The sequence below is a fragment of the Hymenobacter miniatus genome, assembly GCF_016427455.1.
Taxonomy (GTDB): Bacteria; Bacteroidota; Bacteroidia; order Cytophagales; family Hymenobacteraceae; genus Hymenobacter; species Hymenobacter armeniacus.
In genome coordinates, this window is record NZ_JAELXR010000011.1 from 57,672 (window position 1) to 114,631 (window position 56,960).

A 56,960-nucleotide genomic window follows, 5' to 3' on the forward strand; every position below is an offset into this window, starting at 1 on the left:
CCTGTGCATCCCGGCCTGTGCGCCGATGCCGGCCAGACCCTGGCGCGGCTGCTGGAACAGTTGGTGCTCTGAGCGAAGAACAGCAGCTGCCTGAGCGCGTGGCTTGCCCTTTTGGCTACGGTTAAGCTTATGCTTCGGCAGGGCGAGCGCGCCCTGTGGCGGCTTCCGCAAATCCGTTACTTTCGTGCTGACCACTGTCCCTGCTGCCGCCCCGGCCGCTGGGTGGCCGGGCCGAAAGGCGCTGCGGGCAACCACCGGGTCGTTGAGTAAGAACGGTAGTGGGCCCGTCCGCAATGAACGCCATTCCTTCCGCTGCTTCTGTGCCATCCGCCGCCGATTCGCTCTGCCAGCGGATAGTGCACGCCATGCCCTGGGCCGTGCTGGTGCTGGGGCACGACGGCCTGCTCCGGCTTGCCAACCCCCAGGCGGCAGAACTCCTGGGCCGCGCCTCCGAAGCCTTGCAGGGCCAGCCCCTCGCACAGGCCTTGCCCGCCGACTTCCCCGACGCCCTGCGCCAGGACCTGCTCGCCGCGCTGAGCGGGGCCGAGCCCGTGCGCGGGGAATACTACCTGCCCCACGCCGGGCGCTGGATTGAAATGACCACCGTGTCGGGCCCCGACGAGGTGCTGGTGTACTGGCAGGACGTGAGCCTGCGCGTGCAGCAGCACCAGCAGTACCGCGCCCTGGCCGACCACACCCCCGACGCCGTGGTGCGCTGGGGCCCCGACCTGCGCCTGCTCTACGGCAACCCCGCCATGGCGGCCGAAGCCAGCCGCCCCCTGGCCGAGCTGTTGGGCTGCACGATGGCCGAGATGGGGGCGCCGCTTGAGCAAAGCGAACCCTACATGGCCAAGCTGCGGCGCGTGTTTGCCACGGGCCAGCCCGAAGAGCATTACGGCCAATATACCATGCCAAAGGGCACGGTCTTTTTTCACTCGCTGCTGGTGCCCGAAGTGCACAACGGCCAGGTGCAAAGCGTGCTGGCCCTGGCGCACAACGTGACCGAGCTCAAGCGTGTCGAAGCCGAGCTGCGCACCAGCCGCGACCTGCTGGCGGCCATTTTCGACAGCTCCTCGCTGGCCATTCAAATGTTGCGCAACGTGCGGAACGAGGCCGGCGACATCGTCGACTTCGATTTTGTGCTCACCAACGCCGCCGCCGATGCCATGGCCGGCCGCCGTGTGGCCGGTACCCGCTGCCTCGTCGACTGGCCCCACACGGTGGCGTCGGGCCTGTTTGAGCACTACGCCAGCGTGGCGCGCACGGGCCAGCCGCTCGATTTTGAGGACTGCTACCGCGGCGACGGCGTCGACTCCTGGTTCCGGTACACGGTGGTGCCGTTTCACGACGGGCTGCTGGTAACGGTGGAGGACATCGGCGGGCGCAAAAAAGCCGACCTGGCCCTGCAGGAGGCGCACGCCCAGCTGAACGCCCTGTTTGAGGCCGTGCCCGTGCAGCTGGGCTACTTCCACGCCGTGCGCGACGGCGCGGGCCAGCTGGTCGATTTGCGTTCGGCCGCCGTCAACCAGTCCCTGACCCAAGCCATTGCCACGCCCGTGCCCGTCCACGAGCTGGTAAGCGCCCAGCTGCCCGGCCTGCGCGAAATGCCGGTGTGGGAAATCATGCGCGCGGTCATTGAAACGGGCCGGCCCCAGCGCCTGGAGGTGTACCACAACTTTGGCCAGGGCGGGCGCTGGTTCGACGTGCAGTACACGCGCCTCGACGACGGCCTGATATCGGCGTCGCTCGACATCACGGCCCGCAAGCAGCTGGAGCAGTCCCTGCGCGAAGGCCAGGAGCTGTTGCACACGGTGTTCAACGCCAGCCTGGCCAGCTTTGAAGTGATGAAGGGCGTGCGCGATGCCAAAGGGCAGCTCGTCGATTTTGAATGGGTGCTCACCAACGACGCCGCCCAGCGCCTGCTGCAGCGGCACGACGTGGTGGGCCGCCGCTTGCTGGAAGAAGAGCCCGGCATGGGCCCCAGCGGCGTGTTTGAGCGCCTGCGCCAGGCCGCCGAGCAGCAGCAGCCCGTCGATTTTGAGGTGCCCTACCCGCACAACGGCACCGAGGCGTGGTTTCACGTGGCGGCCGCGCCCCTCGGCGACGGCTTGGTGGTGACCTGGCAAGACATCACGGCCCGCCAGCAGGCCACCGCCGAGCTGCTCCGACTGCAGCTGGTGCAGCAGCAGCAGCTGGCCAATGCCGTGCTCGAAGCCCAGGAAACCGAGCGCCGCCGCATTGCCGAAAGCCTGCACAACGGCCTGGGCCAGCTCCTCTACGCCGCCCAGCTGCGGCTCGACCAGCTGTCGATAGCCGCCGGCCCCGCCGCCTTCGCCGACGGCAAGCGCCAGACGGTGCAGCTGCTCAAAACCGCCATTCAGCAAACCCGCTCGCTATCGCACCAGCTCATTCCCACCATCCTCGAAGACTTTGGCCTGGTGGCCAGCGTGCGCGACATCTGCCAGCGCTTCAGCACGCCGGGCGGGCCGCATTTCATCTGCGTGGCCGGAAGCTTCCCCGAGGTGCCGCCTGCCTTGGGCCTGGCCCTGTTCCGCATGGCCCAGGAGCTGGCCAACAACATTGTGCGGCATGCCAACGCCACCGAGGCCTCGCTGCAGCTGGCCGAGCGCGACGGCTTTCTGCTGCTGCAGGCCGCCGACAACGGCCGCGGCTTCGACCCCGACCTGCCGCGCCCGAATAGCAGCGGCCTCAAAGCCCTGCGCGACCGGGTGCGCCTCCTCGACGGCCGCTTGGCCATTGTCTCAGCGCCGGGCCACGGCACGCAGGTCAGCATTCGCATTCCCAGCACCGCGCTGAGTGGCTCGACTAAATAAAGGTCTTATCAGTAGATAATTACTCCGCTTGTTCCGTAGGCGTACCCGGTTATGATTCGCATTATTGTAGTGGACGACCATGCCCTGGTGCGCAGCGGCCTACGCGCGGTGCTGGCCGCCCAGCCGGGCCTGCGGGTGGTGGGCGAAGCCGCGCACGGCCAGGAGTTGCTCGACCAACTCCCCGCCATGCCCGCCGACGTGGTGCTGCTCGACCTGAACATGCCCGTGCTCGACGGCGTGGCCACGGCCGAGCGCCTGCGCGCCCGGTTTCCGGGCCTGGCCATCCTCGTTCTGTCCATGCTGGCCCATGAGCACAACGTGGTGCAGGCTTTTGAAGCCGGCGCCAATGGCTACGTGCTCAAAAACGCCGATACCTCCGAGATTGTGGCGGCCCTGCACGCCGTGGCCGCCGGGCGCCGCTTTCTCTCCACCGAAATTGGCTTGGCCATGCTCCACAAGGTGGTGAGCACCCAGCCCGGGAAACCCGCAGGGGCCATCACCGAGCCCCTCACGGCCCGCGAGCTGGAAGTGCTGCAGTGCATTGCCGACGGCCTCACCAACGGCGAAATTGCCGACAAGCTCTTCGCCAGCAAGCGCACCGTCGAAACCCACCGCCAGAACATCATCGCCAAAACCCACGCCAAAAATACGGCCGCCCTCATCAAGTTTGCCGCGCAAAATGGGCTGCTGAAGCCCTCGCCCGCAACGTAAGCGGGGCCGTGCCAAAAACCGAAAAACCCCGCCTGCTACTCGCAGACGGGGTTTAAAGTGGAGATGCAGGGATTCGAACCCTGGTCCAGACAAGGAAATTGGCGTGCTTTCTACGTGCGTATCCAGACTTGAATTTTCGAAGAACCTCAGGCGTCAGTCAGGCCCTTGAGTTTCCCTTAGCTGCAGTGAAGTTTCGCCCCCGCATCACAGCTCTGCGAAGGCTATTTTCTACTTACGACGCTCCGAACTCCCAGGTGTAGAAACTTACCCGGGCGGAACGATGACGTTACCTAATTCTAAACTAGGCAGCCATGGCGTACGAATAGTCGCCGGTTGTTTTTCGATAGATTTTTTGACAGGAGAGCTTCCATCAACTCCTGGCACGCTTACCCGCAATTTGCGCAAGCTGTCAATTCCGGTCATCCCCAAATGGTAAAGAACGAGTTCCGCCGCAGCGGGCCGCGAAGGTACGCGGTTATGGAAGAAACGCCAGGGGAGGCGGGAAGGTTTCCTTAACACGCCTGTCATCCTGAGCGCAGCGAAGGACCTTATCACGGCTGAACGATGCGCAGTAACCCGTCTGTTCTCTATAAAACAGGGTTTGATTTCTACTGCAAACTGTGCCAGCGTGATAAGGTCCTTCGCTGCGCTCAGGATGACAGACGGGGCCAAACCGCTTCCAAAGCCGCCCATTTCTGGGTAACTTTGTAGACAGAACTTATGGATAATTTCGTCGTTTCGGCCCGCAAGTACCGTCCTTCCACGTTTCGCAGCGTGGTGGGGCAGCAGCACGTCACCACCACGCTGCAGAACGCCATTCAGAGCCAGCACCTGGCCCAGGCGTTCCTGTTTTGTGGCCCCCGCGGCGTGGGCAAAACCACCTGCGCCCGCATCCTGGCCAAGACGATAAACTGCACCAACCTCACGGCCGAAACCGAAGCCTGCGGCACCTGCGCCTCGTGCGTGGCCTTCCAGGAAAATGCTTCGTTCAACGTGCACGAGCTCGATGCGGCGTCCAACAACTCGGTGGAGGACATCCGCTCCCTAGTGGAGCAGGTGCGCTACGCCCCGCAGGCCGGCAAGTACAAAATCTACATCATCGACGAGGTGCACATGCTCTCGAACGCGGCCTTCAACGCCTTTCTGAAGACGCTGGAGGAGCCGCCGAGCTACGCCATTTTCATCCTTGCCACCACCGAGCGCCACAAGATTATTCCCACCATTCTGTCGCGCTGCCAGATTTTCGATTTCAGCCGCATTCGCGTCGAGGACATGCGCGGGCACCTGCGCTACGTGGCCACCCAGGAAGGCGTATCGGCCGAAGACGACGCCCTGCACCTGCTGGCCCAGAAGGCCGACGGCGGCCTGCGCGACGCCCTGTCGATGTTCGACCAGATGGTCACCTTCGGCGGCAACAACCTCACCTACAAAGAGGTGGTGCAAAACCTGCACATCCTCGACTACGATTACTACTTCCGCCTCGTCGACAGCCTGCTCACCGAAAACCTGTCGGCCGCCCTGCTGCTGCTCGATGAGGTGATGCAGAACGGCTTCGACCTGCACAACTTTGTGGTGGGCACCGCCGAGCACCTGCGCGGCCTGCTGGTGTGCAAAGACGCCGTGACCGTGCAGCTGCTGGAAGTGTCCGAAGGCATCCGGCTGAAGTACGTGCAGCAGGCCCAGGCCGCGCCGCTGGCCTTTCTGCTCTCGGCCCTCAACCTCATCAGCCAGTGCGACCGGGAATTCAAGCAGGCCAAAAACCAGCGCCTGCACGTCGAGCTGGCCCTCATGAAACTGGCCTACCTCAACGGGGCCGTGCAGTTTGTGCGCGAGCTGTCCCCCGCTAACCAAAGGTCATCGTCAGATAACGGCGAGGCTAAAAAAAAAACTAGTGGCCTGAACGGTGGGGGAGACGCTGCCCCGATGGCTCCAGCCAGCAACGGCGCCCACGGCTACGCTCAGCCCGCGCCGCAAGCCTCGCCGGTTTCGGCCGCCCCGGCGCCCACGGCTTCTTACGCCGCGCCGGCGGCCTTCGCCACCGAGTCGGCGCCCGCGCCCTATACCGCGGCTCCGCGCCCGGCGGCGCCTGCGCCGCTGCCCATGCCCGCCGGGGCGCCCGTAGCCACCGGCCCGGCCCCCGCCGACGGCCCCGAGCCGCTGCCCGTCGAAAACGGAGTGGAGGAACTGCACGACACGCCCAGCATCGAGGACGAGCCCGCGGCCGCCATCACCGAGCGCCACCAGATGCGCGACACGCTGCCGCACGTCGAAATCGGCGTGCCCAGCTTTGAAGGGGTGGAGCCCGCGCCGCGCCCCACGCCCCAGGCCGCCTTCGCCAAAATACCCAGCTTGGCCGGCAAAATTCCGAGTCTGAAGGACCTGAGTAGCCGCAACGCCGCCGCCGCCAGCCAGGCCGCCAAAGATGCGGCGGCCTTGGCTGAGCCCCAGCACAGCGGGCCCGTTGCCGCCACCGACCCCGCCGTGCTCCAACGCGTGTGGAAGGAACTGGCTGAGGAGCGGAAGGCCCAGGACCGCATGAGCGAGTTCTGGGTGCTGAACCGGCCCGTGGCGGCCGACGCCGAGCACAGCATCGAGCTGGCCGTCGACAACCCCATTCAGGTCGACCAGTTCAACGAAATGCGGGTAGAGTTCCTGGCCGAGTTGCGCCGCCGCACCGGCAACCCGCGCCTCAACGTGCTGCCCGTGGTAAACACGGCCGCGCCCACGGCCCGCAAGCTCTACACGGCGTCGGACAAATTTGAGTACCTGGCCGAGCGGTTTCCGGCCTTGCGCGAGGCCAAGCAACGTCTGGGCCTGGAAGCCGACTTTTAACGCAATCCGAACGGCGGAACCTGCCCTTCCGGAGGGCCTTGTAGCTTCCGGCTAGGCCATTCTGGGCGTTGTTTTTCCGCAAACGTTTGGGGAGAATTGCCTTGTGCAGACTGCGCCGGGGTTTTGGCCGGAATAATCTGCCAAGATAAGACGAAAATTCGTTTTGTATTCCCCTATCAGCCAGCTACCTTTGTTTTTTGAATCCCCCAGGTACCCGCTTACGTCTTTCGTGAAAAACAACTTTTTGCTGCTGATTCCTGCCCTGGCAGCGCTGGGTCTTGCTACGCAGTGCCAATCAAGCAAGCCAGTTACGACCGCGCCGGTTGCTGCTGCTGCGCCTGCTTCCACTCCGGTCGCCCCCAAAGAATACCGCTACGAATCGGTGCCCGGCGACCCGCTGGGAGTGCGCATCTACCACCTCGATAACGGCCTGACGGTATACCTTTCCGACTACAAAGATGCCCCGCGCATTCAGACCTACCTGGCCGTGCGCGCCGGCTCCAAAAACGACCCGGCCACTGCCACTGGCCTCGCGCACTACCTCGAGCACATGGTGTTCAAGGGCACTTCGCAACTGGGCACGCAGGACTGGGCCAAGGAAAAAGTCGAGCTCGACAAGATTGAGGCGCTGTACGAGGTATACCGCGGCCAGCGCAACGACCCCGCCGCCCGCAAGCGCACCTACCACCAGATTGATTCCATCTCGGGTGTAGCCGCCAAGTACGCCGTGCCCAACGAGTACGACAAGGTGATGGGTGCCATTGGCGCCAAAGGCTCGAACGCCCACACCTCGAACGAGGAAACGGTGTATCAGGAGGACATTCCCAGTAACCAGCTGGAGAAGTGGGCGGCCATTCAGGCCGAGCGGCTGCGCGAGATGGTGCCGCGCCTGTTCCACACCGAGCTGGAGGCCGTGTACGAGGAGAAAAACCGCGGGCTGGACTCCGACTTCAACAAGGAGTTTGAGGCGCTGAACGGCGCGCTCTACCCCACGCACCCCTACGGCACGCAGACGACCATCGGCACGATTGAGCACCTGCAAAACCCGTCCATCACGGAGATTAAGAAGTATTTCGGCCAGTACTACGTGCCCAGTAACGTGGCGCTGTGCCTGAGCGGTGACCTGGATTTTGACCAGACCATTCGGCTGATTGATAAATATTTCGGTGCCATGCCGAGCAAGCCGGTGCCGGCCTTCAATGCGCCGGTAGAAGCGCCCATCACGGCGCCCATCACCAAGGAAGTGCTGGGCCCGCAGTCGGAGAACGTGATGCTGGGCTTCCGCCTGCCGGGCAAAGCCACGAAGGACGGCGTGCGGTTGCGCATGCTGGATAAAATCTTGACCAACGGCCAGGCTGGCCTCATCGACCTCGACCTGAACCAGCAGCAGAAAGTGCTGCAAGCCGCCTCGTTCACCGACCTGAACGACGACTATTCCACGCATGTCATTTACGGCACGCCGCGCCAGGGGCAGAAGCTGGAGGACGTGAAGGCGCTGCTGCTGGGCGAGCTGGCCAAGGTGAAAGCCGGCAACTTTCCTGATTGGCTGATTCCGGCCATCATCAACAACGAAAAGCTGGAGCGCACCAAGAGCTACGAAAGCAACGAGGCCCGCGCCAGCGCCATGTATGAGGCCTTTATCGAGCGCATCGACTGGAAAGACTACCTGCAGCAGCAGGAAGATTTCGGCAAGCTCACCAAGGCCGACATCGTGAAGTTTGCCAACGACCATTACGGCCAGAACTTCGTGACTGTGTTCAAGCGCACCGGCACCGACCCCAACAAGGTGAAGGTTGTGAAGCCGGCCATCACGCCCGTGCCGGCCAACCGCGACGCGGCTTCGGCCTACTACAAGCAGCTCACGGCCATGCCCAGCACCGAGCTGACGCCCGTGTTCGTCGATTACAAAAAGGACATACAGGAAACCGAAATCAAGCCCGGCCTGCCGCTGTACTACACGCACAACGCCGAAAACGGCCTGTTCAACCTGTACTATGTGTTCGACCTGGGCAACAACCAGGACCCGCGCTGGGGCCTGGCTGCCGACTACCTGCAATACCTCGGCGCGGGCCAGTACTCGGCCGCGCAGCTGCAGCAGGAGTTCTACAAGCTGGGCTGCTCGTTCAGCGTGAACAGCGGGGCCGACCGCACCTTCGTGACCCTCAACGGCCTCGACGCCAACCTGGAGCCCGCCCTGAAGCTGTTCGAGCAGTTGCTGCACGCGCCCAAGCCCGATGCCGCTGCCCTCAAAAACATGGTGGCCGGCATCCTCAAGCAGCGCCAGGATGCCAAGCTCGAAAAGCGCGTGATTCTGAATCAGGCGATGGTGAACTACGTGAAGTACGGCCCGAAAAACCCTTTCACGAATATCCTGAGCGAGAAAGAGTTGAAAGCGATGAAGCCGGAGCAACTCACGAGCTTGGTGAAGAAGTTGACTTCGTACCAGCACCGAGTGCTGTACTACGGGCCGCGTAGTCTGCGCGGCGCAAAAGCAACGGATAGTGACGAGGCATTGAAGCAACAGGGCAATGCCAACGATAAGTGGGGCGGCGGCAAGTCAATCAGTGACGTGCTCAAAACTGAACACCGCACCCCTGCCAAGCTCACGCCCGCTCCGGCATCCAAAGACTTCGCCGAGCAGCCGCTGAAAGACAAAAAAGTCTATTGGGTGGACTACAACATGGTGCAGGCCGAAATCCTGTTCCTGACCAAAGGCGACCTGTACAGCAAGGACCTGGCTCCCACAGTGGCGCTCTACAACGAGTATTTCGGCGGCGGCATGGGCAGCATTGTGTTTCAGGATTTGCGCGAGAGCAAGGCGCTGGCCTATTCGGCCTACTCCGGCTACTCGAACGCCGACAAGCTGGGCCGCTCCAACTACAACCTGAGCTACATCGGCACCCAGAGCGACAAGCTGCCCGAGGCCATGGCCGGCATGGAAGCCCTGCTCACCGACATGCCCGTGGCCGAAGCCAACCTCGAAATCGCCAAAAATGCCATCCGCAACAGCATCAGCACCGAGCGCATCACCAAGGGCAATATCCTGATGAGCTACGAGCGCGCCAAGCGCCTCGGCCTCGACTACGACCTGCGCCGCGACGTGTACGCCAGCACCCAGAAAATGACTTTCGGCGAATTGCAGAAGTTTCAGCAGGCCAAGATTAAAGGACAAAACCAAGTCATTCTTGTTATTGGCTCCAAAGACCGGCTGAATTTCAAGGAGCTGGCCAAGTACGGCCAGGTGCAGCAGCTCACGCTGAAGGAGATTTTCGGTTACTAACACCCAGTTGTCAGTTGTTGGTTGTCAGTTGTCAGGCTGATGGCCACGGGGCCCCCACAGCCCGGCAATCGACGACTTCTACCACCAAAACCCTGACGACGGACAACTAACAACTGACAACAAATTACCCACATGGCAGAGCAAAAAATCACCATTAAAAACGGCAAGCTGACGGTTCCGGACAAACCCACCATTCCCTTCATCGAGGGCGACGGTACGGGTCCGGACATCTGGCGCGCCTCCAAGCTGGTGTTCGACGCCGCAGTGGAAAAAGCCTACGGCGGCAAAAAGCAGCTGGTGTGGAAAGAAGTGCTGGCCGGTGAGAAAGCATATAAGCAAACCAACAACTGGCTGCCCAACGAAACCCTCGACGCTTTCCGCGACTACCTCGTGGGCATCAAAGGCCCGCTGACCACGCCCGTGGGCGGCGGCATTCGCTCGCTGAATGTGGCCCTGCGCCAGGAGCTCGACCTGTATGCCTGCGTGCGCCCCGTGCGCTACTACGACGGCGTGCCCTCGCCGGTGCGCCACCCGGAACTGACCGACATGGTCATCTTCCGCGAAAACACCGAAGACATCTACGCCGGCATCGAGTACATGAACGGCACGCCCCAGGCCCAGAAAATGCTGGAATTCCTGGTGGACGAGATGGGCGTGAAGAAGATTCGCTTCCCCGAAACGTCCTCGTTTGGCATCAAGCCGGTGAGCAAGGAAGGCACCGAGCGCCTCGTGCGCGCCGCCATCAAGTACGCCCTCGACAACAAGCTGCCCAGCGTGACGCTGGTGCACAAGGGCAACATCATGAAGTTCACCGAGGGCGCCTTCAAGACCTGGGGCTACGAACTGGCCGAGAAGGAATTCGGCGCCAAGGTGTTCACCTGGGCCCAGTACGATAAAATCGTGGCCAAGCAGGGCGTGCAGGTGGCCGATGCGCTGCAAAAGCAAGCCCAGGAGCAAGGCAAGCTCATCATCAAGGACAGCATCGCCGATGCTTTCCTGCAGCAGATTCTGCTGCGCCCCGCCGAGTACTCGGTGGTGGCCACCCTGAACCTGAACGGCGACTACATCTCCGACGCGCTGGCCGCCATCGTGGGCGGCATCGGCATCGCGCCGGGCGCCAACATCAACTACCTCACCGGCCACGCCATCTTCGAAGCCACCCACGGCACGGCGCCCAAGTACGCCAACCAGGACAAGGTGAACCCCGGCTCGGTTATCCTCTCCGGCGTGATGATGCTCGACTACATGGGCTGGAAAGAAGCCGCTGCCCTCATCAACAAAGGCCTCGAAGCCGCCATCGCCAGCAAGCGCGTCACCTACGACTTCGAACGCCAGATGGAAGGCGCCACCCTCCTCAAAACGAGCGAATTCGCCCAGGAGATTGTGAAGAATATGTAGTAGCTTGGCCGCAGCCTAAGCCACAACAGAAACCCCCGCGTCGGCATTGGCTGACGCGGGGGTTTTAGCTTATCTCATATCTCATTTTATAGTATGACCTCAACTTGCGCCACTGGAGACCGGTGCGAAGTTGCTTTGACTCAACGGCTAGCGTTTCTTTGCGTACTTAGTTTCTCCATCTACTCCGCCCATGCGCATCACCGGTAAAGGTTTCTGGCTCCTGGTTCTGGTTTCGGTTTGCATGCTGCTAGCCGATTGGCTGCCAGCGCATTTCAAGCTATGGTTTGTAAGCGAAACCGGCCACGTAGGCCACGGTCAAAGCATGAATTGGCTAATACTATTGCTGTTGTTCGGGCGGTGGAAGCACGCGCGCAGCCTGGCCTTGTTCGTAAACGGGCTGCAGTTTCTGTTTGGCGCTCTCATTCTGTTCACTTCCTGGAAATGGGGAGGCCCGTGGCTGGGCTACAGCCTCACCACCCTGCTGCACCTCGTGGTGCTGAAGGTGCTGAACGACTCGGCTTCAGTGCGCGAGTTTTTGGAGGAAAAGCAGCTCGCCTGATTGGACTGGGTACTGAACGGTCATGCTGAGCGCAGGCGAAGCATCTCTACCGCAGCAGTAAATCCTATCGATTGGATTGGGTTGCGCGGTAGAGATGCTTCGCCTGCGCTCAGCATGACGTTTTAGTATTCCCCCATACCAGCATTACTCGCCCGGCTTCAGACGCTGGAAGGCGTTGTTCAGCACCTCGGCCCAGGTGGGGTGGGCCAGAATCATGTTCTGCAATTCCTGGTAGCGCAGGTTGCCGGCCATGGCCAGCTGGAACATGGTCATGATTTCGCCGCCCTGCTCGCAAAACACGGCCGCGCCCAGCAGACGGTCGTCGTCGCCCACCAGCACTTCCACGAAGCCGTCGGTTTCGCCCGTCTGCTGGGCCCGGCCGATGGTGCGGGCCGGCAGCCGGCTCACACGGTAGGCAATGCCCTGTTCTTTGGCCTGATTTTTTGAGAGGCCGATGCGGCCCAGCTGCGGCTCGGTGAACACCACGTAGGGGAGGGGGCGGTGCTCCGTCGTGCGCTGGCTGCCGTGCAGCAGTGCGTCGCGTACAATGCGGTAGTCGTCGTAGCTGATGTGCGTGAACTGCGGGCCGCCTTTCACGTCGCCCAGCGCATACACGCCGCGCGTGCCCGTTTGCAGGTGCTCGTTGACTTCGATGTAGCCCTTCTTGTTCAGCGTGATGGCGGTGTGCTCCAGGCCCAGGTCTTTCGTGTTCGGCTCGCGGCCCACGGCCACCAGCAGGTGGCTGCCGTGCAGGCGGCGCTCGCCATCTTTGGTGGCCACGGTGAGGGTGATGCGGCCGTCGGCGGCGCGGGCCACGCGGCGGGTTTCGGCGCTCAGCACCAGCTCCACGCCCGCGTCGGCGAGGCATTGTTCCAGCGGGTGGCTCACGTCGGGGTCTTCGCGCGACATCAACCGCGGCTTCGTGTCGACGATGGTGACGCGGGTGCCCAGCCGCCGAAACATCTGGCTGAACTCGACGCCGATGTAGCTGCCGCCCATGATGAGCAGGTGCTCGGGCTGCTCCGTGAGGCCCAGCAGCAGCGAGTCGCTGGTGAGGTAGCCGCTGTCGGCCAGGCCGTCGAGGTCGGGCACGGCGGCTGTGGTGCCGGTGTTGATGAAGATGAGCGGCGCGGTGAGCTGCTGTTCGCCGCCGCCCACCAAGGCAATGTGCAGGCTGTGCGGCGCCGTGAACCGGGCCCTTCCCCGAACGAGCGTAATGCCGTCGCGGTCTTCGGTGAGCTTGCGGTGCAGGCTGTCGCGCGAGTTCTGACGCAGGCGGTGCATGCGCTCAATCACAGCCGGGAAATCGACTTCCGGCTCGGGCGCCTTGATGCCCAGCGCGCCGGCCGTGCGCACGTGGTGGGCGCGTTGGGCCGAGGCCAGCAAGGCCTTGGTGGGCGCGCAGCCGTAGTTGATGCAGGAGCCGCCCAGGAAGTCGCTTTCCACCATGGCCACGCGGCGGCCGGCTTCGGCCAGGGCGTAGGCGAGGGGCGTGCCGGCCTGGCCGGCCCCGATAATAATGGCATCGAATGAAGTGGCGGGCATGGGGTGGTGCAATAAGGAAAAGGTTGGGCTTACATACGCTGGGGCGTGCCCGCGCGACTGAGCACGACTGTAGAAAAGCGCCGCGAAGTCCGGCAGAAACACGAACTTGCCGTATCAGGCGTTATCTGACGTCTTTTTTCTTCTTTGTTCGGCTGTATGAAGCACTTGCTGCGCGTTGTTCTTTTGCTGGTTCTAACGGGGCTCACGGGCTGCGCCTCCCTGTATTTCCCGCCGCCGCCCCACGCGCCCATGCTCACGCACCAGGGCGAGTTTTACGGCGCCGTGAGCACCAACCAGCACACCAACTATGCCCTGCAGGGAGCCTATGGCCTTACCAACCACCTGGCCGTGGCGGGCACGTTTTCGTCGCTGCACCGCAAAAAGTCCGATAAGACCGAAGACATCGATTTCGGCGAAGCCAGCCTGGGCTACTTCACCCGCCTGCCCGACAAGCGCGTGCTGGAAGTGTACGTGGGCGCGGGCGGGGGCACCACCCAGCGCACCGAGCGCAACGAGGCCCAACTTACCACCCGCACCCTCGACGGCAGCCTTTCCAAAATATTTGCTCAGGTAAACTACGCCCGTAAGAAGCGCGACAACATCCACCTCTTCAACCGCGACTTCCCGCTTACCTACGGCGCGGCGCTGCGCATGAGCTACATGCAGCTCAACAACTTCCGCATCGACGGCCTGCCCGCGCCCGGCGAAAACAACGTGTTTTTCGAGCCCATCACCTTCACCCGCACCCAGATTGCCGGTCCCGTGCAGCTGCAGCTCATCAGCGGCCAGATTTTCGGCTTCCGCAACAACAAGTACCTGAAGGCGGCCAATTCGGTGTTTCAGGTCGGCATCGTCATCAACCTCGACAAGAACACCACGCTAGAGGAATAGCCTGCGCGCCGCGACGGCTCCCTGCTACCACAGCCAGCCGGCGCCCTGCGCGTGCTTACTGAGTGGCCACCCTCAGGGTGCGTCGGCCGGCCAGCGTTTCCACTTGCAGCAGGTAGAGGCCAACCGGCAAACCTGCAGGCAGTACTAGCATTCCGTCGGTCGGTAAAAGGACCGGAAGCAACAGCCGCCTTCCGGTCAAGTCATATAAGCTGCACCGAACCGGGCCGCTACCGGTGCCCAGCACCGCCACTCGGTCCTGCGCCGGATTGGGAAATGCGCGCAGCTCCGGCAGTTGCTGGCCCGCCCGTGCAGCGGTGCCCACGCGGTAATCGGTCATGCCGATGTCATCAATGTTGATGCGAGGGTTGGTGGCACCAGCGGTGTTGGTGCTGCTAAAGCGCAGGCGCACGTTGCCCGCTCGGTTGGCTGTGAAAGAATAGGGCGTGAGGGTATTGGTAAGAGTAGGCGGAGGCGCCGTGCCCAGCAGACTAGTGAAAGTGACGCCGCCGTCGGTCGAGATTTCGGGTACAAAAGAGGCCCCGGTCTCGGTGGCGTAGCCCGCCGCGCTCACCGTGACCACGCCCGCGCCGTTGGGCTTGTCCACGTCCATCTCCACAAACCCGCCCCCGCGCAGCCGCGCCGATTTGAGACCGTTGAATTTATCGGCCCCGCTGGTTGTGCCAATCAGGGCTTCGCCCAGGGTCCAGCCGCCGCTTTGCAACTGCACCGAGGCGGGTGCATAAGCGGTTTTGGTACCGGTTTCAAAGTCCTCAAAAAAAGCGGGCGGCGCTGCCGTTACGGTGAACGGCACGGCGCTTACGGCGGCTCCGTTCGGATTCGTCACGCTAATGAGGCCAGTGGTGGCGCCAGCAGGCACTACCGCGTAAATCTCCGTCGGATTCGGCACCCTAGGGAAAGGCGCAGCTTGCGCGCCATTGAAAAAAATGCTGGAGCCGAAGCTGCCAGGCGCAAGGTTGGTGCCGTTGATGGTGACGCTGGTGCCAACCGGTCCGCTCGTGGGCGTGAAGCCCGTGATGGTGGGCGGGCCGGGATTGATGGTGAAAAACTTCATTCCTCCCATGGAGCTGCCCCCGCCACCGGGCGGCGGGTTGCCCGCGTTGAAATAAGTAGTCACCGGGGCCGACACGCTCGGAAGCGCAACCACTGCGGTTAGCTGCGTAGAAGAAACATAGGTGGCGGTGATGCTGACGGAGCCGGCTTGCATGCTAACCGTGGCGCCCGGTACAAACCCACTGCCGTAAAAATTAACGACTACCAGGGTACCGCCAAGCCCGGAAGTAGGCGCAATGCTATTCAGGATACTGGCCGGATTGGGCGTGGGAGCGGCGGTCACCGTGCCGGATACGGCAATATTTTGGGTGGGCGCCCCCGGGCTGGTGATGCTTACGGTTCCACTCACCGGGCCCAGCACGGCGCCGGTCATACGCACGTACAGCGGAATGTTGACAAATCGGCCACCGGCTTGGGTCAGCACGATGGACGAGCCGAAGCTAAAGCCGGACGTCCACGACACCTCAAACCCCGCGGGCGCGGTGGCAGTCACGTTGCCGGTCAGGCCGCTGCCGTTCACCGTCACCGCCTGCTGGGCCGCGGGCGTGCCTACCGCCGTGGTGAAGCCACCCAGGCTGGTTGGTGTCGCCGTTAGCGTTTGCCCCCGGGCCCCCGGGCTGGCGACGAGTAGCGTTAGTACCAAAAATAAATGTGTAAACAATTGACTCATAAGCTTTCGGGTATAGAAATGAATGTTGGGTGAAGGTAAATAAAAAAGCTCCGGCCGCAAGGGTCGGAGCTTTTTCAAGAACCAAATTGCTAAAGGCAGGCCGAAGCCTACTTGCCGCCCAGCACGCGCAGCATGGTATCGCCAATCTCGGCCGGCGAATCCACCACGTGGATGCCGCACTCGCGCATGATGGCCATTTTGGCAGCGGCCGTGTCGTCGGCACCGCCCACGATGGCGCCGGCGTGGCCCATGCGGCGGCCGGGAGGGGCCGTTTGGCCGGCGATGAAGCCCACCACGGGCTTCTTGTTGCCGGTTTCCTTAATCCAGCGGGCGGCTTCGGCTTCCATGCCGCCGCCGATTTCGCCAATCATCACGATGCCTTCGGTTTCGGGGTCGTTCATCAGCATTTCCACGGCTTGCTTGGTGGTGGTGCCGATGATGGGGTCGCCGCCGATGCCGATGGCCGTGGTCTGGCCCAGGCCGGCTTTGGTGAGCTGGTCCACGGCTTCGTAGGTCAGCGTGCCCGACTTGGACACGATGCCGATTTTGCCTTTCGAGAAGATGAAGCCGGGCATGATGCCCACTTTGCACTCGCCGGCGGTCATCACGCCAGGGCAGTTGGGGCCCACCATCGTCACCTCGGGGCGCTCGGAGAGGTACTGCTTCACGGCAATCATGTCCTTGGTCGGAATGCCTTCGGTGATGGTGATAATCACCTTGATGCCGGCGTCGGCGGCTTCCATGATGGCGTCGGCGGCGAAAGCCGGGGGCACGAAGATGATGCTGGTGTCGGCGCCGGCCTTCTCCACGGCCTCGGCCACGGTGTTGAACACGGGACGGCCGAGGTGCTCGGAGCCGCCTTTGCCGGGCGTCACGCCGCCCACCACGTTGGTGCCGTAGTCCATCATCTGCTGGGCGTGGAACGAACCCTCGGAGCCGGTGAAGCCCTGCACGATAACCTTGGAATTTTTATTGACCAGAACGCTCATTCGGAGGTGTTTTTGGGAAATTTGATGGTGGTGGGAGGGTGGCCCGGACGGGCAACGGTGGTGCAAAAGTAGGGCTTTTTGGGGCTAGGGCAAGGCGCTTGATGTCAATAACCAACCGCCTGTCATCCTGAGCGCAGCGAAGGACCTTTTCACGCCTGCACCGCCCGAAATGCTGCCCGCCGTTCTTCCGTGAGTAGGGCTTTCGCCGCGCTCAGTGCAACCGGCGTTGCCGCATGACGACGGAAAGAGCCCCGCCCCGCCGTCACAATCCTTACCTTTGCACCCTCATTTTAACCCATCCCCACCCACCTAGTTTCAATGTATTTCAACCACGTCATCGAGGCCGTTGGCCATACTCCGCTCGTTAAGCTCAACAAAGTCACCGACGGCATCAAGGGCACGGTGCTGGCCAAAGTGGAGTACTTCAACCCCGGCAACTCGGTGAAGGACCGCATGGCCATCCGCATGATTGAGGACGCCGAGAAGGCCGGCATCATCACGCCGGGCGGCACCATCATCGAGGGCACCAGCGGCAACACCGGCATGGGCCTGGCCCTGGCTGCCATCGCGAAAGGCTACAAAACCATCTTCGTGATGAGCGACAAGCAGAGCAAGGAAAAGCAGGACATTCTGCGCGCCGTGGGCGCCGAAGTGGTGGTGTGCCCCGTCGACGTGGCCCCCGACGACCCCCGTAGCTACTACTCCGTGGCTCGTCGCCTCAACCAGGAAACGCCCAACTCGTTCTACCCCAACCAGTACGACAACCTCTCGAACACCGCCGCCCACTACGACCACACGGGCCCCGAAATCTGGAACGGCACCGAGGGCAAAATCACGCACTGGGCCGCCGGCGTGGGCACGGGCGGCACCATCTGCGGCGTGAGCAAGTACCTGAAAGAGCAGAACCCCAACGTCTTCACGCTGGGCCTCGACACCTACGGCTCGGTGTTTAAGAAGTACAAGGAGACGGGCATCTTCGACGAAAACGAGATTTACCCCTACAAAACCGAGGGCATCGGCGAAGATATTTTGCCCAAGAATGTCAACTTTGACGTGATTGACCTGTTTCTGAAAGTAACCGACCAGGACGCTGCCCTCATGACCCGCCGGCTGGCCAAGGAAGAAGGCCTGTTTGTGGGCTGGAGCTGCGGCTCGGCGGTGCACGGCGCCCTGGAGTACGCCCGTGAACACCTCAAAGAAGAAGACACGATGGTCATTTTGCTGCCCGACCACGGCACCCGGTACCTGGGCAAGATTTACAACGACGACTGGATGCGCGCCCAGGGCTGGCTCTAACAAAGCTGGGCCATTGCCGGGGCCGTTCCTGTGCGGTATCTTCGTGGAAGCCAGAAATAACTCTATTATCCATGTCTGCTAATTTGAACCACATTGTACTCGTTGACGACAACGAAACGACCAGCTTTCTCAACAACCGCTTGTTGGGCCGCCTAGCCGTAGCCGACCACGTGAGCACTTTCTCGCGGGCCGATGAGGCCTTCGAGCAGCTGTGGGGCAGCGCCCAGGGCGGCAGCTCAACGCCTGCCCCCGACCTGGTGTTTGTGGACCTGAAAATGCCCGGCGTGTCGGGCTTCGAGTTTCTGGAGCTGTACAATGCCCTGCCCCAGCCCGTGCAGGACAAAACGGTGATGGCCGTGCTCACCACCTCCATGCACGGCGCCGACACTGCCCGCGTGGCCAAGTACCCCAACGTGGAGTACCTCACCAAGCCCCTCACTGAAGAAAAGATGCTGAAGCTGCTGGAAAAGCGCTTTCAGTAAGTATTCTACTACGCCTCATGAAAAAGCCCCGATTCCGCCCGAGTCGGGGCTTTTTAGTTACCCTTCACCTTGTCGATGAGGTCCTGAAAAATGCCCGTTTTCTTTTGCTTGAGGATGATGTAGCGCACGGAAAAGGCCGTGGGAAAGCGGTTCCAGTCGGCGGAGTTGAACTCGACGGTGGGCTTGAAATCGAAGGAAAGCACGATGCGTCCAAACGGCAGCTTGTACTCGGCCCCAATCAGGCCGTCGAAGCCCCAGAAGTTGCCGTCGTCTTTGTGGGTGCCAAAGTGCCCGCCGCCGCCCAGGTAATAGTTGAGGCTGGGCCCGAGGATGCCGAAGTGCCGTTCGGCCAGCACCGTGGCGCTGCGCTCGCGCTCGGAGAGCATGCCCAGCCCTTCGAGCGTGGTTTTGGGCAGCACCAGCTGCTGCACGGTGAGGCCGTAGCTGCCCCCACCGCTGCGCAGGCCGGCGGCGGTGCGGTATTTCTGGGCGGCGGCCGGCTGGGCCAGTGCCACCAGCAGCCAGCCGCTGGCGAGGCCGTAAATAAGGCGCGATGAATTCATGAATAAGGGCATGTGGAGTAGAGACGCATATTTGCGTCTCGTCGTTGAACAACCAGAACCGGGGACGTACATCGTTCAACGACGAGACGCAAATATGCGTCTCTACTCCACCGCGTCCACGAACGTGAACTGCTGGCCGTCGAACAGGCCTTTGTCGCTCAGCTTCAGGCTGGGAATGACCAGCAGCGCCATGAACGAGAGCGTCATGAACGGTGCGCCCAGCGGCGAGCCCAGCTCCTTGGCCAGGGCGTCGACGGCGGCATAGGCCGCGGCCACTGCCGTGCCGTCCTGGTCCGACATGAGGCCGGCCACGGGCAGCGGCACCAGGATTTCGCGGCCGTCGGCGCCCACGGCGGCCAAGCCGCCTTTGGCCCCGATGACCAGGTTTACGGCGCGGGCCAGACTGGCGTCGTCGCAGCCCACGGCGGTAATGTTGTGCGAGTCGTGGCCCACGCTGCTGGCCAGCGCGCCGTGCTGCAGCCCAAAGCCGCGAATGAACGCCACGGCCGGCGCCACGCCGGGCTGGTAGCGGTTGATGACGGCCAGCTTGAGCACGTCTTCGGCCACGTTGGGCACCACCAGGCCGTCTGCTATTGCCGCGGGCAGGTCGACGCGCGCCGTGATGAGCTGGCCGTCGAAGCACTGGATGACGCGTGCGGTGGGCTGGGCCGCTGCCGGGGCCGGCAGCTGGAAATCGGCCGCGGCCACGGGCCCGGCGTGGAAGTTGTTGACCACCGCAATGGGCGCGGCCGGCAGCCGCGACTGGCCTTTTTCGGCCACCAGTTCGCCGTTAAGGTAGGTTTGCAGCACCTCGAAATCGCGCAGGTCTTTCACCACAATGAAGTCCGCCGGGTCGCCTTCGCCCAGCAGGCCCACGGGCAGGTTGTAGTGCTTCACGGGGTTGATGCAGGCCACGCGCAGCACCTGAAACACGTCGTGCCCCAGGGCCACGGCCCGCTGCACCAGCTGGTTGATGTGGCCCAGCACGAGCGTGTCGGGGTGCTTGTCGTCGGAGCAAAACATGAGGTTGGCGTAATGCTCCGGCATGAGCTCGATGAGGGCGTCGAAGTTGCGCGCCGCCGAGCCCTCGCGGATGAGCACTTTCATGCCCACGGCCAGCTTGTCGCGGGCTTCTTCGGCCGTGAAGCACTCGTGGTCGGTGCTGATGCCGGCGCTGGCGTAGTGGGCCGCGTCGTCGGCGCGCAGGCCGGGGGCGTGGCCGTCCACGGGGCGGCCGGCGGCCTGGGCAATGGCAATTTTCTGCATCACGTCGGCGTCGCGGTGCAGCACGCCGGGCCAGTTCATCATCTCGGCCAGGTAGCCAATCTTGGGGTTTTCAAACAGCCGGGCAATGTCCTGGGCCGTGATTTCGGCCCCGGCCGTTTCAAACGGCGTGGCCGGCACGCAGCTCGGCGCCCCGAAGCAGAACTTGAACGGCGAATGGCTGGCGTTTTCGAGCATGAACTCCACGCCGGCCACGCCCAGCACGTTGCCGATTTCGTGCGGGTCCGAGACGGTGGCCACCGTGCCGTGCGTCACGGCCAGGCGCGCAAACTCGGTGGGCACCAGCAGGGAGCTTTCCACGTGCACGTGGGCGTCGACGAAGCCGGGCAGCACGTAGGGCAGGGCCGGGTCGGGCGTGGCCTCGTCGGTGGGGGAAATGGCCACGATGCGGCCGTCTTCGACCGAAACAATGGCGGGCTGAATGGAACGAGCGAAAACGTCGACGACGTTGGCGGTGAGCGAAAAAGACGGAGTCATGCGCGAGCGGGAGATAAAAGCGACGGCCGGTGGGCGGGGCCGCAAAGAACCTTAACTTTGAGATAAAATAAGTTGGCTATGAAAAAATCCTGGTCGTGGCTGGTGCTGGTGATGACGGTGCTCGTGCTGGGCGGCAGCCTGTTGAGCGGCTGCGCCCGCCGCACCTCGCAGCAGAAAAAAACCAGCTGGTACAAGCACCACAGCCGCGGCAAGAGCGTGCCGTGCCCGTGCGGGCACTAGGCGCTATTTTGCGCCCATGAGCGGACACGTACTTTCCTGGCGCCTTGGGCGGTTCTTTCTGTGCGGTGTCTTTTGCGGGGCGCTGGGCCTCTTGCACGCCCTGGCGGCCGGTGCCAAGCCCGAACCCCGGGTGTTCAGGCCGGGCCACTACCGGCTGGCCGATGGGGTTTCGCACGCCGGGAGCCTGTGCCTGGTCAGCGACAACGAGCTGCTGGTGAAGGCGGATGGTGCAGCAGAGCCGCAACGCTTTGGGGCCGTGCAGGTGCAAAATTTTGTGATTGGGGCCGATTCGTTCGCCGTGCTGCGCAAGTTCGACGTGGTGGTGAACGGCGTGCTGACGCAATACCCTTGTGCCATGGTGCGGGTGCACCAAGCCGCGGGCGGGCTGGAGCTGTATGGTCTGCAGGGCACCATGGACGTGTACAAGGCCGCGCCGAGTTCGCAGGCAATGATGCTCAGTAGCGTTGGCACCGGCATGAGCTACGGCGTAGCCGGTGTTGCCGTCGGCGCCCTGCTCCAAAAAAAGACGGGCACCTATGAAGAGAAGGTGATGACGGTGCTCCTGCTCCGCACCCCTGCCCATCCGGAGCTGCAAACGCTGCAACCTCAAACCAAAGAGGCCCACGACCTGCTGCAAGCCCTCACGGCCGACCAGCCCGAGCTCAGCAAGAAAATTCGCCGGCTGTTTCCCTCGGCCTTCACTCCTGAGAAAATGGTGGAGCTGCTGGCGCAATACACGGCGGCTAAAACCGGGAAATGACGCCGCGCCCGGGCTCGTAAGGGCCAATGGGAAGGCCGGCCATAATTCGGTCAGAACCACTATTATTGCCTGCTCATCCTTTCACGTTTGCCGGCAATTATGGCTTTTTCTACTCGTTTTCTGCGCGGGCACCGTGTGGGGGTAATGGTATTCCTGCTCAGCGGCTTCGCGTTGGCGACGCCGGCCTGGGCCCAGGGCAAGAAGAAACTGCCGCCGCTGCAGCCCGGCCGCCTGCACCTGGCCGACGGCCGCCTGCTGCCCGCCCAGTTGCGGCTGGAAGACGGCGACGTCCTCAAAGCCCTCGGGCCCGACGGCGCCGAAAAAACCTACTCGCCCGACGAGGTGAGCAGCTTCGTGATGGGCACCGACTCGTTCACGGTGTTGCGCGATTTTTACGTCACCCTCGTGCGCGACGCCGAGCACTACAGCAGCAGCTTCATGCGGGTGTGCGCGGCCAGCGCCGGGCTGGAGCTCTACGAGTTTCGGGGCACGATGGCGCGCCAGCAAGTGAACGGCGGCAATCTGGCCCTGGTGGGGGCCGGCCTGGCCCTGCACATGGCCGCCGGCAACACGGCCATTCCGGTGTACGGCGGCCGCCAGGAAACCTTTGTGATGACCACGGCCTGGCTGCTGCGCCGCGACGGCAACCCCCGCTGGCTCACACTGCCCTCCGGCGCCCGCAACCTGCGCGAGGTAATCGAACCGCTGGTGGCCGACGACCAAGTGCTGGCGGCCTCGGTGCGCTGGGGCAGCCTGCGTCGCGAAGACGTGCCCGCCCTGCTCAGCCAGTACGTGGCCCGCAAAACCGCCAAAGCCAAGTCCTGACCATTTCTCCCAAGCAAGTGCCCAACGGCCTAATCGGCCCCGCCGCAAGCCATGACCAAGACCTTTTTTGCCCTGCTGCTGGCCGGCGTCTTTGCCTCGCCGGCCGTGCAGGCCCAGAGCAATGCCTGGGGTCAGAAAAAGAACACCTACCAGTTTGGCAAGCCGGCCGCCGACGTGCCCGCCAAGCTGCCCAAGGCCTTGCCCGGCCGCATTCACCTGCGCGACGGCCGCACGGTGGACGGCCCCATTGCCTACCTCGACTACAACAAGATTGTGGCCGTGAGCCCCAGCGCCAAAACCGCCTACACGCCGCTCGAAGTGAGCAGCTTCGTGATGGAGCAGGACTCGTTTGTGGTGCTGAAGGATTTTAAAGTGGCCATAGGGGCCGACGAGCAGGAATACCGCATTGCGTTTGTGCGGGTAGGGGCGGTGGGCGCGGGCCTGGCGCTTTACCAGTTCCGGGGCACCATGAAGCGCGAAGATGCCGAGCACCACAGCCCCGTGGTGACGCCCTACGGCGTGGGCATGCGAAGCTACAAGTCTGAGGCCACCGAATATGAGATGAGCAAGGCCTGGATACTCAAGCGCGACGACAGCCCGCAGTGGCTGAGCCTGACTAAGTCGGGCAGCAACCTGCGGGCCATTGTCGAGCCGTTGATTGCCGACGACGCGCGGCTGAGCAAGGAAGTTAAATGGGGCTCCCTGACCACCGACAAGCTGCCGGCGGTGCTCAACGAATACATCGCCGACAAACGGGCCAGGCGCAACTAAGCGCCGCTGCGAAACGCCGTGCCCAATGCCCGGCTGCCGCAAACCCCAGGGCAGCGGGCGTGTTACTTTGCGAACCAGCGGGCTGAATCCGGCCGCTTTTGCCTCACGCCTCACGTCATTGCCATGCCCGAAACCAACCCCACGCCCCTCGAATCCATTGAACTGGCCGCCGAGCAGGTGCGCCAGCAGCTCAACCTGCCGGCCTTCGACGCCGAGGCCGTGGCCCACCTCGACCATTTTATCACGGCGCAGCGGGGCGTGCTGCCCGCCGCCGAGCGCGAGGGCGTGGTGATGGCGCTGGGCTGCTTTCTGGGGCAATGCCTGGTGCGGGTGTACCGCGGCGAATGGGGCACGGGCAAGGACGGCACCACCGGCGTGGGCATGGCCGGAAGATTTTTTTTCAATCCCTTCCAACTGGTCAATACGCAACTGAATGAGGGAGAAAGCGCGTCGGTGGCCGCTTTTTTTGCCTCGGTGCCGGCCCGCCTGAAAGCCCCGGCGCCGGCGCGTAAGGGTTGGATTTCGTAATCTTGCGGGGCCAATGGCCGCCCGCGTCGTTATGAAACAACTCGTTATCGCCATTGACGGCTACTCTTCCTGTGGCAAAAGCACCACCGCCAAGGCCGTGGCCCAACTGCTCCACTACGCCTACGTCGACACCGGGGCCATGTACCGCGCCGTGACGCTGTACCTGCTCGAAAACCACATTGCCTTCGACGACATGCCGGGCATTGAGGCGGCGCTGCGCAACATCCACATCAGCTTCCGCCGCAACCGCCGCACGGGCCGCAACGAGCTGTTCCTCAACGGCGCCAACCGCGAAGACGACATTCGCCAGATGCGCATCTCCAACTCGGTGAGCGAGGTATCGGTCATCCCAATGGTGCGGCACGCCATGGTGGCCCAGCAGCAGCAAATGGGCCGCAAGCGCGGCGTGGTGATGGACGGCCGCGACATCGGCACCACCGTTTTTCCGGATGCGGAGGTGAAAATCTTCATGACCGCCGAAGTGGAGCTGCGCGCCAAGCGCCGCCAGGAAGAACTAGCCGAGAAAGGCGAAATCGTGCCCTTGGACGACATCATCGAGAACCTGCGCAAGCGCGACCACCTCGACTCGACCCGCGCCGAAAGCCCCCTGCGCCGCGCCCCCGACGCCGTGCTGCTCGATACCACGCACATCACCATCACCGAGCAGGTCGATTTTGTGCTGGATAGGGTGTCGTCGGCGTTGTTCGCCGCGGGCTGGGATTAAATTCGGATTAAAGGCAAGGGCAACCTGTGTGCCTTGCCGCCCGGCTAATCCGTACCTTTGCCCCGGCGAACCCCTTGCCACCGCGCGGTGTTAAACTCCCAGCATGAAGGTCACGATTGATAAAAATTCCGGCTACTGCTTTGGCGTCGAATTCGCCATTCAAATGGCCGAAGACGAATTGGCACAGGGCCACCACCTCTACTGTCTGGGCGATATCGTGCACAACCGCATGGAGGTGGAGCGCCTGCACCAGCTGGGCCTGCGCATCATCGACCGCGAGCAGCTGGCCGAATTGCACGACACCAAAGTCCTCATCCGGGCCCACGGCGAACCGCCGGAAACCTACCAGCTGGCCCTCGAAAACAACCTAGAGCTGATTGACGCCAGCTGCCCGGTGGTGCTCAAGCTGCAAAACCGCGTGAAGCACGCCTTCGACCTGAGCCAGCGCCAAAACGGCCAGATTGTGATTTACGGCCAGCCGGGCCACGCCGAAGTGGCCGGCCTCACGGGCCAGACCGGCAACCGCGCCATCATCGTGATGAACGAGGCCGACCTGGACCAGATTGACTTCGCGCGCCCCGTCACGCTGTTCAGCCAAACCACCAAAAGCACGGCCGGCTTCTACAAGATGAAGGCCCTGATGGAGGCCCGCATCGCGGCCGCCGGCGGCCAATTGGACAGCTTCGACGCCAACGACAGCATTTGCCGGCAGGTGAGCAACCGCGAGCCCGCCCTGGCCAAGTTTGCCACCGAATACGACGTGGTGCTCTTCGTGAGCGGCCGTAAAAGCTCCAACGGCAAGGCCCTGTTTTCGGTGGTGAACGCCGTGAACCCGCGCAGCTACTTCATTGAAAACGAGACGGAGGTGAACGACGAGTGGCTGGCCGGCGCGCAGTCGGTGGGCATTTGCGGCGCCACCAGCACCCCGCTGTGGCTGATGCAGCAAGTGGCCGAGCGGGTGGAAGGCGTGGGCGAGCTGGCGTAAGCCGACGGATTTATCGCGTGCAGAACACGCGGAACGCAAAAAGCATCGAACGTCCTGCCGGGCTAAGTCCGGCAGGACGTTTTTATGTTGGGTAGTTGGGTGTAATGCCGGGCGCCCAGGCGCGATTCAGCTCGTACGCTTCGGCAGCCGCAAATGCTGCCTCAGCTACGGCCTTCGACGCTTCGGCAACGGGAAGTGGCGCGGCCCCGGGCCGAAAGGCCATCTTTGACCATCAATTCCAACCAACCCCAACCCCTCAAGCTCATGGAACCCCTGCAACGCGACCCTTACCTGTGGCAGAAAGCAAAGTCCCGGGCCAAGTTTCAATCGCACCTCTTCACCTACCTGTGGGTGAACGCCTTGCTCTGGGCCATTTGGGCCCTGACGGACCGCCATCACACCGGCGAAATTCCCTGGCCCATCTGGAGCACTGCTTTCTGGGGAGTTGGGGTGCTGCTGAGCGGCTTGGCCGCCTACGGCTACGGCGGCCTGAGCCGTGAGCAGCGCACCCAGCGCGAGTACGAGCGCCTAGCACGTGAGCGGGGCGTCGCCGACCCCCTTGATAAATACCGCTAAGCAACGGCTTAGGATACAGCCCCCAATCCTTTCTTCTGCAAAAGAGAATTGAACCCGGTCCGGCCGAGGTCGGAGGGCTTTCAGATTGATGCGAGGACGTTTCGGCCCCGGTCGGAGCGCGCTTCAATTGATTTGAAAGTCCTCCGGCCGAGGCCGGACTGCTTTCCATGCCATGGGTTTGGGCGCCGGCCCGGCCCCGATAAGCGGCGGCCGGCCCTATCTTCACCACCATGAACCGCCCTCGCCCTCCCAAGCGCTTGCTCGGCCGCCGCGAGCTCATCGACTTTCCCGCCTTTGCCCTCGGCGGCGTGGAGGCCAAGGTGGACACCGGCGCCTACACCAGCGCCATTCACTGCACCGACATCCACATCGAAACCGACGCCCAGCAGCGCCCCGTGCTGGTGGTGCGCCTGCTCGACCCCGACCACGCCGACGCCAACGGCCGTCCGCTCGCCTTCACCGATTTTGCCTTGCGCGACATCCGCTCTTCCAACGGCGAGGTGCAGGAGCGCTACGTCATTCGGGCCACGGTGCAGCTGTACGGCGAAGAATTTGACGCCGAGTTTTCGCTTTCCGACCGTTCCGACATGAAGTATCCGGTGCTGCTGGGCCGCAGCCTGTTGCGGCAGGGCCGCTTCGTGGTCGACGTGGCCAAGCGCAACCTTTCCTACAAAGCCCTGGCCCATGCGGCCGCGCGCCGCGCCCGTCCCTGAGTAGTTTTGCGGGCCGAATGCGCCGCGTTTTTGTTGTGCCATTTCCCTTCCATTCCTTCCGCCTTCTCTCCACTCCACGATGAAACTGGCCATTCTCTCGCGTGAGCCCAATTCTTATTCCACCAAGCGGCTGGTGGAGGCCGCGGCCGCCCAGGGCCACGAAGCCGTGGTCATCGACCACCTGCAGTGCAACATTGTGCTCGAAAAGGGCACCCCCGGCATCATTTACCAGGGCGAGCGGCTTGCCGGCTTCGACGCCATCATTCCGCGCATCGGGGCCTCGGTCACGTTCTACGGCACGGCCGTGGTGCGCCAGTTTGAGATGATGAAGGTGCGCACCGCCATCGACAGCCAGGCCATTGTGCGCTCGCGCGATAAGCTGCGCTCGATGCAGATACTGAGCCGCGCCGGCGTGGGCATGCCCAAAACGGCCTTCACCAACTTCTCCGAAGACGTGCCCACGATGATAGAGCAGGTGGGCGGCGCCCCGGTCATCATCAAGCTCCTGGAAGGCACCCAGGGCCTGGGCGTGGTGCTGGCCGAGTCGGCCAAAGCCGCGCAGTCGGTGATTGAGGCGTTTCACAACCTCAAGGCCCGCATCATTGTGCAGGAATTCATTGCCGAAAGCAAGGGCGCCGACCTGCGCGCTTTCGTGGTCGACGGCGAAGTGGTGGGCGCCATGAAGCGGCAGGGCAAGGAGGGCGAGTTTCGCTCCAACCTGCACCGCGGCGGCAGCGGCACCCTCGTCAAGCTCACGCGCGCCGAAAAGGCGGCGGCGCTGCTGGCCACCAAGGCCCTGGGCCTGGGCATTGCCGGCGTCGACATGCTGCAGAGCAAGCGCGGCCCGCTGGTGCTCGAAGTCAACTCCTCGCCGGGCCTGGAAGGCATCGAAAAGGCCACCAAGCAGGACATTGCCGGCCGCATTATCGACTACACCACCGCGCTGGCCAGCAAGAAAAAAGCCAAGCCCAAAGCAAAAAAAGGCGCCAGCCAGGCCGTAGATGCGCAGTCGGACGTGCCCAGCGGGAAGTAGGCGGCTTGGGAGTAAAACGTCATGCAGCGCGCCGCGAAGCATGACGTTCGTTTTTGTTCAGCTAGCCGCCTGACAGTTCTTTACGCTTATGCCCGCGCCCGCCACCTCCTTTCACCTCAACGGCCTCACCATTCACCCCGGCGAGCAGGTGCTCACGCGCCTGGTCATTTCGCGGCTGCCATCGGGCACGGTGATTGACGTGCCGGTGCACGTGTTTCGGGCCGTGGAGCCCGGGCCCACGCTGCTGCTCATGGCCGGCATGCACGGCGACGAGGTGAACGGCATCGAGACCATTCGGCGGCTGGTGCGGCGCGAGCTGTTGCAGCCGCTGCGGGGCAGCATCATCGCCATCCCCATCCTCAACATCTACGGGTTTCTGAATTTCAGCCGCGACGTGCCCGACGGCAAGGACGTGAACCGCTCGTTCCCGGGGTTTCCGCGCGGGTCCTTGGCCGGGCGCGTGGCGCACCGCTTCATGCGCGAAATCATGCCCCTGATTGATTACGGCATCGATTTTCATACGGGCGGCGCGGCGCGGGCCAACTACCCGCAGGTGCGCGGCCTGCTCGGCGTCGACCCCGAGGTGGACGCGCTGGCGGCCGCGTTTGCGGCGCCGTTTACGTTGCACGCGGCCCTGCGGGCGGGCTCGCTGCGCGAGGCGGCGCACGGGCTGGGCAAGCGCGTTATCGTTTACGAAACTGGCGAGAGCCTGCGGCTCGACGAACCCGGCATTGAGGAAGCCTTGGCCGGCACGCTGCGCGTGATGCACCACCTGGGCATCGGGCCCGAAGCCCCGGCCCCGGCCCGGCCCGGCATTGTGTGCCGGCGGCACACGTGGCTGCGGGCCCGCTTTGCCGGCCTGTTCCGGTCGCACGTCGAGAATGGCCAGTTCGTGGAGAAAGGCCAGATTTACGGCTCCGTGGCCGACCCCTACGGCCAGCAGTCGGTGCGGCTGGAGTCGCCGCTCAGCGGCTACGTCATCGGGCTGAATCACATGCCGGTGGTGAACCAGGGCGACGCCCTGCTGCACATTGCCGTGCCGGAGTAGGGGAGGCACTGCGTGGACGACAGCCGATTCCTCCGCTAAGCCCAGCCTTCCGCCTTACTTTTGTTTTTTCCTCACCTGTGCATTTCAATGAAAAACCCGATTCAGCTCACCATTAACATCGTGCTGGCCCTGGCCGTGGCCGGTTTGTATTTCCTGCATTTCAACCAAAAGCCGGTGGCCCCGGCCGTTGCCACCGATAAGTCGACGGCCGTATTGGCCTCGCCGGAACTGAACACCGCCGACACCACGGCCGCTGCCGCCGAACCCGCAGCTACCGCGACTGCTGATGCCCCGGCGCCCGCCGCTGCTGCCAGCAACGACGGCAAAATCGTGTACGTGGAGTCGGGCAAGATGCTGGACGGCTACCAGGGCATGAAGGACGCCCGTCGCGCGTTTGAAGCCAAAGCCCGCGGCTGGGAAAACCAGAATCAGAAGCTGATTGCCAACTTCCGCTCGGCCGTGGAGGCTTACCAGAAACAGGCGCCCACCCTCACCGCCGAGCAGCGCGCCGCCACCGAGCAGAAGCTGCAGGCCCAGCAGCAGGAGTCGGGCCAGGCCCAGCAGCGCATCCAGGCCCAGGCCCAGGAAGAAGAAGCCAAGCTGACCCAAACCGTGCTCGAAAGCGTGAACAAGAAGGTGCAGGCCTACGGCAAGTCGCACGGCTACAAGCTCATCCTGATTGCGGCCCCCAGCGGCACCATCGCCTACGGCCAGAAAGACCTCGACATCACCGAGCCGGTGCTGGCCTACCTGAACTCGGAATACCGCAAGAAGTAGGCGGTAGCAGCTGCATCGCCAGCGAAGTTTCAGCACGTCATGCGGAGCGCAGCCGAAGCATCTCGCGTGGGGTAGTAATTCAATCGACAGGATTAGTGACTCCACGCGAGATGCTTCGGCAGCGCTCCGCATGACGTTCTTTTTTTGTTGTTTTTTCGAATGCCGGAGGCAACCCCACGCGCCCAAACCCGCTCTCCAATAAATCCCGGGGCTTGCCGTTGAGGCTCTCACCAGGATATTGCCCCTGGTTCCTTCCACCTTTCCTTCTGCATGAAGTCACTTTTCCGCATGGCCGTGCTGACCAGCACGGCGCTGCTGGGGGCCGCTACCGCCCACGCGCAGCAAGCCAACCGCTTCACCATCAGTGGGTACGTGCGCGACGGCGCCACCGGCGAGAGCCTGCCCGGCGTGGCCGTGGTGCACCCCGCCACCGGCCAGGGCACCACCACCAACACGTTCGGCTTCTATTCGCTCACGCTGGCGGCCTCTCCCGATTCGGTGCGGCTGCTGGTGTCGGCGCTGGGCTACGAGCGGCTGCGGCTGGCCCAAAAAGCCGACCGCAGCTTCACCCACGATTTCCGGCTGAAGCCGTCGTCGGCGGAGCTGGCGGGCGTGGAAGTGGTGGGCAGCAAGGAGGAAAAAGTGGCCGAAAGCACGCGCATGGGCACCATCAACGTGCCGGTGGCCCAGATTAAGCTGCTGCCCGCCCTGTTTGGCGAAACCGACGTGCTGAAGGTGCTGCAGCTGCTGCCCGGCGTGCAGGCGGGCGGCGAGGGCAGCAGCGGCCTCTACGTGCGCGGCGGCTCGCCCGACCAGAACCTGATGCTGCTTGACGGCACGCCCATCTACAACGCCTCGCACCTGTTCGGCTTCTTTTCGGTGTTCAACGCCGACGCCATTAAGAACGTGGAGCTGATAAAGGGTGGGTTTCCGGCGCGCTACGGCGGGCGGCTGTCGTCGGTGGTCGACATCACGATGAAGGAGGGCAACATGGAGAAGCTGCACGGCGAGGGCGCCATCGGGCTCATTGCCTCGCGCTTCACGCTGGAAGGGCCCATCAAGAAGGACACGGCCTCTTTCATTTTCTCGGCCCGTCGCACCTACATCGACATCTTGGCCCGGCCGCTCATCATGGCGCAGGGCGACGGGCTGGTGGCTGGCTACTATTTCTACGACCTCAACGGCAAGCTGAACTGGAAGCTGGGCGCCCGCGACCGCCTCTACTTGAGCGGCTACATGGGCTACGACGAGTTTTACGCCAACGACGAGAGCAAGCGCGACAACGGCGACTACTACAAGCAGAAAAGCGCCCTGGGCTGGGGCAACCGCATTGCCGCCCTGCGCTGGAACCACGTGGTGAACGACCGGCTGTTCATGAACAGCCACCTCACCTTCACGCGCTACCAGTTCGACGTGGGCTCGACGCAGGAAGACCGGTACACCAACGGCACCGGCCAAACGCGCACCGACAAGTTTAGCCTGAACTACCTGTCCAACATTCAGGACGTGAGCGCAAAGGTCGATTTCGACTACGTGCCCAACCCCAACCACTACATCCGGTTTGGCGGGCAGTACATCCGGCACCAGTTCCGGCCCGGCGCCCTGCAGAGCGAGGGCAGCACCGACCCGGCCGAGAACCAGGCCACCGGCCGCCGCATCGGTGCCGACGAAGCCAGCCTCTACGCCGAAGACGACGTGAAGCTAACCGACCGGCTGAAGGTGAACGTGGGCCTGCGCCTGAACTCGTTTGTGGTGGAGAAGAAGCTTTACCCCAGCGTGGAGCCGCGTCTGGCCGCCCGCTTCCTGCTCACCGAAGACTGGGCCCTGAAAGGCGCCTACGCCCGCACCACGCAGTACGTGCACCTGCTCACCAACAGCGGCATCGGCCTGCCGACGGACCTGTGGGTGCCCGCCACGGCCAAAACCCAGCCCCAGAAGGCGCAGCAGTTCAGCCTGGGCGCGGCCCGCAACCTGCGCTTCAAGGGCGAAGACTTTGAGCTGAGCTTCGAGACCTACTACAAGCCCATGCAGAACCTGATTGAGTTCCGCGAGGGCGCCGATTTTGTGGGCACCACCGACGATAACTACGAGGCCAAAATCACCAGCGGCCAGGGCTGGGCGTATGGCGGCGAGGTGTTTTTGCAGAAGAAAACCGGCAAAACCACCGGCTGGGTGGGCTACACCCTGGCCTGGAGCAACCGCCGTTTCGCGGAGCTGAACCAAGGGCTGACTTACCCCTACAAGTACGACCGGCGGCACGATTTCAAGCTGGTGGTCATCCACGAGTTCAGCCCCACGCTCACGCTGTCGGGCACGTTCGTGTACGGCACGGGGCAGGCCGTCACGCTTTCGCAGGGCCGTTATTCGCTGGGCCCCAACACGGGCCCCACGTTTGAGGATTACGGCACCCGCAACAGCTACCGCATGGCCGCCTACCACCGCCTCGACCTCGACCTGAGCCACACCAAGAAAAAGCGCTGGGGCGAGGTGGTGAACAGCTTCAGCGTGTACAATGCCTACAACCGCAAAAACCCCTATTTCATCTACCTGGGCCGCGGGCAAGGCAGCGATAAGCTGAGCTACCGCCAGGTGTCGCTGTTTCCCATTTTGCCGTCGTTTAGCAAGACGTTCCGGTTTTAACCTCGCTAACAGAACGTCATGCCGAGCGCCGCGAGGCATCTCGCGTGCAAGAGTGATTACTACCCCACGCGAGATGCTTCGCTGCGCTCGGCATGCCATTCTGAAAGTTTAGCACAATGAAACACCTTTCCTTCCCCGTCCTGCTACTCCTGGCGGCGGCCCTCGACGGCTGCGAAACCACCGTGGACCTGCCCGAACCACCGCACACGCCGCGCGTGGCCCTGGCCTTCACCCTGAGCCCCAACCCCCAGGACTCTTCTTTTGCGGCGCTGTACCGGGGCCGGCAGCTCTACATCAGCAACAGCCAGAGCGCCTTCGACACCCGCCAGCTAGAGGGACGCACCGATGCCACCGTGGACCTGCGCGACGCTGCCGGCCAGGTGGTGGAGCGCTACCGCCCCCGGCCCTCGGGCACCGACCCGCAGTCGGGCTTTTTTCTGGGACCGCCCGGCTACTACAAGCCGGTGCTGGGCTTCCGGCCGCAGGTGGGCCAGGCCTACACGCTGCGCGCCACCCTGCCGGGCTTCGAAACGGCCGAAAGCACCCTCACGCTGCCTGCGGCGCCGGTGGTGGAAAGCGGCGCCTACACGCCGCGCACCACGGCCGGCCCCAACTCTGGAGAGTACACGGGGCGCCTGAGTGTGGTGCTGCGCGACGACCCCGCTACCCCCAATTACTACTTGGCTTTTGCGCGGCTGCTCGATAAGCAGGGCAACGCCGGCAATTGGTCGGCAGTCGATGTAGACTATGATAGTCAGGGCAACACCGCCGGCAGCATCGGGCAGTTTCAGCTCTCGAGCCCGCAGCAGGAGTACAGCGTGTACCCCTTTGCCGACACCGACGTGAACGGCCAGCGCATTGTGCTGGCCTCGGACGTGCGCTTCTATACCCCGTGCTTTCCATTTACCCCGCGCTGCCCGGAGCCGGGCTTCATCGAGGTGTACGTGAGCAGCATCACGGCCGATACTTACAACTTCTACCTCTCGCGCCGTCGCTACTACGACAGCGACGGCAACCCCTTTGCCGAGCCCGCTCCGCTGGCTTCCAACGTGCGCAACGGCTACGGCATCTTCGGCGGGGCCACCGAAGTCACTTTCCGCATACCGCTGCCCTAAAGCGCCGTTAAACCCGGCGCAGGTATTGTGGTCGAAGGTGCGTAAATTGAGTTTCAACTCCAACCATGCGCCCCGGCGCAATGCCTTATGCGACCCAAATCCCTGTTTCTCGCTTTCGGCCTGTTCTTGCTGCTACTGAGCAGCCGCGCGGCCAGTGCCCAGGTTTCCGTCACCATCGGCGGCGGGTACTATCCCCCGCCGCGCGCCTATTATGCCCCGCCGCGTTATTACTACCCGCCCCGTCCGGCGGTGGTGTATGCCGTGCCGCCGGCCCCGGTTTACTACGCCCCGCGTCCCGTGTACGTGGCGCCGCGCCCGGTGTACGTAGCGCCACGGCCCTATTACTACCGTGGCCGCGGATATGGCCGCCGCTGGTAGTGTAGTTGCCGTTGCACAAGGCCCCGCCCAATACGGCGGGGCTTTTTGTTGGCGGCCAGTGGGGGCGCGGCGCTGTGCGTAAGTTTAGCGCCGTGTTCCCACCCACGCATTTCTTGAGTTGAAAACGACGCCTCCGCCGGCTGGCCGGGTGCTGCCGCTGGTGGTGGCCGCGCAGTTTGCCTGCACTTCGCTCTGGTTTGCCGGCAATGCCGTGCTGCCGGGCCTGCTGCGCGACGCTCACCTCGCCGGCACGGCGCTGAGCACGGTGGTGTCGGCGGTGCAGTTTGGGTTCATTGTGGGCACGCTGGTGTTCTCGTTGCTGGCCCTGGCCGACCGGATGTCGCCCGCGCGGCTGTTTTTGCTGTGCGCCATCGCCGGCAGCCTGTTCAATGCCGGCCTGCTGCTGCCCGGCCAGACCACGGCGTCGGTGTTGGCGCTGCGCTTTGCGGTAGGGTTTTTCCTGGCCGGAATCTACCCGGTGGGCATGAAAATCGCCGCCGATTATTTTGAAGGCGGCTTGGGTAAGGCCCTCGGCTACCTGGTGGGCGCGCTGGTGCTGGGCACGGCATTCCCGCACCTGCTGCGGCTACTGGCGGCGCAGGGGGCCTGGCGCGGCGTGGTGCTGGCCACTTCCGGCTTGGCTTTGGCCGGCGGCCTGCTGCTGTGGTGGCGCGTGCCTGATGGGCCTTTTCGCCGCGCCGGCAGCCGGCTGGAGCCCGCGGCCGTTTGGCGGGTCTTTCGCGTCCGGCCGTTTCGAGCAGCGGCGCTGGGCTACTTCGGTCACATGTGGGAACTGTACACGTTCTGGGCGTTTGTGCCGCTGTGGCTGTGGTCGTACCAGGTGCGTCACCACGAGGCAGGGGCGTTGGGGCCGGGGTGGTCCTTCGCTGTCATTGCGCTGGGGGCGCCGGGCTGCGTGGCGGGCGGCTATCTGGCCCGGCGCTGGGGCAGCCGCCGCACGGCTCGGGCGGCCTTGGCCATTTCGGGGGCCTGCTGCCTGCTGAGTCCGCTGCAGTTGCTGTTGCCGCTGCCGGCTTTTGGCGTGGTGATGGGAATTTGGGGCATGGCCGTCGCGGCCGATTCGCCGCAGTTTTCGACCCTGGTGGCCCAGAACGCTCCGGCAGCAATCAAGGGCACGGCCCTTACCCTGGTAACCTGCCTGGGCTTCGCCCTGACGATTGTAAGCTTGCAGTGCTTTGCCGTCGTGCTCCATAAAGTTGAGGCGGACTTCTGGTTTTGGCTGCTGGCGCCGGGGCCGCTGCTGGGCTTGTGGGCCACGCGCCGGAAGTGTGCGGATGCGCCTGATTTTGCTTAATCTTGCTTTCCCGAGCCAGCTGGTTGGCCCGAGCAATTTGTTATTCATGAACCGTACTCCTTTGTTGTTGGGCGCCCTATTGCTGGCCGCCGGCTGCAACCAGACGGCCCCCGTTACCTCGGCTCCCGTAGCCGCTGCGCCCGAAACGGCGGCCCCGCCCGCCGCCGCCGCCCGGGCCGACTCGGCCACTGCTAGCGCCGCCGCCCCGCCCGCCGATGGCGTAGCGGCCCCGCCCGCTGCCGCGCCCAAGCTGGCCGAAGCCGAAACGATGAAGGCCTCCTTCCGCTTCAAGCCCAGCCCCGACCCCGACGACCCCGCGCACCCACGCACCAGCGCCCACCTCGTGCTGCAGGGCCGCCAGTCCCTCGACATCGACCTGGGCAAATTTGTGGGCAAGCCCGACGTGGTGGACGCCGCCAAGGCCAAGGCTGCCAACTTCCCCAGCGGCATGCTGCTGGGTTTCCGTAGCTACTCGGCCGCCACCGGCATCAGCCAGGACCTGGCCGTGCTGACCGTGGATGGCCACCGCCTGCGCGTGGTGCAGCGCAAAGTGGACGAAACGGCCCCCGAACCCGGCACCTTCGAAACCTCCCGCGAAGTTCCGCTGCCCGCCAATACCCGGGTGGTGGCCACTGCGCAGAAGTGAATAATATGTAGTACGTTAGGGCATGAATACTTCCTCCCTGCTCGGCCCGATGAAGGGCGCCACGCGCCGCGAAGTCGGCGGCGTGCAAGTTGACGTGGTGCCCACCGGCAACGCCCGCGTGAAACGCATTGTGTATCCGGCGGGCTTCCGCTGGTCTCAACGCCTAAAGGACATTGTGGGCACGCCGCTGTGCATGCACGCGCACGTGGGCTTCCTGGCCAGCGGCCAGATTAGCATTCAGTACGCCGACGGAGCCGTGGAAGAGTTTGTGGCACCGCAGGCCGTAGCCATCGCGCCCGGCCACGACGGCTGGGTGGTGGGCGACGAGCCGGCCATTCTCATCGAATTTGATTTCGAAGGTGAAACGGTGGAGCGCATGGGGCTGCGCCGGGGCTAACCCCAAGCTGCGCGTGGGCCCGGCGAACATATGCAGGTAGCGCTGCCTCGCCGTTCGCAGGCTCAGCTGTAATGAATCTATCGGCTCACCGATTAAACAGGCCGCGCTGCACAAGGTAGCGCGGCTTATTTTTTGCCCCGTGGCTGCCTTGTAGCGGCCGTATTCTATGAGAAACGCTTTATTGTCTGTTCTGGCGTCTTTTGCCACTACCGTGGCCGTGGCCCAGACTCCGCCTGCCACAGGTCCCGGCCTGGCGGTAGCGCCCACCGCAACTCTGGCAGAGCCCGCCCCCAGCCCGCTGACCACCTACGGCTTTGTAGATGCCTATTACGGCTACGACCTCAAGTACGCCAACGGCAATGAGCGGCAGTTTTTTCTGTACTCGCACAACCGCCAAAACGAGTTTGCCATCAACCAGGCGCTGCTTGGGGTGCGCTACGACGACGGCAAGGTGCGCGGTGCGCTGGGCCTACACGCCGGCACCTACGTGAGTGCCAACTACGCCAACGAGGACGTGGTGCTGCGGCACGTGTACGAAGCCTACGCCGGCTTTCGGCCCTTTGCCAGTGCATGGCTGGATGCGGGCATCTTCGGCTCGCACATTGGGTTCGAGTCGGCCATCTCGAAGGATAACTGGACGCTGACGCGCTCCATCATGGCCGAGAATTCGCCTTATTATGAGTCCGGTGTGCGCTTCAGCTACGAATTCAGCCCCAAGCTCATCCTGACCGGCGTAGTGCTGAACGGCTGGCAGAACATCCGCGAAACCAACCAGGCCAAAGCTCTCGGCACCCAGCTGCAGTGGAAACCCTCGGCGAAGGTGTTGGTCAACAGCAGCACGTTTTATGGCAACGAGCAGCCCGACGGCGCGACCGTGGCCCGTCGCTATTTCCACAACTTCTACGTAACCTACGCCCCGGCCGAGCGGCTGAACCTGGCGCTGGTGTTCGACGTGGGCAAGCAGCAAAGCGCTAGGCCCGGCTACGATACCTGGCATTCGGGGGCCGCTTTCGTGAAGTACCGGCTGGCCGAAAAACTTTCGGGCACGCTGCGTGGCGAGTACTACTACGCCGAGCGCGGCGTGCTCATTCAAAGCATCAAGCCGGAAGCCACCGATGCCGATTTTCGAGTGGCCGGGGGCTCGCTCAATCTCGACTACGCGCCCGCTCCCAACGTGGTGCTACGGGCAGAAGGGCGCTACCTGAACGGCGTAAACGGCCTGTTTGCCCGCCCCGACAATCCGAGTAACCAAAGCTACAGCAACCTGACCACCAGCCTGGCCATTTCATTCTAAAAAAGGGCGAAGAAGGGTAGGGGAACCAACCTATTGCGCCTTTGCCATCGAACGACTGGTAGCCTAGCAAAACTGCGCTGAACCAGCGGCCAGCATGCGGGCCTCTCCGGCTGCTCCTTGTTGGTTAGCCAGCCTTGCTAGGTGTGCCCGTTTTGCCAGTATGACCTCAACTGGTTTCATGTGTTGACTCGCTTGTGCTATCCTTTTTCCAGTACCTGCCGAATTCCGCCCAGCCCGCCGGCAATATTCTCCAGCTGCGTGAGCACGCTTTGCAGCTGCCCGCCGCTGCTGGTGCGCAGGTTGCGCACAAAGGTGGCTTTGATTTGCTGCCAACGCTCCGCTTCCGAATCCTGCAGCCAGCCCAGCAGCTCGCGGAGCTTGAGCAGGTTGGCTTCGGTGCCGCTGGTGAGGGTCTGCGCCTCGTTGTCGTAGTGGGTGGCCAGCAGGGCGCGCACTTCCTCGTCGTTCATCACGGGGCGCACTGTTGAGGCCAGCTTGGCCATGTTGCGGTAGGAGCCCTGCAGCTTAAAAGGTGGCTCGGTGCGGTACTCGTTGGCCTGGGCGGCCGAGCGGATGTACTCTTCGTTCACGCGGGCCACCACGTCGCGGATGCGTAGCAGCTTTTGCAGCACGGCCACGTATTCGTTGATTTCCTCGGGCGAGTGGTTGGCTTCGAAGGCGAGGCCGGCGCTGTCGCCGGTTTCGGCCAGCTTGATGAGCGGGTACACGTCGGCCTGGCTTTTGGCGGCGAGGCGGCTGAGGACGGGGTTGGCCACGAGGGCGTTTTCGAGGTAGCTGAGTAGGAAGGTGGCCGCCGTGTCGCCGATGATGTCGCCGAGGTTGTAGATGTCGGCGCGGTTGGCCAGCATGTCGGGAATGCGGAACTGCTCGCCCGATTCGGTGTAGGGGTTGCCGGCCATCACCACGGCCACCTTGCGCCCGCGAAAGTCGTAGGTGCGGGCGCGGCCTTGGTACACGCCCTCAATCTTGCGCTGGGCGTCGCACAGGGAGATGAATTTCTGCAGAAACTCAGGGTTGCAGTGCTGAATGTCATCAAGATAAATCATCACGTTGTCGCCCATCTCGAAGGCCAGGTTCAGCTTCAGCAGTTCCTCGCGGGCGCCAGAGTTGGGCGCCTGGGCGGGGTCCACGCTGGTCACGGCGTGGCCAATGGCGGGGCCGTTGATTTTCATGAAAATCAGCCCCAGGCGGTTGGCCACGTACTCCATGAGCGTGGTTTTGCCGTAGCCGGGCGGCGACACCAGCAGCAACAGGCCCATGAGGTCGGTGCGCTTGTCGGCCCCCGCCGTACCGATTTGCTTGGCTAGGTTGGCCCCAATGAGCGGCAGGTATACCTCGTCAATCAGCTTGTTGCGCACGAAAGAGGACAGAACCCGGGGCCGAAACTCCGCCAGCCGCAATTCCTCGGCGAAGCGAGCCGCCAGTTCTTTTTTCAGCGTCGCGAAAGCCTCAAACAGTGGCACCACCGTGGTGGCGTAGTGGTGCAGGCGCCGCCGAAATTCCGGAAAATACAGCTGATAGTTCCGCTCGTGAATGCGGGCGTGCGAGCCTTGCAGGCCCGTCAGCGTCTCGCGCAAGGGCGTGCGAACGATGCGGGCGGCGTCGAACGAAGTGAGCAGCAACACCGCGCACTCATCGCGAAATTCAGACAAATGGCCTGCGGGCAACTGGTGTAAAAACGACTGCAGCCATTGCCGCACCAGTTGAAACTGCGCCGCCGGCTGGTCGGCCAGCAGCGCCACCGAAGCCTCGTATTGCTCCGTAGCATTCCGCTCCTTCAGCGACTGCCGAAACAGCTGATGCAATTCCGCCGCCTCGGCCGCAATGACGAAGGTTTCGCCGCGGGTTAACTCAAAGAATAAATAGTCGCCTGCTTCCGCCAGGTGCGCCGCCGAAAACAAGCCCGTGCCCGTTGCAAACTCCTCGATGGCCAGCTGCAACTCGCCTTTCAGATTCTCGAACTCCCGCGAGTCGGGAAACACCTGCAGCAGCACGCCGATGCCTTGCAGCTGGTGTTGCCAGGCGGCCTTTTTCTTGCGCCCCGTGAAGCCGTGCCAGTAGAGCGCCGCCGCGGCCCGGGTCTGGGTGGAGTAGCGCAGCAAATCGGCGGTGCGGGTGAGGCGCACCAGGGCTTCGAGCAGCAGGGCCGCGTCGTGGTCGTGCACGCCTTTGAGGTAGCCTTCGGCGTAGCGCGGGGCCATAAACTGCTGCATGTGGGCGGTCAGCTCGGCCACGGTGAGGTGCGACAGCTCGGCCAACGAGAGCACCGCGGGCAGGCCATCCTGGGCGGGCGCAGGGTGCTGGGCCGCTTGCAACAGCAGCCAAGCCAGGTACTCGGCGCGGTACACGTCGGCGTTTTCCGACACCACGGTTTGGTCCCACACAGCGCGGGCGGCCAGCACGGCGGGGTCGGTTATTTTCTGAAAGAAGTTGGTGCCGGTGAGGTGGTAGTGCAGGTCGCCGTCGCGCAGCACGGCCGTCAGCTCCAGCGGCTGGGTGTTCACGGTGAAGGTGTAGGGACCGAATTTCAGGGCCTGGCCCCCATCAGTGAACAACTCGGCGCGGTCCTTGAGCTGGCGCACGGCATCTTCCTTCACCGTTTTGAGGCGGCTCTGGATGTCGTCGGCCTTCACGGGGTCGCCGAGGGTGAGGAGGTCCTGCACGGTCTGGCGCACCTTTTCCACCATCATGTCGGAGGCGAAATACCCGTTGATGTCGGCCACGGTTTCAAAGCGCCCGAGCCGGTTTTGCACCGCTTTCAGGATGCGCTCCGCCGATTGCAGCAGGGCCGAGGCGCGCTGGTTGCGGGCCTCCACCAGGCTCACCTTGCGCGACTCAAACGCCTCCGATACTTCCTCGCGCTTACCCGCCAGCTGGCTTATGAACTGGTCGAAGTCCGGGAATTTGCCTTCCAGCTCTTCGAGCTGCACCATGAGCTTGGTGCTGTATTCGTCGCACTTGGCGGGCGCGTCGCACAGGTCGAGGTAATTCACCAACGCCTGGTCGAGCAGCTTGATTTGAGCCGTAAATTCAGCCTGCGCTTCGGTGCCGGCCAGCGCCTGTCGGCGCCGCTTCAGCGCCGCCCGAATCTGGTTGAAGCTGGCGTAAATGGTCGAGATGTTGTCGATGATGCGCGTGGTCTGCGTGGGGTCTTCCATCGGCAGGTTGCTCACCACTTCAATCAGCAGTTCCAGCTCGCCCGATACCGCACTGGCCTGCTTTTCCTGCTCGTTGGCCTCGGCCACTTTCTGCACTTGTTCGATGGCCTCGGCGATGGCCTGCACGCGCACGGTGTAGGGCTTCAGCGCGTCATCTTTCAGCAGGAATTCCACCGTTTGGCCGGCTACGTCCTTGCTGGTTTGCTCCAGCTCAGAGGCGGCTTTTTCCACGGTGGGCAGCTCCACGTAGCGCAGTTCTTTGAGGGAAATCACTTCACCGCGCACGCCGCGCAGTTCCGCCAGCAGCTGCACGTATTCGTTCACATCCGTGGCCGTGGTGCGCTTGATGCGGCCGGTTAGCTCGTCGGCTTTGGCCAGCACGCGCTGGGTTTCGGCCCCCGTGCTTTTGCGGATGCTCAGCACCTTGTCGAACTCTTCCACGGCCGCGTTGGCGGCCTGCTGAATGTTGCGCAACGGCTCGGCCAGCGCCTGGGCGGCCGGCTCGCGCAGCCAGTGATACGTGTCGGTGAGCGTGCCCGTGAGGCGAATTAAATCCAGGTAGAGGCCGGCGTAGCTGTCGTCTTTGCCCAGCAGCGTCAGCACTTCCTGCGCTTCGGCCATGGCGCGCACTATCTCCTTGTTGCCCAGCTTGTAGAGGTAGGAGCCGGAAGTGACGGGCAGCTCAAAATCGGGCGCGACATAGGGCGTCTGCCAAATCTGCACCGCGTGGTGCTTCTTGGGGTCGTCGTCTTTGCGGAAGTAGCACAGCTCGCCGTTTTCAAACAGCGCGTAGCCGTGGCAGCTGATGGGGTTGTCGACCCGCTGCGCGATGATGTTGTAGGAAAGCAGCAGGTAGACGCCGTTGTCCTTGTTGTAAAAAACGTACAGAAAATCCTCCCCGTTTGGCGACACAATTCGCTTCTCAAACAGCATGTCGCGCAACCCTTTTTCAAACAGCTTGCCCTCGCCGGTTTGCAGGTAGAAACCGTGCGGAAAAATCAGGCCCTGGTTGTCCGGCAATAACACGCAAGCCTCGGCCAGCGCATCCAGTCGCTGGGCAGTTTGCAGCTTGGAATTATACAGTAAATACCGGTAATCCTGCTCCTGATACGGCCGGATTTTCAGCAGAATAATGTTGCCAACTACCGCGTAATAAATCTCCGAATCATCCAGCGTCTGGTCTTTGTCAAGCACCGGTTCGGCGTAGATGCCGCGCCCGGTAGTTGTGTTGTTTTCCACCTTGATGGTGAGGTCGCCGTGGATGGTTTCAACAAAAACCTTGTCCTCGATGCTAATGTGCGGGTGTTTGCCCGAGCGCTGCATGTCGCGCGTGGTGCGTTTCCAGGCAAATTCGTGCTGTGGTGGAAACACGTATTCGTGGTCGCTGCGGTTGTCGATGTACGTGAGCGCATCGCCCTGCAGTAGCCACTTAAACGTCTTGATGTCGTTGGCGCTTTTGCCCACCCGAAACACCATAAACAAATGACTGCCGAGCACCGCGAATTTGACAAATTGCGTGTTCTTGTAGTAGCGGTATAAATTCCGAAATTCCTCCGCGAATTGGGCGTTGGAAATTAAGTCTAACGGGAGCGGGGTAAACTCATGATTGGCGTAGGAATAGGCCCCGAAAACATCGGATAATTCCACCTCCGTTTTCAGCCCGATAACGACGTTGAAACCGAAGAGAAAACGGTGGCCCACCGGCACCATGTCCCACGGCACGCAATTGTGCTCCGTGCTGATGCGGCCCGTTCCAATCAGCTTGGTGTCGATGGCCCCGAAAACGGTCTTGCGCTCGGCGTTCAGCTTGTCGATGCGCGTCTTCAATTCGGCCCCGCTTTTTTGGAGGCGGTTGCGTAGGATTTCGTAGGTGCCGCCTTCTAATTTGACGTCCGGCGAGGGCGCGGTAGTTGGTTCCATAGCAGGGGTGCCAGGGCAATGCGGGAAGTTGTGGGGACGGGCCAGAAAGAATGGCCTAAAAACGTGTCACGCTGAGCGCAGCCAACGCATCTCTACCGCGATAGTAAATCTGGTTGCTCTTCGCCGTGGAGACGCTTCGACAAGCGGACGCCAGATGCGCAGGACGGGCTGATGTTGTGCTGATTCAGCTTACGCCAAATTCAGCGTCTTCACCGGCTTGTCGCCAATGCCCAAAGCCTTGGCCGTGCTCGTCAGCTGCGTGATGGTGTTGCGGGTGGCATCGTCGCCGGCCTTGTTCATCATTTGCAGCAGCAGCGCCGAGACACTAAGGTTCTTCATGTCCTCGCTATTAAGGCCGAACTGGTCCACGAAGCGGCGCAGGTTGGTTTTGAAGTCTCCCCCGCCATCGTGGCCAAAAAAGGCGTCTTTCACCGTGCCCAGTACTTCGGAATTGTGCACGGCGCGGTCCACCATTTTGCCCTTGGTAATGGAGCCGATAATTTGGTCGAAGAACATGGTTTCGCCGCCCACGATGTCGATTTTGGCCGATTTGAGGGCTTCCGAAATGACTCCAGCCTGGGCACCGGCAATGTCTTTCTGAATGTTGATTTGGGCCAATTCCACGGCCTTGTCCTTATCGAGGCGCAGCTTGAACTCTTCGTGGTCTTTGCCCACGCCGTCGAGCTTTTTCATGGCGTCGGCCTTGGCTTCGATGCCCTTGGCTTCTACCGCGAAGCGCTGCTCGTTCACGGTCACTTCGGCCAAGCCGCGCTTCTGGTCGGCGTCGGCTTTGGCTTCGATGACGCTGGCTTCGGCCAAGCCTTTTTCCAGGTTTACTTTGGCGGCTACCACGCCCAGCTTTTCGTCGGCTTCGGCCTGGGCCGTGGCGCGCACTTGGATGGACTGCGCCTCGGCTGTGGCCGTGAGCTGCATTACGTTGGCTTCCGACTCGCCTTCCTTCTGGCGGGCGGCGGCCTTGGCTTGCATCACCTGGGCTTCGGCCAGGCCCACGGCGCTGGCTTTGCTGGCCTCGGCTTCGGCCATGATGCGCACGGCTTGTGAGCGGTGCTCGGCCGCGGCTTTTTCGGCTTCGGCATCTATGAGGGCTTGCTTGGCGCGGAACTCGGCAGCTTGCTTTTCCATCTCGGCCGTGCCCACCAGGGCGATGGTCGACTGCTCGGTTTCCTGCCGGGCTTTGGTCACGGCCACCAGCTTTTCGCGGTCGGCCTGGGCCTGGGCGCGGGTGTCCTTGATGCGCTCCTCTTCAATTACCGTGGCTTTCTCCACCGTAATGCGCTCCCGAATGATGCCCTGAATGTTTTTGCGCTCTTCTTCCAGGGCTTTCTCCTTTTCAATCTGGGCCAGGGCCACGATGCGCTCCCGCTCGTTGATTTCCAAGGAACGGGCCTGCTCCACGCGCTCGGTTTCCACGGCGTCGGTGCGCTGCTTGTTGCGCTCGGCCACCAAAATTTGCCGGTCGCGGTTCTGCTCCGAAATCTTAATTTCCTCGTCGGCCATGATGCGGGCTTTCTCGCCCTTCATGCGCTCCTCCTGGCGCACCTTTTCGGTTTCGGCGGCTTCGCGGGCCTTGATGTTGGCAATTTCGCGGTACTGCTTTTCCTGGTTTTCGGCCAGTTGCTTTTCGAGCTGCAGAATGGTTTCCTGCGCTTCCACGTCCTGCTTCTTGATGGTTTTCTGCTGGTCGCGCTGAATTTGATTGGCCTGAATTTTCTGTTCCGACGTCAGGGCAATAATTTTCTTGATGCCTTCCGCGTCGAGAATGTTGTCCTGGTTCAGCGAGGTCAGCGGGGTTTGCTCCAGGTAATCAATGGCGCAGTCATCCAGCACGTACCCGTTCAAATCAGTGCCGATGATGCGCAGAATCTCCTGCTTGAACTGTTCGCGGGAGTTATAGAGTTCGATGAAATCGAAGTGCTTGCCCACGGTTTTCAGGGCTTCGGAAAACTTGGCGTCGAACAAGCTTTCCAGCGCCAGCGGGTCGGAGGCGCGGTGCGCGCCGATGCTTTGGGCCACGTTCACCACGTCGTCGTGCGTTTTATTGACGCGGATGAAGAAATTCACTTTCACGTCGGCCCGCAGGTTGTCTTTGCACACCAGCCCTTCGGAGCCGGCCCGCGAAATGACGATGGTTTTCAGCTTAATATCCATCACCTCCAGTTTGTGGAGAATGGGCACCACGATGATGCCCGAGAAGGAAACCTTGGCATCGCCCATGCCGGTGCGCAGCAGGGCCTCGCCCTGCACGGCTTTCTTGTACATCTTGGCGATGACCGCCAAAAAGCCAAGGAGAAACAGGCCGACGATAATCAGAACGGCCCAGGAAAGGGAAGCTAGCATGGGAGTAGGAGTGGTGGAATAAGGTAGGTGATGGGTGCGTTGAAATGGTTGTAGGGGAAAGCCAGGTTACTGCACTTGGTAAGGTTCGACCACGTAGCAGCGCCGCGTTGCGTCGAAGTCGATAACCAAGCCGGTGTCGCCCTTCGTCAGCGGCGTGCCGGTGCTGCGCACGTTCAGCATGAGCGGGGCCCCGTCGATGCGCACCGAGGCCTGGCCCAAGTGGCTGGAAGTGGCCGGCAGCAGCACGGTACACACCTTGCCAATGACCACCACGTCGGAGTCGTGGTCCTTTTCCAGCGCCGTGAATAGCTTCACGAAAGGCAGGGTGAGAACCTTGGCCACAAACAAACGCCGACGAACAAGGGCAGCAAGAAGCCCACTCCTAACAGCCAGGAAGTGTTTTCGGTGTAGTAATTGACCAGTATGCTGCCCACCCAAAGCGGCAAAAACACGAAGCTGAGGAACACCATCAGCGGGATGCGGCCCAGGTTGAAAAAGGCCAGGGCGCCATTAAGCCAGCTGCTATTGGCCGCTTCGGGGTGAAAATCGCCGGGGTGGTGGAAGTGGCCGTGGTCGTCCAAATCGAGGTCCACCGTTTTCATGTCGAGCAAACCCACTATCACCGTGAGCCAGTAGAGCAACACAAAAACCAGCAGCCCCGTGGCGACCAGATTAGGCGGAGAGACAGCGGCTTGTAAAAGTTCGGTCATGGGCGTATACAGGGCAGCTTAAAGGTAGGAGTATTCGGCCGATTCCAACGCCGGTTTGGCCCGTTTGGTCTAGTCACCGTAGCCAACTATTTGTTTTTAATGCGTTGAATTCTTCCCTCGTTTGCCAGCGTCATTGGCTTGTGGAGGGCGATGCTCACCGTCGCGCGGGCTTTGAGGCTTTCAGCTGGTTTTCTCATTAATGGCAGACTTGAGGGTAGGCACGCGCTGTCCCATTTGGGCAGCGGAGTGCTCAGCCTGGAGTAATCGGTGATGGCGCGCGCGGCCTTGCCCTCTTCCGGCTGGTTTTGTAATTGGCTGTTTCGGCGCGGAAGCTTTTGTTTTGTTGCAGGCTCGGATAGTCATCGCCTTCGCCACTGCCAAGTCGTGCAGGTCTTTTTTAAGGTCCTGTTGGAGGTCACACCGGCCCTGTTCGATGAGCGAATGGCCGAGCTAGAGCGTAAAGCAGAAGAACTTGCAGCGTAAACAAGGGGCTGTAGCTAAGACAATTAGTCTTCAAAAGCAGAAAGGCCGGGGCGAAGCATCGTATTGCTTCGCCCCGGCCTTTCATACGGTGTGCTGTCCCTGCTTTGCGAAGCTGCCTGCCCCGGAGACAGGCAGCTTCGATGAAGACCTCGCTACTGTTGCCCGCTAATTTCCTGCAGCGTCCAGGTATTGCCGTCGGGGTCTTGAAACCCGGAATATTTGATGCCGCCCAGGTCCTGAATGGCACCCAGGGCCACGCCGCGGCCGGCCAGCGCGGCGCGGGCCTCTTCAATGTTATCGACCACCAGGTGCAGGCCCCGCAGCGAGCCGGGCGCCATGGCGATGCCCGCCAGGCCCTCGCTCAGGACAATGGAGCAGCCCGAGCCGGGTGGCGTGAGCTGCACCACGCGCACCGGGCCGCCCGGCCGCACGTCGTGGTCGAGCCGGAAGCCCACATGCTCGGCGTAGAAGTGCTTGGCGCGGTCGATGTCGGCGACGGGCACGGGAATGAGCTCTAGTTTCAGGTTCATTGAGATGGGAGATGTCAGGCCGTGGCCCGTTCGTAGGTGAGGACGAGCACGCCGGTGCGGGTGGTGTGCGACGATTTTAGCGTGAACTCCGAGCCGATTTCGGCGGTGAACAGGCGCTTGCCGGTGCCTCGCACCAGTGGGAACACCATGAGGCGGTAGGTATCAATCAACTGGTGCTGGCGCAGGTATTCCACCAGCTGCCCGCTCCCGTAAATCAACAGGTTCTGGCCGGGCTCCTCTTTCAGTTTGGCCACGGCCGCGGCCACGTCGCCCTGAATGATTTCGGCGTTCCACTCGGCGGTTTGAAGCGTGCGCGAGGCCACGTGCTTGGGCAGGCGGTTCATGAGGGCGGCGCCGGGGGCGTCGGGCATGTTGGGCCAGGCCCCGGCGAAGGCCTCATAGGTCACGCGGCCCAGCAGCAGGGCATCGGCGGCCTGCATGAGTTCGCCCTGAAACTCGCCCAGCTCGTCGTTGAAGTAAGGGGCGGTCCAGGCCGGGTTTTCCATCACCCCGTCCAGGGTGAGGTATTCGGCAGCAACTACTTTGCACATAAGATGTTGGTGAAGGCGGCTACTCGCCGGGGCAGTTCCACAAATTGAACATCCACTCCGTGCCGAACCGGTCGATGAGCGTCCCGAACTTACCACCCCAAAACATATCCGCCAGCGGGTCGACGACGGTGCCGCCCTCGCCCAGCTTGGCGAACAGGGCGTTGAGTTCCGCCTCGCTGTCGCAGTTCAGGCACATGGCAATGGTGTTGCCGGGCGCAAACGGGCGGCGCGTATCCAGGGCGTCGCAGGCCATGAGCACGAGCGGGCCAGCGGTGAGGGAGCCGTGCATAATCTGGTCCTGGGCTTCGGCGGGCAGGTGCCCGGCCATGGCCGTATCGCCGACGCGCATCAGGTTGAGCTCGCCGCCAAGGCAGCTGTGATAGAAAGTAAGGGCTTCGCGGCACGTGCCGTTGGGAAATGCGAGATGGGGGTTTAACGAGGCCATGAGCGTGGCAGGGGAAAGAGGTGAAAGGAAAAGATGAGCGGTTGAAAAGTCCGGCAAAGGCTAAATGGCATAGGCAGGGCTGGCCGCCTCGGCTGGTGCGGCGGCCGCGGTCCGCCGCGCCCGGCCGGCCAGATACTGCTTCCACAGGAAATACATACCGAGCAGCACGGCCAGCATCACCGCAGCCGGAACAGCGGCCGCCACGCCCATGCCCGCAAACAGCACCGAGGCGCCCGCGCCCATAAAGTCGATGGCAAAGCCGGCATAGGCCCATTCCTTTAGCGCGCGGTACTTGTGTTGGAGCAGGGCCAGCGCGCCCAGGATTTTGGCCGCGCCGGTGATGTCCATGAGGTAGACGGGGTAGCCGAGCTGCTTCATGGCGACCACGCCGTTTTGCTCGTGCAGCAAGCCGGCGACGCCGTCGGCCAGCATCATCAGGCAGAAAAGAATGGTGAGGCCCCAGTAGAGGCGGGCGGTGGTGCGGGGTTGCATAGTGAGAATTTTTGGGGGTGAAGAAAATTGTTTTAGTATTTCTAACTGATTTAGCAAAGGTATTAGCAAAATTGGGCTGGCAACAGGGGGGATTGCGCCCAAATAGGGGGCCGAATGCGCCAGGCTTGTGCCTACATTTGGGTCATGAAGCACGTATCCATACTGGTGCCCGTCGGCGAGGCCGTGGTGGGTAGCATTGAGGGGCCGCACAAGGTGCTGTGCCAGGTGAACGACCTGCTGGCCAGCATGGGCCAGCCGCCTGCTTTCGAGGTGGAGCTGGTGGGCCTCACCCGGCACAAGGCCTTCAACCGCGGCCTGTTCACCCTGCGCGCCGACCGCCTGCTCGACGAAGAATTCCGCACCGACCTCATCCTCGTTCCCGCCCCGCACGGCGACCTGGCCGAGGCCGTGGCGCTCAACCAAGAGTTTCTGCCCTGGATAGTGCGCCAGCACCGCGCCGGGGCCGAAGTGGCCAGCCTGTGCCTGGGCGCGTTCATTCTGGCCGCCACGGGCCTGATGGACGGCAAAAAGTGCGCGACGCACTGGCTCGGCGCCCCGCAGTTCGCGGCCATGTACCCGCGGGTGCACCTCGTGCCCGAGCAGGTCATCACCGACGAGCAGGGCCTGTACAGCAGCGGCGGGGCCTATTCCTACCTCAACCTGGTGCTCTACCTCATCGAAAAGCACGTGAGCCGCGACGTGGCCGTGTGCTGCGCCAAAGTGTTTCAGATTGACATCGGGCGCCAGAGCCAGTCGCCGTTCGTCATTTTCCAGGGCCAGAAGGGGCACGACGACGAGCCCATCAAAAAGGCCCAGGAGTTCATAGAAAAGAACCTGGCCGGCAAAATTACCATCGACGACCTGGCCGCCCTGTGCTGCCTGAGCCGCCGCAACTTTGAGCGGCGCTTTCGCAAAGCCACCGGCAACGCCGTGGCCGAATACGTGCAGCGCGTGAAGATTGAAGCTGCCAAAATGAGCCTCGAATCGTCGCAGGACAACGTGAGCGAGGTGATGTATTCGGTGGGCTACACCGACACCAAGGCGTTTCGCACGCTGTTTAAGCGCATCACGGGCGTGTCGCCGGTGGCGTACCGCGACCGGTACAGCCGCAAGCGCCCCCTGGCCGCGGCCGCGTAGGCGGGCACCAAAACGACTCGGCCCCCGGTGGCGCCGTGCGGGGCACGGGCGTCCATCGGGGGCCGAGTCATGTAGCGGTGGGCCTCGTCGCCAGGCCCACCGCGCTGGCTGGGGCGGTTAGCGGGTCACCGAGGCAATGGCTGCCGGAGCTTGGGCAGGCGTCAGCTCGGGCACCGAGATGGTGGTTTGCGGGCCTTTTTGCACCTGCACGTTGTAGCGGTACCGCTCGCGGCCCACGCGCAGCAGCACGGCATACTTACCGGCCGGCACGCCGGCAAAGTTGAGCTTGCTGCCGTAGGAGGCCTGGCGGTTTACTTCGCTCACCAGGAAGGTGTTGTGCGTCAGGCACAGCACATCCATGCGCACTTTTTCCAGCTTGGGATTTTCCACGGTGAAGGACAGGCACTGCGCGTCGGCTTGCTTGGCTTTCACGGCGGGGGCATCTTGGGCCAAGGCGGTGCCGGCGGTGCCCAATACGGCCAGGCCGCCCAGGAGCAGGGCCCGCAACATCGGGGCCGAGGCCAGGCGCTGAGCGCGGGTGGAGGTGGTGGCGCCAGTCAGTTGCTGGGCGGGGCGGAGGGAGAGGAAACGGTTCATGGTACTTACAGAAAAAAGGTGAGGGTGAATTTTTTGCAGAAAAAAGGCGGGGCGGCAGGCGAAGGAGAGTGGCGCGTGTTACAGTACTGGGCGACGAACAGTACAAATGTATGGTAGGTACTTTGTAAAGCAAGGTACTGTTATCATGGATGTGCGAAATTTGTGAATGTAATTCCTTTACTGGTTGATTATCAGCGACAAAATTTTTGAAATAATTTTGATTGCTGTGGCGGTCGGGCGTTCTTAGGGTAACTGAAGCGGGGTGGCCGGACTGGCAGGCCATCGGTAGGGCGCACTGTACAGAAGATGCGAACGAAAGAAAAAGGTTGCCTGAGGAGCGTGCGAAGTGGGCCGAGCGGTGCAAAACGAGGGGAGGAGGGCGCTTTCAAAAGTGGATACCGCCGCAAGTGGCAAACGTTACAGCCCGTCAGAAAAAAAATATTCAGGAGTTAAAATGATTGTTACGGGCGCTTGGCGCGCCGTCTAGGAGCAGAATAGCGCGGGCTCCGCCGCCGTCCGCTGGCCGCCGTGCAACCGGGCGGCGGCGTTGCCGGTCAGAAACCCGGAAGGAGGCCGCGCCCGGCCCCGAATAGGTTTGCCACTTTACCCTACTGCATTATGTTAACATTTTCTGCAAAACCGGCCCTGCTGGGCCTGCTGGCCGGGGGGCTGCTGTTTTCGTCCTGTCAGAAGCATGATGTGGCCGCGCCCGACCCGGCTGCACCCGAGGCCACGCCCGTGCGGCCGCTCACCGGTGCCGAGCGCAACACCGTGACCAGCGCCAACGATTTCGCCTTCCAAGCCTTTGGCGCGTTGCGCGCCGCCGCGCCGGCCGACAACATCTGCATCTCGCCCTTGAGCATTTCGGCGGCCCTCACCATGGCCTACAACGGGGCCGACGGCACCACCAAGGCCGCCATGAAGCAAACGCTGGGCTTCCAGCCGCTCACCGACCTCCAAATCAACGAGGCCTTCCAAAGCCTGTTTGCGCTGCTGGGCGGGCTCGACCCCAAGGTGACTTTCACCACCGGCAACTCCATTTGGGTGGGGCAGCAGTACCAGCTGCAGGCGCCGTTTGTGCAAACCAACCAGCAGTATTTCGGGGCCACGGTGCAGCCCGTGGCCTTCGGGGCGCCGGCCACCACCGCCCTCATCAATAACTGGGTGAACACCCAGACCCGGGGCAAAATCACTCGCATCCTCGACGGCACCGACCCCAACGACGTGATGTACCTCATCAACGCGCTCTACTTCAAAGGCGCCTGGACGTACCGCTTCGACCCGCAGAACACGCGCCCCGGGCCTTTTTTCTACGAAAACGGCACATCGGCCACCAAGAGCTTCATGAGCCTGACCACCGGCCGCTACCGCCGCTACCGCGACGCCCAGCAGCTGGTGGTAGACCTGCCTTATGGCAACCGGCGCTTCAGCATGACGCTCGTGGTGCCGCAGGGACAGAACACGCTGGCCAACGTAGCCAGTCGCCTCACCAACTCCCAACTGAACGCCTGGCTGGCCGCCACCGACTCGACCGGCCTGGAGCTGCGGCTGCCCAAGTTCCAGCTGGCCTACGAGCAGAAGCTCAACGCCATGCTTACGCAACTGGGTATGGGCGTGGCCTTTTCGGGCCAAGCCAACTTTGGCCGCATGCTGGCCGGCGGCTCCAGCGGCCTGGCCATCAGCGAGGTGAAGCACAAAACCTTTCTCGACGTGAACGAAGAAGGCACCGAGGCGGCGGCCGTTACCTCGGTAGGGATTGTGGTGACTTCTTTGCCCCAGCCCACGTTTGTGGACCGGCCCTTCCTGTTCCTCATCCGCGAAAAATCCACCGGCAGCATCCTGTTTATGGGGCAGATGACGAACCCCTAGGCGCCGCGCTGCCCGCGCGCATTTGCCGAAACCACTATGCAGCGGCTTGTGGTTTGATAAGCAGCATAGGGCATCATGAGCCGTGAAAAAGCCCCGCCAGCTATTGACGGGGCTTTTTTTACGGCTTGGGTAGTAACTATCAGCAGGCGCGCTGGCGCTGGAAGTGTAGTCGTAGCACGGTGTCTAGTTTTTCCTGGGTCAGGGGTTTGTTGATGCGGCCGGCCGCGGGCAGGCCGTCGAGGCGGGTGAGGTCGCGGGCGTCCATGGAGGTAGTGAGCACTACCACGGTGGTGGCGTGGCGCTGGGCCGGCGGCAGCCGCTGAAACGCTTCCAAAAACTCGATGCCGTTCATCACCGGCATCTGGATGTCGAGCAGAATGAGGGAGGGATAGTGGGGCTGGGGCCCGGCCCCCGACTGCTGCAGCACGGCCAGCGCCTGCTGCCCGTTTTCGGCTACCAGAATGCGCTCGGCCACGTCGTGGCGCTTGAGCAGGCGTTCGTTGAGGAAGTTATTGGTCGCGTCGTCATCGACCAGCAGCACGCTGGAAAGGGTGGGCATAGCTCCCACCTACGCAAGGGCACGCGGCCGGGTTCAGGTCGAATTGGGCAGCACCACCGTGAACGTGGAGCCCTGGCCGGGCTGGCTGTGCACGCGCACGGTGCCGCCGGCGTTTTCGGCCATGCGCTTCACCATATAGAGGCCCACGCCGGTGCCCGGCACGTGGGTGTGCAGGCGCCGAAACATCACAAACAGCTTGGCCTGCTCCTCGTCGCTGAGGCCCAGGCCGTTGTCCTGCACTTCCAGCAGCACTTGGCCATTGGGGCAGGTGGCGTGCAGCGTCACTTCCGGCGGGTGGCCGGGCCGGTGGTACTTCACGGCGTTGGAGAGCAGGTTGTAGAGGATGCTGCGCAGGTTTTTGGGCGAGAAGCGCACGGTGGGGCAGGCGCTCACGTCCACGCGGAGCTGGCCGCCGGTGGCGGCTAGGGCGGGGGCCAGGTCCTGGCGCACGGCCTCGGCCAGGGCGGCCAGGTCCACGGCTTCGGCGGGCTCGGCGTGGGCCAGCTGCAGCTTGCTCACGTCGGTGAGGTGCACCAGCGTGCGCTGGAAACGGGCCACCGACGCGTGCATGAGGCTGAGCAGGTGGGTCACGTCGGCGTCGTGCCGCACGGGGGGGGGCAGCTGCTCTTCCAGGGCCAGCAGCAGGCCTTCGATGTTGGCAATGGGCGCGCGCAAGTCGTGCGAGGCCGTGTACACGAAGGTGTCGAGGTCCACGTTGGCGTGGCTGAGGCGGTCGTTGGTGTCGCGGAGCTCGTCGTTGGCGGCCAGCATTTCTTCGTTGATGGCGGCCAACTCCTCGTTCAGCTCCTGCACCTGCTGGTGGGCCTGCACTTGCTCGGTCACGTCCGTCACCAGGGAGTAAAAGCCCAGCACTTCGCCGCGGTGCACGTCGGGGATGTAGTCGGTGCGGATGTGCCGCACGAAGTCTTTGCGGTAAGGCATTCGGACCTCGAAAGAAAGGCGCTCGCCGGCCAGGGCGCGGGTCATGTAGGCTTCGGTGGCGGCGTATGCCTCCTCGCCCACCACTTCCCGCACGGGCCGGCCCAGCAGCAGGGCCGGGTCGCGGTTGAACCAGGTGCGGTAGGCGTGGTTGGCGAACTGGTAGCGCCGCTCGCGGTCGACGTAGGCAATGAGCACGGGCAGGGCATCGGTGAGCAGGCGCAGGCGCTGGGCCGTGTCCTCGGTGGCCTGGCGGGCGCGCATCTTATCGGTCGAATCGACGATAAAGGCCAGAATGCCGGTGGTGCGCCCCCGCTCGTCGTGCAGCGGTTGGTACACGAAATCGACGTAAATCTGCTTCGTGCGTCCGGTAGCCGGATTGAACAGCTCGGCGGCCATTTCCTTGCCCACAAACGGCTGCCCCGTGGCATACACCTGGTCGAGCAGGGCCACGAAGCCCTGCGACACTACCTCCGGAAACGCCTGCGCCACGGTGAGCCCCAGCTGAGTCCGGTCTCCCGAAAGCTGCTGGTAGGGCTGGTTGAAGAAGGTGTAGCGGTGGTCCGGGCCGGCCATGGTGGCAATGGAAGCCGGCACCTGCTCCAGAATCTGGCGCAGCAGGGCTTGCTGCTGCTGCACCTCGCGGGTGCGCGCGGCCACGCGGGCCTCCAGCTCCTGGTTGAGGTCGAAGAGGGCCTGCTGCGACCGGGCCAGCTCGGTGTTGGACGTCAAAAACTCGTCGTTGCTGGCCCGCAGCTCCTCGTTGATGGCGGCCAGCTCCTCGTTCAGCTCCTGCACGCGCTGGCGGGCGCGCACCTGCTCCGTGATTTCCACGGCAATGTCGACCACGCCCAGCACCTCGCCGCGCGGCCCCAGCAGCGGCTGGTACACAAAATCATAATACGTGGTTTGCACCTGCCCGTCGCGCAGGAGCTGGGCCGGGGTCTCGCGGCCCGTCACCGGCTCCCGCGTGGTCATCACCTGGCGCAGCAGCTCGTCGAAGCCTTGGCCGCGCAGCTCGGGCAAGGCGTCGAGCAGGGGCTGGCCAAGCAATTGCTCCGGCGAGCGTTGCCAGATGGTGCACACCTCTGGGTTGGCCGCCGTGATGCGCAGCTCCGGCCCCTGAAACAGCGCAAAGGCCACCGGCGCCTGCATGAGCACCGCCTGCAGCACGTTGCGCTCGCGCTCGGCCGCGGCGCGGGCCTCCAGCTCGCGGGCCTGGCTGGCGCGCAGCTCCTGCTCGGCAGAAGTGCGCAGCTGGGCGCTGGTGTCTTCGAAGCTCACCACCAGCACGTCGCCCAGGCGCTGGGCCACCAGCACGTAGTAGCCGTCGAGGCCGTCGTGCTGGTAGTTGTTTTGGCGGCGCGCCACCTGCCCCGAGAGAAAGGCGTCGCGGTAGAACTGAAACACGCCGGCGACTTCGGCCGTGGGGTACAGCCCCAGAAACGACTCGGCCGAGCCCGAGGGCACCCGCAGCAGGCGCTGGGCGGTGGCGTTGATGTGCACCACGGCCAGGTCGACGATGGTGCCGGAACCGGCGGCATCGTAGAGCGGCCGCAGCAGCAGCACGCCGCTCGTCGAAATGTCGAGCAGCACGCGCAGCAGGTCTTCCGCAGGGGGGAGGCCGGGCGGCAGCGCGGACGGGGGCAGGTCTGGCATCATGGCGTGGCAAAGCCGGCAATGCTCCGGCAGGGTGAGTCGGCGGCAGGGTAGAATAGGGGCTTACGCAACGGCGGGCAGTGCGGCGGTGTTTGCGCCGGGGCTTAGCCGCGCTCCACAAAAATGAGGCGGTTGCTGAACGGGTCAACCACCGTCATTTCCAGGGCCGTAGGGTCGTAGAACGGCGTTTCCAGGCTGGGGCGGTTGTACATGTAGGGCTGGGCCAGCAGCTGCTTGTGGAAGGAGGCCAGGTGCTCAAAATCGTCGATAAACACCCGCGCCCCGGGCGAGGCGTCGCCGTGGTGCTCGGAAAGGTGCAGGGTGATGTCGGCGCGCGTCACCTGCAGGTAGGCCGGGCTGCCCGCCGGCCGGTGTTCCCAATCGATGCGAAAGCCCAGCCAATTGAGGTAAAACTCCAGGGCTTTGTCGTAATCAAAAATGCGGAGAATGGGCTTAACAGTGGCCATAACCTAATTTTTGGTGCCGCACTCGGCGCAAAACTTTTGCTCGGGTTTCAGGGCTTCGCCGCAGCCGGTGCAGTGGCGGGCCTGGGTGTTGGCGGCGGGGGTGGGCGTGCCGCAGCTGCCGCAAAATTTTTGGTCGGCCGTGAGCTTGGCCTGGCAATTGGGGCATTGCAGCAGGGCGTCGCGGTTCAGAAAGTCGAGGTGCTGGGTGTAGTCCTGGGCGCGGGTTTTCTCGCGAATCTGCTCCTGGGCGGCCTGGGCCTGGTGGGCGCGCAGTTCCTCCTGCTCGTCGGGGGCGCAGGTTTCGCAGAGGCCGGCGCTGTGGTTCCAGCAGGCATCGGGGCACACCCAGTGGCCGCAGCGGGTGCACTGCTTGAACTGCTGCTTGCCCTCGGCCACGGCCGTTTCGAGGGCCGCGTCGTGGGCCTTGCCGCCCACCGCGCGCTGAATGTGGTACGCGGCGTTTTCGGCCCCGCCAAGTCCGCCAAACAGGCTACCGGCCGCCTGCAGCAGGCTCCCCGCAATGCCGATGGCGTTGGGCTGAAACCGCGACATGTAGCCGTTGTGGCACCGGTCGCAGTGAAACTTGAACTGGAAGCCTTTGTCGGTCGAAAGGTCGTCGTAGTTGGCAACGAACTGAATCAGGGTGCTCATAGCAGAAGGTGGAAAGGTGGCATGGGCAAAAGTAGGGAGAGCCATGGAGTTGGAACGGTGGATGCTCCGCTTGGTGGAAGCCGAGAAGTAGGCCCACGCCGGTGCGCGCCGGCCAGATGGGCTGGCAACCGCCGCCTTCCAAAGAATCGGGCGGGCCGCGCAACCTCGCCGCGGCCCCGCCGGTCAGGGCTTCGAACGGGAGGAGCCGGCCGGCCTTGCCCGCGCCTCACCTCCTTTATCTTTTTTATGCGAGTGAAGTACCTGTTTTCGCTGGGCCTGCTGGCTGGCCTGAGCGCAGCCAGCGGCCTGGCCGGCTGCGCCGAAAAAGCCGACGTGGCCCCCGAAGCGCCCTGCGGCACCACCGCCACGGTGCGCCTGTGCCTGGGCAACACCCTGATGTGCCCCACCGAGCACACCACCCTGGTGTTGGCCGACGGCACCCGGCTGCGCCCCCGCGGCCCGCTGTGGGAGGCTTACCTGCCGCAGCAGGCCAATGGCGCTACCTTACGCATTGGCTACACCCGCGGGGCCACGCTGCCGGCCAGCGACATCGCCGACGTGGAGGTCACCATCACTTGCCTGGAGCACCCCATGATGCGTTGCGGCACGCCCTCGCCCGGCGGGTGGTGAGAGGGGAGGTAGGAAGACGGGAAGAGGGGCGCAACTCAACAACTGCGTTGGGAGTACATCGAGAACAAGCTGTTCCACCTTTCCTCTTCCACATGGCTACCTCCCACACCCCCGACGCCGGCGACACCTACGCCACC

The 56,960-nt window shown here is 63.1% G+C and carries 50 protein-coding genes, 1 other RNA gene and 1 pseudogene (2 of these 52 cut by a window edge); 33 read left to right on the plus strand and 19 right to left on the minus strand.

Annotation, left to right across the window (positions count from 1 at the left end; all coding sequences use genetic code 11):
- The 3 genes from JAO73_RS16965 to JAO73_RS16975 all read left to right on the plus strand — a co-directional run.
- Nucleotides 1–72 carry the 3' end of a DUF3037 domain-containing protein gene (locus tag JAO73_RS16965; protein WP_190922821.1) on the plus strand. 303 nt of this gene lie to the left of the window's left edge, so 72 of the gene's 375 nt are visible here — the last part of the coding sequence; its start codon lies beyond the left edge, outside the window; it ends in the stop codon at nt 70–72.
- Between the two features lie 248 nt (nt 73–320).
- Complete coding sequence (locus JAO73_RS16970; protein WP_198978337.1) at nt 321–2,834, plus strand: sensor histidine kinase; 2,514 nt, start codon at nt 321–323, stop codon at nt 2,832–2,834.
- 51 nt (nt 2,835–2,885) lie between these two features.
- Nucleotides 2,886–3,545: a response regulator gene (locus tag JAO73_RS16975; protein ID WP_198978338.1), complete on the plus strand. Its 660-nt coding sequence runs from the start codon at nt 2,886–2,888 to the stop codon at nt 3,543–3,545.
- Nucleotides 3,546–3,600: 55 nt separating this feature from the next.
- Here the strand turns inward: JAO73_RS16975 and ssrA are convergent.
- Nucleotides 3,601–3,972, minus strand: a transfer-messenger RNA (tmRNA) gene (gene ssrA / locus JAO73_RS16980).
- A gap of 293 nt (nt 3,973–4,265) precedes the next feature.
- Between ssrA and JAO73_RS16985 the strand changes: the two genes are divergently transcribed.
- The 4 genes from JAO73_RS16985 (at nt 4,266) to JAO73_RS17000 (ending at nt 11,614) form a co-directional block, all read left to right on the plus strand.
- The gene (locus JAO73_RS16985) at nt 4,266–6,377 is read left to right on the plus strand and encodes a DNA polymerase III subunit gamma/tau (RefSeq protein WP_198978339.1); all 2,112 of its coding nucleotides are present in this window, start codon (nt 4,266–4,268) and stop codon (nt 6,375–6,377) included.
- A gap of 229 nt (nt 6,378–6,606) precedes the next feature.
- Complete coding sequence (locus JAO73_RS16990) at nt 6,607–9,657, plus strand: M16 family metallopeptidase (RefSeq protein ID WP_317191240.1); 3,051 nt, start codon at nt 6,607–6,609, stop codon at nt 9,655–9,657.
- Between the two features lie 132 nt (nt 9,658–9,789).
- Nucleotides 9,790–11,055: an NADP-dependent isocitrate dehydrogenase gene (icd, locus tag JAO73_RS16995; RefSeq protein WP_198978340.1), complete on the plus strand. Its 1,266-nt coding sequence runs from the start codon at nt 9,790–9,792 to the stop codon at nt 11,053–11,055.
- 322 nt (nt 11,056–11,377) lie between these two features.
- A complete protein-coding gene (locus JAO73_RS17000; RefSeq protein WP_198978341.1) occupies nt 11,378–11,614 on the plus strand; it encodes a hypothetical protein in 237 nt (78 codons plus the stop codon).
- 144 nt (nt 11,615–11,758) lie between these two features.
- Here the strand turns inward: JAO73_RS17000 and JAO73_RS17005 are convergent, their stop codons facing one another.
- Nucleotides 11,759–13,159 (minus strand): mercuric reductase, encoded by a 1,401-nt coding sequence (locus JAO73_RS17005; protein WP_198978342.1) that lies wholly within the window; start codon nt 13,157–13,159, stop codon nt 11,759–11,761.
- A gap of 156 nt (nt 13,160–13,315) precedes the next feature.
- Here JAO73_RS17005 and JAO73_RS17010 point away from each other — a divergent pair, with 156 nt between their 5' ends.
- Nucleotides 13,316–14,050, plus strand: coding sequence for a hypothetical protein (locus tag JAO73_RS17010; RefSeq protein WP_198978343.1), 735 nt, complete (start codon nt 13,316–13,318; stop codon nt 14,048–14,050).
- A 55-nt stretch (nt 14,051–14,105) separates the two neighbouring features.
- On the opposite strand, the gene JAO73_RS17015 is transcribed toward JAO73_RS17010, so the two are convergent.
- On the minus strand, nt 14,106–15,764 hold the full coding sequence (locus JAO73_RS17015) for a choice-of-anchor Z repeating domain-containing protein (protein WP_198978344.1): 1,659 nt from the start codon (nt 15,762–15,764) through the stop codon (nt 14,106–14,108).
- 134 nt (nt 15,765–15,898) lie between these two features.
- Entirely contained in the window at nt 15,899–16,780 is an 882-nt protein-coding gene (gene sucD / locus JAO73_RS17020; protein WP_198978345.1) for a succinate--CoA ligase subunit alpha, read from the minus strand.
- Nucleotides 16,781–17,098: 318 nt separating this feature from the next.
- Here sucD and JAO73_RS17025 point away from each other — a divergent pair.
- A pseudogene (locus tag JAO73_RS17025) lies at nt 17,099–18,073 on the plus strand (PLP-dependent cysteine synthase family protein); the annotation flags it as partial.
- A 74-nt stretch (nt 18,074–18,147) separates the two neighbouring features.
- Entirely contained in the window at nt 18,148–18,558 is a 411-nt protein-coding gene (locus JAO73_RS17030) for a response regulator (protein ID WP_198978346.1), read from the plus strand.
- A gap of 53 nt (nt 18,559–18,611) precedes the next feature.
- Here the strand turns inward: JAO73_RS17030 and JAO73_RS17035 are convergent, their stop codons facing one another.
- Entirely contained in the window at nt 18,612–19,121 is a 510-nt protein-coding gene (locus tag JAO73_RS17035) for a hypothetical protein (RefSeq protein ID WP_198978347.1), read from the minus strand.
- A 102-nt stretch (nt 19,122–19,223) separates the two neighbouring features.
- Nucleotides 19,224–20,882: an adenine deaminase gene (gene ade / locus JAO73_RS17040; protein ID WP_198978348.1), complete on the minus strand. Its 1,659-nt coding sequence runs from the start codon at nt 20,880–20,882 to the stop codon at nt 19,224–19,226.
- A gap of 78 nt (nt 20,883–20,960) precedes the next feature.
- Here ade and JAO73_RS17045 point away from each other — a divergent pair, with 78 nt between their 5' ends.
- The 19 genes from JAO73_RS17045 to JAO73_RS17135 all read left to right on the plus strand — a co-directional run bounded on the left by JAO73_RS17045 (nt 20,961) and on the right by JAO73_RS17135 (nt 37,647).
- A complete protein-coding gene (locus tag JAO73_RS17045; protein ID WP_190922841.1) occupies nt 20,961–21,122 on the plus strand; it encodes a hypothetical protein in 162 nt (53 codons plus the stop codon).
- A gap of 16 nt (nt 21,123–21,138) precedes the next feature.
- Nucleotides 21,139–21,882: a hypothetical protein gene (locus JAO73_RS17050; RefSeq protein ID WP_198978349.1), complete on the plus strand. Its 744-nt coding sequence runs from the start codon at nt 21,139–21,141 to the stop codon at nt 21,880–21,882.
- A 99-nt stretch (nt 21,883–21,981) separates the two neighbouring features.
- Nucleotides 21,982–22,707 carry a hypothetical protein gene (locus JAO73_RS17055; RefSeq protein WP_198978350.1) on the plus strand — a complete coding sequence of 242 codons (726 nt, stop codon included), beginning with the start codon at nt 21,982–21,984 and terminating at the stop codon, nt 22,705–22,707.
- A 51-nt stretch (nt 22,708–22,758) separates the two neighbouring features.
- Nucleotides 22,759–23,478, plus strand: a complete 720-nt coding sequence (locus tag JAO73_RS17060) for a hypothetical protein (RefSeq protein WP_198978351.1) — start codon at nt 22,759–22,761, stop codon at nt 23,476–23,478.
- A 123-nt stretch (nt 23,479–23,601) separates the two neighbouring features.
- Complete coding sequence (locus JAO73_RS17065; RefSeq protein WP_198978352.1) at nt 23,602–24,006, plus strand: hypothetical protein; 405 nt, start codon at nt 23,602–23,604, stop codon at nt 24,004–24,006.
- Nucleotides 24,007–24,037: 31 nt separating this feature from the next.
- Nucleotides 24,038–24,730, plus strand: coding sequence for a (d)CMP kinase (gene cmk, locus JAO73_RS17070; protein ID WP_198978353.1), 693 nt, complete (start codon nt 24,038–24,040; stop codon nt 24,728–24,730).
- A 103-nt stretch (nt 24,731–24,833) separates the two neighbouring features.
- Complete coding sequence (locus JAO73_RS17075) at nt 24,834–25,715, plus strand: 4-hydroxy-3-methylbut-2-enyl diphosphate reductase (protein WP_190922847.1); 882 nt, start codon at nt 24,834–24,836, stop codon at nt 25,713–25,715.
- Between the two features lie 264 nt (nt 25,716–25,979).
- Nucleotides 25,980–26,291 carry a 2TM domain-containing protein gene (locus JAO73_RS17080; protein WP_190922848.1) on the plus strand — a complete coding sequence of 104 codons (312 nt, stop codon included), beginning with the start codon at nt 25,980–25,982 and terminating at the stop codon, nt 26,289–26,291.
- Between the two features lie 230 nt (nt 26,292–26,521).
- The gene (locus JAO73_RS17085) at nt 26,522–27,004 is read left to right on the plus strand and encodes an ATP-dependent zinc protease family protein (protein ID WP_198978354.1); all 483 of its coding nucleotides are present in this window, start codon (nt 26,522–26,524) and stop codon (nt 27,002–27,004) included.
- A gap of 79 nt (nt 27,005–27,083) precedes the next feature.
- The gene (rimK, locus tag JAO73_RS17090; RefSeq protein WP_198978355.1) at nt 27,084–28,037 is read left to right on the plus strand and encodes a 30S ribosomal protein S6--L-glutamate ligase; all 954 of its coding nucleotides are present in this window, start codon (nt 27,084–27,086) and stop codon (nt 28,035–28,037) included.
- A gap of 88 nt (nt 28,038–28,125) precedes the next feature.
- On the plus strand, nt 28,126–29,085 hold the full coding sequence (locus JAO73_RS17095; protein ID WP_190922851.1) for a succinylglutamate desuccinylase/aspartoacylase family protein: 960 nt from the start codon (nt 28,126–28,128) through the stop codon (nt 29,083–29,085).
- Nucleotides 29,086–29,172: 87 nt separating this feature from the next.
- Entirely contained in the window at nt 29,173–29,862 is a 690-nt protein-coding gene (locus JAO73_RS17100; RefSeq protein WP_198978356.1) for an OmpH/Skp family outer membrane protein, read from the plus strand.
- A gap of 270 nt (nt 29,863–30,132) precedes the next feature.
- Nucleotides 30,133–32,502, plus strand: a complete 2,370-nt coding sequence (locus tag JAO73_RS17105) for a TonB-dependent receptor (RefSeq protein WP_233169260.1) — start codon at nt 30,133–30,135, stop codon at nt 32,500–32,502.
- Between the two features lie 116 nt (nt 32,503–32,618).
- Nucleotides 32,619–33,617, plus strand: coding sequence for a DUF4249 domain-containing protein (locus JAO73_RS17110; protein ID WP_198978357.1), 999 nt, complete (start codon nt 32,619–32,621; stop codon nt 33,615–33,617).
- Between the two features lie 87 nt (nt 33,618–33,704).
- Nucleotides 33,705–33,995, plus strand: a complete 291-nt coding sequence (locus JAO73_RS17115) for a hypothetical protein (protein WP_198978358.1) — start codon at nt 33,705–33,707, stop codon at nt 33,993–33,995.
- Between the two features lie 118 nt (nt 33,996–34,113).
- Nucleotides 34,114–35,310: an MFS transporter gene (locus JAO73_RS17120; protein WP_198978359.1), complete on the plus strand. Its 1,197-nt coding sequence runs from the start codon at nt 34,114–34,116 to the stop codon at nt 35,308–35,310.
- Nucleotides 35,311–35,356: 46 nt separating this feature from the next.
- Nucleotides 35,357–35,956, plus strand: a complete 600-nt coding sequence (locus JAO73_RS17125; RefSeq protein WP_198978360.1) for a hypothetical protein — start codon at nt 35,357–35,359, stop codon at nt 35,954–35,956.
- Nucleotides 35,957–35,978: 22 nt separating this feature from the next.
- A complete protein-coding gene (locus tag JAO73_RS17130) occupies nt 35,979–36,353 on the plus strand; it encodes a cupin domain-containing protein (RefSeq protein ID WP_198978361.1) in 375 nt (124 codons plus the stop codon).
- Between the two features lie 166 nt (nt 36,354–36,519).
- On the plus strand, nt 36,520–37,647 hold the full coding sequence (locus JAO73_RS17135) for a porin (protein WP_198978362.1): 1,128 nt from the start codon (nt 36,520–36,522) through the stop codon (nt 37,645–37,647).
- 197 nt (nt 37,648–37,844) lie between these two features.
- Here JAO73_RS17135 and JAO73_RS17140 read toward each other — a convergent pair whose 3' ends face one another.
- The 8 genes from JAO73_RS17140 to JAO73_RS17175 all read right to left on the minus strand — a co-directional run bounded on the left by JAO73_RS17140 (nt 37,845) and on the right by JAO73_RS17175 (nt 48,315).
- On the minus strand, nt 37,845–42,746 hold the full coding sequence (locus JAO73_RS17140; RefSeq protein ID WP_198978363.1) for a DNA repair ATPase: 4,902 nt from the start codon (nt 42,744–42,746) through the stop codon (nt 37,845–37,847).
- Between the two features lie 189 nt (nt 42,747–42,935).
- Complete coding sequence (locus JAO73_RS17145) at nt 42,936–45,104, minus strand: flotillin family protein (protein WP_198978364.1); 2,169 nt, start codon at nt 45,102–45,104, stop codon at nt 42,936–42,938.
- 66 nt (nt 45,105–45,170) lie between these two features.
- Nucleotides 45,171–45,419: a hypothetical protein gene (locus JAO73_RS17150; RefSeq protein ID WP_198978365.1), complete on the minus strand. Its 249-nt coding sequence runs from the start codon at nt 45,417–45,419 to the stop codon at nt 45,171–45,173.
- Nucleotides 45,416–45,814, minus strand: a complete 399-nt coding sequence (locus tag JAO73_RS17155) for a hypothetical protein (RefSeq protein ID WP_198978366.1) — start codon at nt 45,812–45,814, stop codon at nt 45,416–45,418. The genes JAO73_RS17150 and JAO73_RS17155 overlap by 4 nt, the downstream gene beginning before the upstream one ends.
- A gap of 635 nt (nt 45,815–46,449) precedes the next feature.
- Nucleotides 46,450–46,827, minus strand: coding sequence for a VOC family protein (locus JAO73_RS17160; RefSeq protein WP_198978367.1), 378 nt, complete (start codon nt 46,825–46,827; stop codon nt 46,450–46,452).
- Between the two features lie 14 nt (nt 46,828–46,841).
- Nucleotides 46,842–47,378: a dihydrofolate reductase family protein gene (locus JAO73_RS17165; RefSeq protein ID WP_198978368.1), complete on the minus strand. Its 537-nt coding sequence runs from the start codon at nt 47,376–47,378 to the stop codon at nt 46,842–46,844.
- Between the two features lie 19 nt (nt 47,379–47,397).
- Nucleotides 47,398–47,823: a VOC family protein gene (locus JAO73_RS17170; protein ID WP_198978369.1), complete on the minus strand. Its 426-nt coding sequence runs from the start codon at nt 47,821–47,823 to the stop codon at nt 47,398–47,400.
- Between the two features lie 60 nt (nt 47,824–47,883).
- On the minus strand, nt 47,884–48,315 hold the full coding sequence (locus tag JAO73_RS17175; protein WP_198978370.1) for a DoxX family protein: 432 nt from the start codon (nt 48,313–48,315) through the stop codon (nt 47,884–47,886).
- 144 nt (nt 48,316–48,459) lie between these two features.
- On the opposite strand from JAO73_RS17175, the gene JAO73_RS17180 reads away from it, so the two are divergent.
- Nucleotides 48,460–49,452 (plus strand): GlxA family transcriptional regulator, encoded by a 993-nt coding sequence (locus JAO73_RS17180; RefSeq protein ID WP_198978371.1) that lies wholly within the window; start codon nt 48,460–48,462, stop codon nt 49,450–49,452.
- Nucleotides 49,453–49,569: 117 nt separating this feature from the next.
- On the opposite strand, the gene JAO73_RS17185 is transcribed toward JAO73_RS17180, so the two are convergent.
- On the minus strand, nt 49,570–50,049 hold the full coding sequence (locus JAO73_RS17185) for a hypothetical protein (RefSeq protein WP_198978372.1): 480 nt from the start codon (nt 50,047–50,049) through the stop codon (nt 49,570–49,572).
- A 618-nt stretch (nt 50,050–50,667) separates the two neighbouring features.
- On the opposite strand from JAO73_RS17185, the gene JAO73_RS17190 reads away from it, so the two are divergent.
- Nucleotides 50,668–51,918: a serpin family protein gene (locus JAO73_RS17190; protein ID WP_198978373.1), complete on the plus strand. Its 1,251-nt coding sequence runs from the start codon at nt 50,668–50,670 to the stop codon at nt 51,916–51,918.
- A 139-nt stretch (nt 51,919–52,057) separates the two neighbouring features.
- On the opposite strand, the gene JAO73_RS17195 is transcribed toward JAO73_RS17190, so the two are convergent.
- The 4 genes from JAO73_RS17195 to JAO73_RS17210 form a co-directional block, all read right to left on the minus strand.
- Entirely contained in the window at nt 52,058–52,477 is a 420-nt protein-coding gene (locus tag JAO73_RS17195; RefSeq protein ID WP_190922869.1) for a response regulator, read from the minus strand.
- Nucleotides 52,478–52,510: 33 nt separating this feature from the next.
- A complete protein-coding gene (locus tag JAO73_RS17200) occupies nt 52,511–55,078 on the minus strand; it encodes a PAS domain-containing protein (protein ID WP_198978374.1) in 2,568 nt (855 codons plus the stop codon).
- Between the two features lie 101 nt (nt 55,079–55,179).
- A complete protein-coding gene (locus tag JAO73_RS17205) occupies nt 55,180–55,542 on the minus strand; it encodes a glyoxalase superfamily protein (protein ID WP_198978375.1) in 363 nt (120 codons plus the stop codon).
- A 3-nt stretch (nt 55,543–55,545) separates the two neighbouring features.
- Nucleotides 55,546–56,193, minus strand: coding sequence for a zinc ribbon domain-containing protein (locus tag JAO73_RS17210; protein WP_198978376.1), 648 nt, complete (start codon nt 56,191–56,193; stop codon nt 55,546–55,548).
- A 252-nt stretch (nt 56,194–56,445) separates the two neighbouring features.
- Between JAO73_RS17210 and JAO73_RS17215 the strand changes: the two genes are divergently transcribed.
- A complete protein-coding gene (locus JAO73_RS17215; RefSeq protein WP_198978377.1) occupies nt 56,446–56,823 on the plus strand; it encodes a hypothetical protein in 378 nt (125 codons plus the stop codon).
- A gap of 92 nt (nt 56,824–56,915) precedes the next feature.
- On the plus strand, nt 56,916–56,960 hold the 5' end (the start) of the coding sequence (locus tag JAO73_RS17220; protein WP_198978378.1) for a DUF3140 domain-containing protein. 306 nt of this gene lie beyond the right edge of the window; the window shows 45 of its 351 coding nt (coding positions 1–45); it begins with the start codon at nt 56,916–56,918; the stop codon falls past the right edge of the window.

Bases quoted from the DNA above. Each gene is read 5' to 3' on its own strand.
- JAO73_RS16975 (WP_198978338.1), top strand. From the start codon at position 2,886: ATGATTCGCATTATTGTAGTGGACGACCATGCCCTGGTGCGCAGCGGC.
- JAO73_RS16985 (WP_198978339.1), top strand. From the start codon at position 4,266: ATGGATAATTTCGTCGTTTCGGCCCGCAAGTACCGTCCTTCCACGTTT.
- icd (WP_198978340.1), top strand. From the start codon at position 9,790: ATGGCAGAGCAAAAAATCACCATTAAAAACGGCAAGCTGACGGTTCCG.
- JAO73_RS17000 (WP_198978341.1), top strand. From the start codon at position 11,378: ATGAATTGGCTAATACTATTGCTGTTGTTCGGGCGGTGGAAGCACGCG.
- JAO73_RS17005 (WP_198978342.1), bottom strand. From the start codon at position 13,159: ATGCCCGCCACTTCATTCGATGCCATTATTATCGGGGCCGGCCAGGCC.
- JAO73_RS17010 (WP_198978343.1), top strand. From the start codon at position 13,316: ATGAAGCACTTGCTGCGCGTTGTTCTTTTGCTGGTTCTAACGGGGCTC.
- sucD (WP_198978345.1), bottom strand. From the start codon at position 16,780: ATGAGCGTTCTGGTCAATAAAAATTCCAAGGTTATCGTGCAGGGCTTC.
- JAO73_RS17030 (WP_198978346.1), top strand. From the start codon at position 18,148: ATGTCTGCTAATTTGAACCACATTGTACTCGTTGACGACAACGAAACG.
- JAO73_RS17035 (WP_198978347.1), bottom strand. From the start codon at position 19,121: ATGAATTCATCGCGCCTTATTTACGGCCTCGCCAGCGGCTGGCTGCTG.
- ade (WP_198978348.1), bottom strand. From the start codon at position 20,882: ATGACTCCGTCTTTTTCGCTCACCGCCAACGTCGTCGACGTTTTCGCT.
- JAO73_RS17045 (WP_190922841.1), top strand. From the start codon at position 20,961: ATGAAAAAATCCTGGTCGTGGCTGGTGCTGGTGATGACGGTGCTCGTG.
- JAO73_RS17050 (WP_198978349.1), top strand. From the start codon at position 21,139: ATGAGCGGACACGTACTTTCCTGGCGCCTTGGGCGGTTCTTTCTGTGC.
- JAO73_RS17055 (WP_198978350.1), top strand. From the start codon at position 21,982: ATGGCTTTTTCTACTCGTTTTCTGCGCGGGCACCGTGTGGGGGTAATG.
- JAO73_RS17060 (WP_198978351.1), top strand. From the start codon at position 22,759: ATGACCAAGACCTTTTTTGCCCTGCTGCTGGCCGGCGTCTTTGCCTCG.
- JAO73_RS17065 (WP_198978352.1), top strand. From the start codon at position 23,602: ATGCCCGAAACCAACCCCACGCCCCTCGAATCCATTGAACTGGCCGCC.
- cmk (WP_198978353.1), top strand. From the start codon at position 24,038: ATGAAACAACTCGTTATCGCCATTGACGGCTACTCTTCCTGTGGCAAA.
- JAO73_RS17075 (WP_190922847.1), top strand. From the start codon at position 24,834: ATGAAGGTCACGATTGATAAAAATTCCGGCTACTGCTTTGGCGTCGAA.
- JAO73_RS17080 (WP_190922848.1), top strand. From the start codon at position 25,980: ATGGAACCCCTGCAACGCGACCCTTACCTGTGGCAGAAAGCAAAGTCC.
- JAO73_RS17085 (WP_198978354.1), top strand. From the start codon at position 26,522: ATGAACCGCCCTCGCCCTCCCAAGCGCTTGCTCGGCCGCCGCGAGCTC.
- rimK (WP_198978355.1), top strand. From the start codon at position 27,084: ATGAAACTGGCCATTCTCTCGCGTGAGCCCAATTCTTATTCCACCAAG.
- JAO73_RS17095 (WP_190922851.1), top strand. From the start codon at position 28,126: ATGCCCGCGCCCGCCACCTCCTTTCACCTCAACGGCCTCACCATTCAC.
- JAO73_RS17100 (WP_198978356.1), top strand. From the start codon at position 29,173: ATGAAAAACCCGATTCAGCTCACCATTAACATCGTGCTGGCCCTGGCC.
- JAO73_RS17105 (WP_233169260.1), top strand. From the start codon at position 30,133: ATGAAGTCACTTTTCCGCATGGCCGTGCTGACCAGCACGGCGCTGCTG.
- JAO73_RS17110 (WP_198978357.1), top strand. From the start codon at position 32,619: ATGAAACACCTTTCCTTCCCCGTCCTGCTACTCCTGGCGGCGGCCCTC.
- JAO73_RS17115 (WP_198978358.1), top strand. From the start codon at position 33,705: ATGCGACCCAAATCCCTGTTTCTCGCTTTCGGCCTGTTCTTGCTGCTA.
- JAO73_RS17125 (WP_198978360.1), top strand. From the start codon at position 35,357: ATGAACCGTACTCCTTTGTTGTTGGGCGCCCTATTGCTGGCCGCCGGC.
- JAO73_RS17130 (WP_198978361.1), top strand. From the start codon at position 35,979: ATGAATACTTCCTCCCTGCTCGGCCCGATGAAGGGCGCCACGCGCCGC.
- JAO73_RS17135 (WP_198978362.1), top strand. From the start codon at position 36,520: ATGAGAAACGCTTTATTGTCTGTTCTGGCGTCTTTTGCCACTACCGTG.
- JAO73_RS17140 (WP_198978363.1), bottom strand. From the start codon at position 42,746: ATGGAACCAACTACCGCGCCCTCGCCGGACGTCAAATTAGAAGGCGGC.
- JAO73_RS17145 (WP_198978364.1), bottom strand. From the start codon at position 45,104: ATGCTAGCTTCCCTTTCCTGGGCCGTTCTGATTATCGTCGGCCTGTTT.
- JAO73_RS17155 (WP_198978366.1), bottom strand. From the start codon at position 45,814: ATGACCGAACTTTTACAAGCCGCTGTCTCTCCGCCTAATCTGGTCGCC.
- JAO73_RS17160 (WP_198978367.1), bottom strand. From the start codon at position 46,827: ATGAACCTGAAACTAGAGCTCATTCCCGTGCCCGTCGCCGACATCGAC.
- JAO73_RS17165 (WP_198978368.1), bottom strand. From the start codon at position 47,378: ATGTGCAAAGTAGTTGCTGCCGAATACCTCACCCTGGACGGGGTGATG.
- JAO73_RS17170 (WP_198978369.1), bottom strand. From the start codon at position 47,823: ATGGCCTCGTTAAACCCCCATCTCGCATTTCCCAACGGCACGTGCCGC.
- JAO73_RS17175 (WP_198978370.1), bottom strand. From the start codon at position 48,315: ATGCAACCCCGCACCACCGCCCGCCTCTACTGGGGCCTCACCATTCTT.
- JAO73_RS17180 (WP_198978371.1), top strand. From the start codon at position 48,460: ATGAAGCACGTATCCATACTGGTGCCCGTCGGCGAGGCCGTGGTGGGT.
- JAO73_RS17185 (WP_198978372.1), bottom strand. From the start codon at position 50,049: ATGAACCGTTTCCTCTCCCTCCGCCCCGCCCAGCAACTGACTGGCGCC.
- JAO73_RS17190 (WP_198978373.1), top strand. From the start codon at position 50,668: ATGTTAACATTTTCTGCAAAACCGGCCCTGCTGGGCCTGCTGGCCGGG.
- JAO73_RS17195 (WP_190922869.1), bottom strand. From the start codon at position 52,477: ATGCCCACCCTTTCCAGCGTGCTGCTGGTCGATGACGACGCGACCAAT.
- JAO73_RS17200 (WP_198978374.1), bottom strand. From the start codon at position 55,078: ATGATGCCAGACCTGCCCCCGTCCGCGCTGCCGCCCGGCCTCCCCCCT.
- JAO73_RS17205 (WP_198978375.1), bottom strand. From the start codon at position 55,542: ATGGCCACTGTTAAGCCCATTCTCCGCATTTTTGATTACGACAAAGCC.
- JAO73_RS17210 (WP_198978376.1), bottom strand. From the start codon at position 56,193: ATGAGCACCCTGATTCAGTTCGTTGCCAACTACGACGACCTTTCGACC.